Source organism: Nitrospira sp. KM1, from assembly GCF_011405515.1.
Classification (GTDB): Bacteria; Nitrospirota; Nitrospiria; order Nitrospirales; family Nitrospiraceae; genus Nitrospira_C.
In genome coordinates, this window is the sequence record NZ_AP022671.1 from 3800412 (window position 1) to 3858082 (window position 57671).

47 protein-coding genes and 1 pseudogene (2 of these 48 cut by a window edge) are annotated in these 57671 nt (G+C 56.7%); 40 read left to right on the plus strand and 8 right to left on the minus strand.

Annotated elements, in window-relative coordinates; translation table 11 throughout:
• The 4 genes in view from W02_RS21645 to W02_RS17995 are tightly spaced (at most 30 nt apart) and all read left to right on the plus strand, a layout consistent with a single transcriptional unit that may run on beyond the window.
• Positions 1–5387, plus strand: the 3' portion of a protein-coding gene (locus W02_RS21645) for a putative Ig domain-containing protein (protein ID WP_173050224.1). Its footprint begins 4015 nt before the window's first position; only the last 5387 of its 9402 coding nucleotides appear in the window; its start codon lies off the left edge, out of view; it ends in the stop codon at positions 5385–5387.
• 18 nt (positions 5388–5405) lie between these two features.
• Positions 5406–7595, plus strand: a complete 2190-nt coding sequence (locus W02_RS17985; protein WP_197742248.1) for a type I secretion system permease/ATPase — start codon at positions 5406–5408, stop codon at positions 7593–7595.
• Between the two features lie 8 nt (positions 7596–7603).
• Positions 7604–9010, plus strand: a complete 1407-nt coding sequence (locus W02_RS17990) for an HlyD family type I secretion periplasmic adaptor subunit (protein ID WP_173050228.1) — start codon at positions 7604–7606, stop codon at positions 9008–9010.
• A 30-nt stretch (positions 9011–9040) separates the two neighbouring features.
• Complete coding sequence (locus tag W02_RS17995; protein WP_173050230.1) at positions 9041–10393, plus strand: TolC family protein; 1353 nt, start codon at positions 9041–9043, stop codon at positions 10391–10393.
• A gap of 2 nt (positions 10394–10395) precedes the next feature.
• On the opposite strand, the gene W02_RS18000 is transcribed toward W02_RS17995, so the two are convergent.
• Positions 10396–11124 (minus strand): hypothetical protein, encoded by a 729-nt coding sequence (locus tag W02_RS18000; RefSeq protein ID WP_173050232.1) that lies wholly within the window; start codon positions 11122–11124, stop codon positions 10396–10398.
• Positions 11125–11696: 572 nt separating this feature from the next.
• On the opposite strand from W02_RS18000, the gene W02_RS18005 reads away from it, so the two are divergent.
• The 15 genes from W02_RS18005 (at position 11697) to W02_RS18075 (ending at position 27969) form a co-directional block, all read left to right on the plus strand.
• Positions 11697–12575: an energy transducer TonB gene (locus tag W02_RS18005; RefSeq protein WP_173050234.1), complete on the plus strand. Its 879-nt coding sequence runs from the start codon at positions 11697–11699 to the stop codon at positions 12573–12575.
• A gap of 5 nt (positions 12576–12580) precedes the next feature.
• Positions 12581–13099, plus strand: a complete 519-nt coding sequence (locus W02_RS18010) for a sigma-70 family RNA polymerase sigma factor (RefSeq protein ID WP_173050236.1) — start codon at positions 12581–12583, stop codon at positions 13097–13099.
• A 115-nt stretch (positions 13100–13214) separates the two neighbouring features.
• Entirely contained in the window at positions 13215–14246 is a 1032-nt protein-coding gene (locus W02_RS18015) for a FecR family protein (RefSeq protein ID WP_173050238.1), read from the plus strand.
• An 85-nt stretch (positions 14247–14331) separates the two neighbouring features.
• Positions 14332–14757 (plus strand): TonB-system energizer ExbB, encoded by a 426-nt coding sequence (gene exbB / locus W02_RS18020; protein WP_173050240.1) that lies wholly within the window; start codon positions 14332–14334, stop codon positions 14755–14757.
• Entirely contained in the window at positions 14747–15121 is a 375-nt protein-coding gene (locus W02_RS18025; protein ID WP_173050242.1) for a biopolymer transporter ExbD, read from the plus strand. Before exbB ends, W02_RS18025 begins: the two co-directional genes overlap by 11 nt.
• A complete protein-coding gene (locus tag W02_RS18030; protein ID WP_173050244.1) occupies positions 15118–16098 on the plus strand; it encodes an energy transducer TonB in 981 nt (326 codons plus the stop codon). Before W02_RS18025 ends, W02_RS18030 begins: the two co-directional genes overlap by 4 nt.
• 73 nt (positions 16099–16171) lie before the next feature.
• Positions 16172–16627 carry a hypothetical protein gene (locus W02_RS18035; RefSeq protein ID WP_173050246.1) on the plus strand — a complete coding sequence of 152 codons (456 nt, stop codon included), beginning with the start codon at positions 16172–16174 and terminating at the stop codon, positions 16625–16627.
• A 248-nt stretch (positions 16628–16875) separates the two neighbouring features.
• Entirely contained in the window at positions 16876–17058 is a 183-nt protein-coding gene (locus tag W02_RS18040; RefSeq protein WP_173050248.1) for a hypothetical protein, read from the plus strand.
• A gap of 128 nt (positions 17059–17186) precedes the next feature.
• Positions 17187–19607 carry a TonB-dependent receptor gene (locus W02_RS18045; RefSeq protein WP_173050250.1) on the plus strand — a complete coding sequence of 807 codons (2421 nt, stop codon included), beginning with the start codon at positions 17187–17189 and terminating at the stop codon, positions 19605–19607.
• Positions 19608–19623: 16 nt separating this feature from the next.
• Entirely contained in the window at positions 19624–20772 is a 1149-nt protein-coding gene (locus tag W02_RS18050; protein ID WP_173050252.1) for a PepSY domain-containing protein, read from the plus strand.
• 400 nt (positions 20773–21172) lie between these two features.
• Positions 21173–21691 carry an RNA polymerase sigma factor gene (locus W02_RS18055; protein ID WP_173050254.1) on the plus strand — a complete coding sequence of 173 codons (519 nt, stop codon included), beginning with the start codon at positions 21173–21175 and terminating at the stop codon, positions 21689–21691.
• Between the two features lie 12 nt (positions 21692–21703).
• Positions 21704–22765, plus strand: coding sequence for a FecR family protein (locus W02_RS18060; protein ID WP_173050256.1), 1062 nt, complete (start codon positions 21704–21706; stop codon positions 22763–22765).
• A 156-nt stretch (positions 22766–22921) separates the two neighbouring features.
• Positions 22922–25468: a TonB-dependent receptor gene (locus W02_RS18065; protein ID WP_173050258.1), complete on the plus strand. Its 2547-nt coding sequence runs from the start codon at positions 22922–22924 to the stop codon at positions 25466–25468.
• 695 nt (positions 25469–26163) lie between these two features.
• Entirely contained in the window at positions 26164–27720 is a 1557-nt protein-coding gene (locus W02_RS18070; RefSeq protein WP_173050260.1) for a PepSY domain-containing protein, read from the plus strand.
• Positions 27721–27780: 60 nt separating this feature from the next.
• Positions 27781–27969, plus strand: a complete 189-nt coding sequence (locus W02_RS18075) for a hypothetical protein (protein WP_173050262.1) — start codon at positions 27781–27783, stop codon at positions 27967–27969.
• A gap of 75 nt (positions 27970–28044) precedes the next feature.
• On the opposite strand, the gene W02_RS18080 is transcribed toward W02_RS18075, so the two are convergent.
• Entirely contained in the window at positions 28045–29022 is a 978-nt protein-coding gene (locus W02_RS18080; RefSeq protein WP_173050265.1) for a hypothetical protein, read from the minus strand.
• Between the two features lie 304 nt (positions 29023–29326).
• Between W02_RS18080 and W02_RS18085 the strand changes: the two genes are divergently transcribed.
• The 5 genes from W02_RS18085 (at position 29327) to W02_RS18105 (ending at position 35332) form a co-directional block, all read left to right on the plus strand.
• Positions 29327–29836 (plus strand): RNA polymerase sigma factor, encoded by a 510-nt coding sequence (locus tag W02_RS18085; RefSeq protein WP_173050267.1) that lies wholly within the window; start codon positions 29327–29329, stop codon positions 29834–29836.
• Between the two features lie 43 nt (positions 29837–29879).
• On the plus strand, positions 29880–30881 hold the full coding sequence (locus W02_RS18090) for a FecR domain-containing protein (protein WP_173050269.1): 1002 nt from the start codon (positions 29880–29882) through the stop codon (positions 30879–30881).
• Between the two features lie 180 nt (positions 30882–31061).
• Positions 31062–33473, plus strand: coding sequence for a TonB-dependent receptor (locus W02_RS18095; RefSeq protein WP_173050271.1), 2412 nt, complete (start codon positions 31062–31064; stop codon positions 33471–33473).
• Positions 33474–33487: 14 nt separating this feature from the next.
• Positions 33488–34633: a PepSY domain-containing protein gene (locus W02_RS18100; RefSeq protein ID WP_173050273.1), complete on the plus strand. Its 1146-nt coding sequence runs from the start codon at positions 33488–33490 to the stop codon at positions 34631–34633.
• Positions 34634–34636: 3 nt separating this feature from the next.
• Entirely contained in the window at positions 34637–35332 is a 696-nt protein-coding gene (locus W02_RS18105) for an O-methyltransferase (protein ID WP_173050275.1), read from the plus strand.
• Between the two features lie 629 nt (positions 35333–35961).
• On the opposite strand, the gene W02_RS18110 is transcribed toward W02_RS18105, so the two are convergent.
• Positions 35962–36258, minus strand: a complete 297-nt coding sequence (locus tag W02_RS18110) for a DUF2442 domain-containing protein (RefSeq protein WP_173050277.1) — start codon at positions 36256–36258, stop codon at positions 35962–35964.
• Positions 36259–36268: 10 nt separating this feature from the next.
• Positions 36269–36538 carry a DUF4160 domain-containing protein gene (locus W02_RS18115; RefSeq protein WP_197742061.1) on the minus strand — a complete coding sequence of 90 codons (270 nt, stop codon included), beginning with the start codon at positions 36536–36538 and terminating at the stop codon, positions 36269–36271.
• A gap of 449 nt (positions 36539–36987) precedes the next feature.
• On the opposite strand from W02_RS18115, the gene W02_RS18120 reads away from it, so the two are divergent.
• The 10 genes and pseudogenes from W02_RS18120 (at position 36988) to W02_RS21660 (ending at position 48474) form a co-directional block, all read left to right on the plus strand.
• Positions 36988–37575, plus strand: coding sequence for an RNA polymerase sigma factor (locus W02_RS18120; RefSeq protein WP_173050279.1), 588 nt, complete (start codon positions 36988–36990; stop codon positions 37573–37575).
• 37 nt (positions 37576–37612) lie between these two features.
• Positions 37613–38629 (plus strand): FecR domain-containing protein, encoded by a 1017-nt coding sequence (locus tag W02_RS18125; protein ID WP_173050281.1) that lies wholly within the window; start codon positions 37613–37615, stop codon positions 38627–38629.
• A 298-nt stretch (positions 38630–38927) separates the two neighbouring features.
• Positions 38928–41414 carry a TonB-dependent receptor gene (locus W02_RS18130; protein WP_173050283.1) on the plus strand — a complete coding sequence of 829 codons (2487 nt, stop codon included), beginning with the start codon at positions 38928–38930 and terminating at the stop codon, positions 41412–41414.
• Positions 41415–41569: 155 nt separating this feature from the next.
• On the plus strand, positions 41570–42790 hold the full coding sequence (locus tag W02_RS18135; RefSeq protein WP_173050285.1) for a PepSY domain-containing protein: 1221 nt from the start codon (positions 41570–41572) through the stop codon (positions 42788–42790).
• A 46-nt stretch (positions 42791–42836) separates the two neighbouring features.
• Positions 42837–43172 (plus strand): TonB-dependent receptor plug domain-containing protein, encoded by a 336-nt coding sequence (locus W02_RS18140; protein ID WP_173050287.1) that lies wholly within the window; start codon positions 42837–42839, stop codon positions 43170–43172.
• 94 nt (positions 43173–43266) lie between these two features.
• A complete protein-coding gene (locus W02_RS18145) occupies positions 43267–43845 on the plus strand; it encodes an RNA polymerase sigma factor (protein WP_173050289.1) in 579 nt (192 codons plus the stop codon).
• The gene (locus tag W02_RS18150; protein WP_173050291.1) at positions 43845–44891 is read left to right on the plus strand and encodes a FecR family protein; all 1047 of its coding nucleotides are present in this window, start codon (positions 43845–43847) and stop codon (positions 44889–44891) included. The genes W02_RS18145 and W02_RS18150 overlap by 1 nt, the downstream gene beginning before the upstream one ends.
• 210 nt (positions 44892–45101) lie before the next feature.
• Positions 45102–47711: a TonB-dependent receptor gene (locus W02_RS18155; protein WP_173050293.1), complete on the plus strand. Its 2610-nt coding sequence runs from the start codon at positions 45102–45104 to the stop codon at positions 47709–47711.
• A 312-nt stretch (positions 47712–48023) separates the two neighbouring features.
• A pseudogene (locus tag W02_RS22255) lies at positions 48024–48263 on the plus strand (PIN domain-containing protein); the annotation flags it as partial.
• A gap of 4 nt (positions 48264–48267) precedes the next feature.
• Complete coding sequence (locus W02_RS21660; protein WP_232068590.1) at positions 48268–48474, plus strand: PIN domain-containing protein; 207 nt, start codon at positions 48268–48270, stop codon at positions 48472–48474.
• Between the two features lie 102 nt (positions 48475–48576).
• Here the strand turns inward: W02_RS21660 and W02_RS18165 are convergent, their stop codons facing one another.
• The 4 genes from W02_RS18165 to W02_RS18180 form a co-directional block, all read right to left on the minus strand.
• Positions 48577–48822 (minus strand): DNA-binding protein, encoded by a 246-nt coding sequence (locus W02_RS18165; RefSeq protein ID WP_173050295.1) that lies wholly within the window; start codon positions 48820–48822, stop codon positions 48577–48579.
• A gap of 262 nt (positions 48823–49084) precedes the next feature.
• On the minus strand, positions 49085–49282 hold the full coding sequence (locus W02_RS22260; protein WP_197742063.1) for a type II toxin-antitoxin system HicA family toxin: 198 nt from the start codon (positions 49280–49282) through the stop codon (positions 49085–49087).
• Complete coding sequence (locus tag W02_RS18175; protein ID WP_197742064.1) at positions 49275–49451, minus strand: type II toxin-antitoxin system HicB family antitoxin; 177 nt, start codon at positions 49449–49451, stop codon at positions 49275–49277. The genes W02_RS22260 and W02_RS18175 overlap by 8 nt, the downstream gene beginning before the upstream one ends.
• A gap of 135 nt (positions 49452–49586) precedes the next feature.
• A complete protein-coding gene (locus W02_RS18180; RefSeq protein WP_173050297.1) occupies positions 49587–51086 on the minus strand; it encodes a PepSY domain-containing protein in 1500 nt (499 codons plus the stop codon).
• 162 nt (positions 51087–51248) lie between these two features.
• Between W02_RS18180 and W02_RS18185 the strand changes: the two genes are divergently transcribed.
• The 6 genes from W02_RS18185 to W02_RS18210 all read left to right on the plus strand — a co-directional run.
• Positions 51249–51755: an RNA polymerase sigma factor gene (locus W02_RS18185; RefSeq protein ID WP_173050299.1), complete on the plus strand. Its 507-nt coding sequence runs from the start codon at positions 51249–51251 to the stop codon at positions 51753–51755.
• A complete protein-coding gene (locus W02_RS18190; RefSeq protein ID WP_173050301.1) occupies positions 51755–52804 on the plus strand; it encodes a FecR family protein in 1050 nt (349 codons plus the stop codon). The genes W02_RS18185 and W02_RS18190 overlap by 1 nt, the downstream gene beginning before the upstream one ends.
• Before the next feature lie 125 nt (positions 52805–52929).
• Positions 52930–55455: a TonB-dependent receptor gene (locus W02_RS18195; RefSeq protein ID WP_173050303.1), complete on the plus strand. Its 2526-nt coding sequence runs from the start codon at positions 52930–52932 to the stop codon at positions 55453–55455.
• A 158-nt stretch (positions 55456–55613) separates the two neighbouring features.
• Positions 55614–56135 carry a sigma-70 family RNA polymerase sigma factor gene (locus W02_RS18200; protein WP_173050304.1) on the plus strand — a complete coding sequence of 174 codons (522 nt, stop codon included), beginning with the start codon at positions 55614–55616 and terminating at the stop codon, positions 56133–56135.
• A gap of 13 nt (positions 56136–56148) precedes the next feature.
• Entirely contained in the window at positions 56149–57189 is a 1041-nt protein-coding gene (locus tag W02_RS18205; RefSeq protein ID WP_173050306.1) for a FecR family protein, read from the plus strand.
• Between the two features lie 110 nt (positions 57190–57299).
• Positions 57300–57671, plus strand: partial view of a TonB-dependent receptor gene (locus W02_RS18210; RefSeq protein WP_173050308.1) — the start only. 2100 nt of this gene lie beyond the right edge of the window; the window shows 372 of its 2472 coding nt (coding positions 1–372); its start codon is at positions 57300–57302; its stop codon lies beyond the right edge, outside the window.

Consider the following 57671-nt stretch of genomic DNA (forward strand, 5'->3'; position numbering starts at 1 on the left):
GGGACGACACGTATGTGTTCAGCCGCGGCGATGGAACGGACACGATCCATGATACGGCTGCAGCTGGCGAAAGCAACATCCTCATGCTTGGCGGGGGAATCACCCTTGACGGTCTTCATCTGGGGTTGAGATCGGGCGGTGGATTGCAGGTGGAGACGGGAGCGCCGGGGGATGCAATTGTCTTTCCACTATTCAATCGATTCGACGCTCTGGGCGCGCATGCCGTCGATCAATTTCAGTTCAGTGACGGCACGACGCGCTCGTATGCAGAAATCCTGGGTCTTGGATTCGATATCGTTGGAACCGAGAACGGAGAGTTCCTCAACGGGACGAGCGTGAACGACCGCATCACCGGGCTGGGCGGTTCGGATTCTATCCAAGGCCATGAGGGGAGTGACACGATCGACGCCGGATCCGGTGATGATGTTGTCGATGCCGGGGAGGGCAACGATATCGTGATGGGTGGCGACGGCAATGACACCTTGCTCGGAAGGGAAGGGCACAATCAGATTTTGGGCGGCCCCGGCAATGACACGATCTTCGGGCAGGGCGGCACGGATTTCATCGATGGAGGGACGGGCGACGATGAATTCATCGGGTTTTCCGGGCAGTATACGTTCGCCTTTGGAAACGGCAGCGGTCACGATGTGATCTCGAGCGCCAATGGCGGCACATACCTGATTCAACTGACTCCTGGTGTGGTGCCGGCCGACGTGACGGTCGGCCGAACGGGTGGAGGTCTTGCTTTGAGTCTGGGCGGAGGTCCGGATACGCTTTCAATCCCGGCTTTTTATCAAAATCCGTCTTTCGAGGTTCATTTTGCAGATGGAACAGCCTGGAACGCGACGACCCTCCACAGCGAGGCCGGTATGACGCAGATCGGGACGGAAGGCGATGACGTTCTGACAGGCTTTAGAGGTTTCACAGACGAATTGATTGGTCTGGCAGGCAATGACACCTACATTATCAACGACGCGACGGATTCCGTGGTGGAGCAACCGGACGGAGGCCGTGATCTCGTTGTGAGCGCCGTCGACTATACGCTCTCGGAGACGCTGGAAGATTTGACCCTCAGCGGCGCAAAGTTTGGGACAGGGAACGCCCTGGATAACGTTTTAACCGGTGATGCGTCGGCCAACGTCCTTTCAGGAGAAGCTGGAGACGACATTCTGGACGGCGGGAGATTGGGCTACAGCTTCTCTCCTCCAGTCACAATCAACGATGACACGCTGATCGGTGGGGCGGGGAGTGACACCTATCTCTATGATGGAAATTTGGGCGGCGTCACTACGATCATCGACCAGTCCGCTAACGGCGACATGAATACGCTTAAGTTAAGCGCATCGAGTTTCTTTGCGAGTGCAGACCCGCTGCAATGGTTTCGTCTGCGCCTGGATGGAAGCGTGCTCGTGATGAGGATGGACTTTCCAACATGGTCGGTCGTTGAACATACACGCGAAGTACGGTTTCCGGATTTCGATCCAGCTGACGCCTACGGTCCCCATGCCATCGATGTGTTCGATTTTGGTGAGGGCACGACGACGCGGACGTATCAGCAGTTGCTCGATCTGGGCATTGATGTGTACGGAACGAACCAAGGAGAAGTCGTCGCCGGAACGAGTGCGCCAAACCGGATTCACGGTGGTGCGGGTAACGATACGCTAGTCGGCGGGCCGCGCAACGATGTCTATCTTTTCAACCGCGGGAATGGTGCGGACACAATTATAGATACTGCAGTGCCTGGCGCAATGAATGCGATCCAATTCGGCGAGGGCCTGAATCCAGGAGACCTTGAGTTTGTCCGGGGTGCGGAAATTCTCACGATCGATGTCGGCTCTAACGGAGACGCGGTTATCCTTTCCAACTATGATCCGACGGGGCAGGCTGGTTCTTCAGTTGTCGAGAGCTTGATTTTTGCGAACGGAATGGAAATGAGTCTCGACGAGTTGCTGAATTTCCCGGGCGGGACGGAGGGAACCGATACGTTCCTTGGAACGGAGGCCTCCGACCGCTACCACGGGAAAGGGAGCGACGATCTAATCGCGGGTGGTGGTGGAAACGACCTGCTTCTGGGAGGCTCCGGGGAGGATGATCTCAAAGGAGAGGCGGGAGACGATCAGTTGTTCGGAGGAGCAGGCGATGATCATCTGGACGGAGGAATCGGCGATGATGAATTGGGTGGAGGATATGGCAACGATACATTGACCGGCGGAGCTGGAAACGATGTCTTGGACGGCGGCGCCGGCGCCGATACCTATGTCTTTAACTTCGGAAATGGACAAGATGTCATTCGTGACACAGCAAATATCGGAGGAGATAATCGTCTGTTCTTTGGACCGGGGATCATCTTGTCGGATCTCCAATTCTCCCAAAATTATGGTGGACAAGTCGGGGTGCCCATCAACGGCGTCCATGTGATCGTTGATGCGATCTATGTCGGGAACACCGGGGATCGCGTTGATCTTCCCAACATTCCAGATGTGACCCCAGGTCTTCGGACCATCTCGTTCGCAGACGGCCTCACGATCGATCTGTTCGACTATTACGCCGCCAGCCAGATTCAGGAAGATCAGAATCTGACCGCTGTTGACGCAGGTGCGACGCTTATAGGCGGAGCTGGAAACGATACTTTGCATGGAGGAGTAGGGAACAATGTGTTGATAGGCGGCGGAGGGAGCAACACTCTGATCGGTGGGGCTGGTCCTAACATGTTTTATAGTGCTTCGGCGGCAAATAATACGGTGTTTTTTGGAACTGGTTCAAATGTTCTTGCCATTCCAGCCGGTTCGAGCAGCAATATTGTGCATGTCTTGGGAACTCCGGCTTCGAACAAGGTCGTGTTTGCCGGGGGCTACCATACCTTTCTTCCGAATCTCACATTTGGCTCGCTCTTGATCCGATATGGATCTGAAGGAGGCGAGTTGCACATCGAAGGGTTCAACCCGAACGATGCGTATGCAAATCCAGGAATTGGGACGTTCGAATTCACTGACCGGACATTGACCTATCAACAATTAATCGATTTGGGTTTCGATGTTTCGGGGACCGAAGGCGATGATCTATTGACCGGGAGCAGCGCGACGGACCGAATGAAGGGATTTGGTGGGAACGATACGCTGAGCACCGGTCTGGGAAATGACGTGCTCGAAGGGGGAATCGGAAACGATACTCTCGTGGGCGGGTCCGGCGATGACACGTATCTGTTCAACCTCGGCGACGGCGTGGATACGATCGAAGATGCCGCCTTGACGGGTGAAGGCAATCGGATCGTGTTTGGCGCCAGCATTCAGCTGAGCGATCTGACGCTCACCGAGGATCAGGCTGCACGGACGCTCACCATTCAGGTGGGGAGCGGCGGAACGGATCGGCTGATTCTGACCTCCTTCGATCACACGGGAGCGAATGGGTCGCTGGTCGTGGAGACGCTGGAATTTGCGGCCGGCAGCACGGCGAACCTCGCCGAACTCGTTGGTGTCCCGATCAACCATGCTCCGACTGTCGCCAACCCGCTGGCGGATCAGACGGTTCAGGAAGACACGCCATTCAGTATCGGGGTGCCGGCGGATGTTTTTGCCGATCCCGATGCGGGCGATCTTTTGACGCTCAGCGCGAGTTTGGTCGACGGGAGCGCGTTGCCCTCTTGGTTGAGCTTCGATGCGAGCACGCGCATGTTTAGCGGGACACCGACCAACGGTGACGTGGGCAGCTTGGAAGTGAAAGTGAGGGCAACGGATGCCGGGAATTTGAGTGTCTCGGATAGCTTCAGCCTGACAGTAGAAAATGTGAATGACGCTCCGACGGTGGCCGATCCGATCGTCGACCAATCGGCACAGACCGGATCGGCCTTCTCCTTCAGGGTGCCGGCGGATGTTTTTAAGGACGTCGATATGGGCGATATATTGACCTACAGCGCCACGCTGGCCGACGGCAGCGCTCTGCCGGCCTGGCTGGGCTTCGACACCGGCACAAGGACTTTCAGCGGGACGCCGGGAAGCAGCGATGCCGGAGTCTTGACTCTCAAAGTCATGGTGACGGATTCAGGGAGCCTGAGCGCCGCTGATGACTTTACACTTACCGTCAGCACTGCTGATCAGACTCTGACGGGCACCGCCGGGAATGATGTCCTCACGGGCGGCGTCGGGAACGATCAGCTCTTCGGACTGGCCGGCAACGATACACTTATCGGCGGGGCAGGCAACGATCTCTTGGATGGTGGACCGGGCGCGGACAACATGCAGGGCGGATCGGGCAACGATACCTACGTGGTCGACAATATCGGAGATGTCGTCGCCGAGAACGCCAATGAAGGCACGGACGGCGTGCAGAGTGTGATCACCTATACGCTCGGGGCGAACGTGGAGAACCTCACGCTCACCGGGACCGCCAATATCGCAGGGACCGGCAGCGCGTTCGACAACGTCCTGATCGGCAACAATGGAAACAATACCTTGACCGGCCTGGCCGGCAACGATCGGCTGGACGGCGGCTCCGGCAGCGACACGATGATCGGCGGGACCGGAAACGACACCTATGTCGTGAACCAGACCGGCGATGTGGTCACGGAATCGGCGAATCAGGGGATCGATACCGTCGAAAGCGCCGTGACCTACAACCTGGGTTCCAATGTCGAGAACCTCACCCTGACCGGCACGGCCAACATCAACGGTACTGGAAGTTCGGCCGACAACGTGCTCATCGGGAACAGGGGCAACAATCAACTCGTCGGCGGCTCGGGGAACGACACCTTGGATGGCGGAGCCGGCAACGATATGCTGCAAGGAGGAAGTGGGAATGACCGGCTCGTTGGTGGACTCGGCGGCGACGCGCTCACCGGCGGCAGCGGCAATGATGTATTGGACGGCGGTGGCGGGCTCGACATACTCGACGGCGGTTCTGGTGATGACATTCTCCGAGGCGGCGCAGGAAACGATAACCTGACGGGTGGCAGCGGAGCCGATCAGTTTACGGGAGGAACCGGCAACGACATGTTGACCGGCGGGTCCGGCAACGACCTCTACAATTTCGCTCGTGGCGACGGCCAGGATACGATCAGGGACATCGATTCGACATCCGGCAACCAAGACCGCGCGGTCTTCGGCGCAACGATCAATCCCTTGGATGTGATCATTAGTCGCCAGGCCAATGATCTGCGCCTGGCGGTGTACGGCTCGACCGACCAGGTGACGATTCAGAATTGGTATGCCGGTGCAACCAACCAGATCGAGACGATCCATGCCGGCAACGGCCAGAGACTGCTCAGCACGCAGGTGGATCAGCTCATCCAGGCAATGGCGACCTTTACCACCCAGACGGGCCTCACCTGGGAGCAGGGTCTCGCGCAACAGCCGCAGCAAGTCGAGAGTATTCTTGCCGCCAGCTGGCAGTAGCTCAGGCTTGGAAGGATGATGCCGTCCGCACCATCGCCTCCCGATGGGATTTCACGCGAGACTCCGTCATCTGCACCGACCGTTGTGTCCGATACCGGACTCCTGTGCCTTCTCATTCTTTCGCGCTTGTGCGACATCCCGGCCGATGCCGCTCAACTCCGGCATCAGTTTGCCGTGGGACCGCAACCGTTGTCCGACCGTGAGCTGCTCCGCGCGGCCAAGCACCTGGGATTCAAGGCTGGCCGGCTTCGCACGACCTGGGACGAGTTGGCCGGCACTCCCCTTCCGGCCATGGCCAAACGCACCGATGGTCGCTACGTGGTCATCGCGAAGGTCGAGCCGGGAAAGGTGCTCTTGCAGGACCCCCTTGAGCCTCGCCCGCTGATCGTGCCGCGACAGGCGTTCGAGTTCGTCTGGAGCGGAGAGCTGCTGCTCCTGGCCAAGCGGGCCCACCTGCGCGTTCAGGACCTCCGCTTTGATTTCACCTGGTTCATCCCGGCGATCGTGAAGTATCGCCGGCTGCTCGGCGAGGTTTTTGTCGCCTCCTTCATGCTGCAACTGTTTGCGCTGCTGACGCCGCTCTTCATGCAGGTCGTGATCGACAAGGTGCTCGTTCATAAGGGATTTACGACGCTCCACGTGTTGGCCGTCGGGATGATCGTGCTGGCGCTGTTCGAGGTGTCATTGGGAGGGCTGCGCACCTATGTTTTTGCCCACACCACGAATCGCATCGACGTCGGGCTCGGGGCGCAACTGTTCCGGCACGTCCTCACCCTGCCGCTGGCGTATTTCGAAGCGCGGCGGGTCGGCGATACGATGGCGCGGGTGCGCGAGCTGGAGCACATCCGGCAGTTTCTCACGAGCCACTCCGTCACGACCGTGCTGGACCTGTTGTTTACGATTGTGTTCCTGTCCGTCATGTGGATGTACAGCGCGTCGCTCACCCTGATCGTAATGGCCTCGCTGCCGTGCTACGCGCTGCTCTCGATCGTCGTCACCCCGATGATCCGGGCGCGACTGAACGAGAAGTTCAACCGGGGGGCGGAGAATCAAGCGTTCCTGGTGGAGGCGATCAGCGGAATCCAGACGATCAAGACCTTGGCGGTCGAACCGCCCCTCCAACGCCGATGGGATGAGCAGCTCGCCGAGTATGTCCGCGCCAGTTTCCGGGTCGTCACCCTCACGACGGTGGCGAGCCAGACCGCGGGGTTGGTTCAAAAGATCACCACGATCGCCATCTTATGGTACGGCGCCTATCTGGTCATCGGCGGAGACCTGAGCATCGGACAGCTCATCGCGTTCAATATGCTCTCCGGCCAGGTGACCGGGCCTCTGTTGCGAATCGTGAGCCTCTGGCAGGAATTTCAGCAAGTCGGAGTGTCGGTCGAGCGGTTGGGCGACGTGCTTAATACCAAGCCGGAGCCGCTGTATCGCCCGGATCGGATTTCGCTGCCGCAGGTTCAAGGCCACGTCAGTTTCGAAGAGGTGACCTTCCGCTACCGGCCCGATGGTCCTGAAGTGTTGCGGAAGATGTCGTTTCACGTGCAGCCAGGCCGCGTGATTGGGATCGTCGGGCGGTCGGGATCCGGCAAAAGCACCATTGCCAAGCTGATCCAGCGGCTTTACGTGCCGGAACGGGGGCGGGTGATTGTGGATGGAATCGATCTGGCGCAAGCGGACCCCGCCTGGCTGCGACGGCAGGTGGGCGTCGTGCTTCAGGAAAACTTTCTCTTTCACCGCTCGATACGGGACAACATCGCTCTGACCGATCCCGGTTGTTCGATCGATCGAGTCATCGAAGCGGCCAAGCTTGCCGGCGCCCATGAATTCATCCTGGAGCTTCCGGAAAGCTATGACACATCGGTCGGGGAACAAGGCTGCTCCCTCTCCGGCGGCCAGCGGCAACGGATCGCCATCGCCCGGGCCCTCGTCTCGAATCCGAGCGTTCTGATCTTCGATGAAGCGACCAGCGCCTTGGATTATGAATCCGAAGCCGTGATTCAACGCAACATGTCGCAGATCTGCAACGGGCGCACGGTCTTCATCATCGCCCATCGCCTCAGCACAGTCAGGCCGGCGAACCGGATCGATGTGATCGAGAAGGGAGAAATCGTCGAAACGGGCACACACGATGATCTGCTCGCGCTCAACGGCTTCTATGCCAAGCTTCACCGGCATCAGGACGGACGCTTCGCGTTCGCGACGTGACGATGGCCGTGATCCAGACCCTTGCTCGGTATGTCGCGGCGTGGTGCGCGGCATGGTCGGACGACGCTCAACCTTCGGTCAAGGTGAAGCCGGCCGGCCGAGCGGTCGAATTTCTTCCGGCGGTGCTGGAGATTCAGGATCGGCCTCCGTCTCCGGTCGGACGCGCGATCCTGTGGACGATTGTGGCCGTGTTCGCGGCGGGGATCCTCTGGGCATGGCTTGGATGGATCGACATCATCGCGACCGCGCAGGGCAAGATCATTCCGAGCGGTTATTCCAAAGTGATCCAACCCTACGAGGCGGGGGTCGTTGCGGCGATCCACGTCCAGGATGGGCAGTTGGTTCAGAAGGGCGAGACGCTCGTCGAGCTGGATCCGACGCAGAATCGCGCCGATCATGACCGGTCGTCCAATGAGTATCGGGCCGCCAGAGTCGAGGCCGCCCGATTGCGCGCGCTCATCGCCGGCCGGTCGGACTTCGACACGCCTCCCGGCGCCGATCCACAGTATGTTCGGTTGCAGCAGCAACTGCTTCAGGATCAGTTCGCGGAGTACCGCGCTCGAACGGCTTCGGCGCAGCACTTGATCGATCAGCGGAAGGCGGCAATCGAGCAGACGCGGGAAAATATTCGCCGGCTCGAGACGATCGTCCCGATGGAGGCTGAACGGGCGGAGGCCTTCAAGAGGCTGTTCGAGCATGATGCAGTGACGAAAATGGATTTTCTGCAAGCCGAGACGCAGCGGATCGATAAGACTCAGGAATTGGCCGGACAGAAGCAACGGTTGGTCCAAGACCGATCGGCCCTTGCGGAAGCGGAAAAGAATCTGCGCGCGCTCGTCTCGGAATTCCAGCAGACGAAACAGACCGAGCTTTCGACCGCGGAAACGAAGGTAGCCTCGCTGGTGCAGGAAGTTACCAAGGCAAGCCAAAAGGCGGATCTTCAACGGCTGACGTCTCCGATCGACGGGGTTGTCCAGCAACTGGCGATCCATACGGTGGGTGGCGTCGTGACCTCAGCCCAGCCGCTCCTCATTGTCGTGCCGCAGGATCACCCGGTCGAGGTGGAAGCGCACGTCGAGAACAAAGATGTAGGGTTCGTGAGGGAGGGGCAGGACGTGGAAATCAAAGTGGAGACGTTTCCGTTCACGCTGTACGGGACCGTTCCCGGGCGGGTCATCAGCCTGTCGGATGATGCGGTGCCGATCGAAAAGGGCAAAGACAAACCCCAGGCGGGGCTGATCTTCAGCGCACGGGTCAGTCTGGATCGTTCGATGATCAAGGTCGAAGGTCAGCCGGTACAACTCTCTCCCGGCATGGCGGTGACTGTGGAAATCAAGACCGGCAGGCGTCGCGTAATGGAGTATCTCTTGAGTCCGTTGCTCAAGTCGGTCAAGGAAAGCCTTAGGGAACGGTAGGCGCGTATCGATTGGAGAAGAGCGATCATCATGACCGGTGGAGGCAAGAAAATACTTCCAAGCCTGATGCTTGTAGGGGGCCTTGCTCTGGGAGCTCTGAGCGGCGCCTTTGCCGGAGACGAGTCCGTACGCCAGGCCGCGCCGGTTTCTCCGTCGAAGCTCACGCTGACATTACGAGAGGCGTTGGCGGCCGCGGCCGACAATAATCCCGATGTGCTGCTGCATAAGGAGCGGATCGAGGCGTCAAAAGGACAAGTGTTGACGCAATTGGGAGCCATGCTCCCCAATCTTTCATCGACCGTCCGGCAAACCCGCCAGACGCAGTTTTTAGGCACCTTCGGCTTGGCGCCGGTGCGAACCGATCCTTTCAGTATTTTCGATGCGCGGGTAAACGCTTCTCAAAATCTGTTCAGCCTTAGCCTCATCCAACGGTGGCGGGCGTCGCGGGAAACACTCCACGCGACGGAATTCGAGGCGGAGATGAGGAAGTTGGATACGATGGCAAGCGTTGCCCTGGTCTATATGGAAAACCTGAAAGCCGCGGCCATGGTCAAAATGCGCGACGCCAATCAGCGTGTCATGATCGATTTGCTCGGCAAGATTCGGCACCGGCAGAGTCAGGGGGCAGCGACGGGACTCGATCGCGCGCGATTGGAAGGCCAACTGGCGAATGAGCGGCAACAGACGACCGAAGCGCGCTATGAAATGCAACGCACCATGCTCACTCTCATCAATCTGCTCGCGCTTCCCTATGACCTCGCGCTGTCTCTGACCGATGAATTCCATCGCGAGGTGGGAGCGGTATCGACTCCTGAAGCTGCAGTGGAAGAGGCGCTGACCAACCGCCCGGAGGTGCGGGCGCAATACACGCGAGTGCGCGCGTCGGAGTTGACCTACTCGTCCATTGCGGGCGAACGGGTGCCTTCTCTCGTGGCGCAGGGAGATTACGGCCTCATCGGGAACCGGTGGAACAACAGTGCGGACACCTACAACATGGCGGTTCTGCTCCAGGTCCCGATCTTTGACGGGGTACAACGGGAAGGGCGCGTCGTCGAAGCCCGCAGCCAGCTGCGCCAGGAGGCGCTCCGCATGCGTTCGGTGCTCAATCAGGTCAAGATGGAAGTGTACGATGCGCTGGCGGCGTCGGCCTCGGCCCAGGAACAAATGGCCGTGGCGCAAGCAGGCTTGGACGCGGCGACGAAGGAATTGGCCTTGGCGTTAGAGAGATACGGCTTGCTCACCGCGGCGAGCCCGTTCGAAGTGACGAACGCGTTGAATGCCGTCGCGCGGGCAAAAGAAAATCACGTCAATGCGCTGTTTCAATTGAACGCGGCCCGCGTCAATTTGGCGCGGGCGACCGGAGCCTTGCAGACGTTGAAGTGATGCTATTTGACCAGCCAGACGCGATAGGTCTTGGCTATGGTAGGACGGGTCACCTTCAAGACACCTTCGGCGCCCGGGTTCATGACATCTGAGCCGTTGGGAGTCAGCCGTGCGGGAAACCGTTCGGTTTTGATTAAGAAGCCCTGCGCATCGTAGAAGTCCACCATGATATCGGCTGATTCACGCAACCCTCCGTCATAGTTGGTGCTCAACCAATCCAGTCGCTTGAGGGCTTGGTACTGAATGGCCAATAGATTCGGCCCCTCTTCACGCACCGCGACGATTTTCAGGACTCGGTTCTGATCGATGGCATCGGATGGAGGCGGCCCGCCAGCCAGCTGTGTCCGGATGACCCGCACACTATCCTCGGTCGGCAGGTATCCCTTGACCCGACACGTGATGAGGCGGCCTTTTTCGGTCTGTTCGACAATCTGGCCGTCTTGCACTTGGTTGGCTGCGAGTGAATAGGCCAGATCCCTGAGAATCGGCGAATCAACGATGGCCGCGGTTTGATCCTTATAGAGAGGAGAGTTAATGACGGCTTGTCGCCAGGCCTCACGGCAGGCGAGATCTCTGGCCCGGTCCTTCGGCTCGAATTCGTGCGAGGCGTAACGGTAATCGCCAGAAATTTCTATTCGCCCGTTTGGCGCGTCCGCACTATGTCCAACGACAGGGAGGGAAATGAATGTTGCCAATGTTAAGACCACGAATTGAGCCCGTCGGGTGAACATGGACCTCTCCTTCTGTTGATGCGGTTGGTCGGGCCACCATGGGGGGTGCATCTGGATGCTACCACGCGGAGAAAATGGTCACAATGGCGGTGGCGGCGCAGGAGACGGATGTTCATACTTCCGAGATCTCTTGAGTCTCCTTCCGCAAGGGTTGAAGCCTAAGTCTAGGGGTGAATCCTCGAAGACTTTCTCACTGTAGTTCCCCATTTGGTCTCGGACCAAACCAATCTCTTCTCAATTAGAAAGAAACATAGAACGTATATTCAAATCACCTTTAAATTGCGGTCTGGCATCCATTGACAGATGCCGATAAAAACATGTATTGATAACAGTTATCAAATTCACGCGATAGCCGGATGTCCCTAGCCATTACTAGGGACGTATGGCAAGAGGCCAGAGCACTTTTAAGTCCAAAGGCCAAGACCCATGACTCCAGCGGTACTTTCTGGGGGCTAATGCATAGTGCAACGAACGGTTCGGGATATTCCACTCCGTCGCATTGTGAACAGAGGAGAGGCAGCCGAGAAGTCGAAAAATTCGAATCGGATCCGCGGAACGGCACGGATACCAAGGTGAAATCCTGCAAGCGGGCTCCGAGGTCCTACAAACGCACCATTGCACTTGGATGGAGCGTCTCCGCGTTGGTGCATGTGTTTGCTGCAGTGACAGCAGCGTTTCTGGGCTTGTATACCGCGTCGAAGCAGGCAGATATCCGGAGTGAGCCGTTTCGCTGGGAAGTCTCCCTCATAGCTGCCCCCCAGCAGACGACGATGGTAGCGGAGGGCGCGCAGGCGCAGGTCAATGCACCAATGGCTGAAACGGATCGTCAGAGCATGCCCGACGATCGAGTCATGAAACACGTGGCGGAATATTCAGATCAAGCGGCTGAAACGGATTTGAGCGAGGCCATCGCACCTCCTGTCGTGGCCAGCCTGAGTTCTTCGGCCGTTCCCCGGGTTGACCAGGTGATCACAGAGCCTGACTCGGTTACACCCTCCACCGCGATGACCGTGCCTAATCCCGCTGCTTCCTTCGAACCTCCCCCCGATATCGCCACGCCTGTCGATGCAGAGCGTTTGCAGGTCGAGACCCAGATCGAGATTCCCAAGATCCTCCAGCGCCCCCAGGCCATGACCAGAAATCTCATCAACCGGCCTGTTCTTCCAGATTACGGTTGGTTGAGGGATACCTTGCGAAATAAGCTCGAGCGCGTGAAAGTGTATCCTCCTTCGGCGAAAGCCAGTCACGCACAAGGCCGCGTCGTTGTGCAGGTCAACATTTTGGGCGACGGCAGCATTGTGCGTTCGGAAATCGAAGAGAGCTCAGGGCATCCGGTTCTGGATCAGGCGGCATTGGACGCCCTGCGAGCGGCTTCTCCGCTAAGGCTCGTGCACCAGCTGGACGGCCACGCCGTCGTCATGTTGGTTCCGCTCAATTACCAGCTCGAGTAGCCACGATGCATGACCAGCGCCTCGCGCTCGAAACTTCGCTGTTCCATCAATACTACGGTGAGCTGCTTCGTTTCCTGACGGTACGATTAGGGTGCCGGGATCAGGCGGCGGATGTCGTGCAGGACACGTTTCTCAGGGTCCGAAATGTAAAAGATCTCGCGGGCGTGACGCAGCCGAGGGCATTCCTATACAAGACCGCCCTCAATCTGACGGTCGATGTGTTCCGGAGGCGGAAAATCCGCACGGAACGGACCACACATCTGGACGAGACGGTGGACCTCCCGTCATCATTGCCCCGCCAAGACGACGTCATCGATGCGAAACAGCGAGTCAGACTGCTCCATGACGCGATTGCCGAACTGCCTCCAAAATGCCGAGAGGTGTTTCTTTTACACAAGTTTATGTTTCTTCCTCATTCTGACATCGCGGAACGACTGGGGATCTCTCGGAACATGGTGGAAAAGCATGTGATAAAGGCGATGGCCCATTGCCGGAGGCGTGTCGAGGGTCATGAAGAGTCATAGGGCCAATAAGGCTCTTGAATTTGAATCCCGTATGACCTCAGGATGGACACCGTTCATGCGTCACATTCGCAAGGAATGGACTGACGAGGACGGACGAACTGCGGATTGCCGGTAGATGCGCATGACCTCACTACCCACGAATTCCAGTCATCAGAATTCTGCAGCCGAAGAGGCTCTCGAATGGTTTGCCCGTTTGAAGTCGGGCGATGCGACGCAGGCTGAGCGAACGCGTTTTCAATCGTGGCTCGCGGTCGATATTGGACGTAAGCGGGAATTTGACAAGCTTTCGGGGCTATGGGCAGACCTGGACGCGACCAGGCCTCTTTTCGCAGAGGAACTCGTTCGCATCGCAAGCTGTCGCGAGCATTCAGATCGAGAGCGGGCGGGGCGCCGATTTGGACGGAGAACCGCCTGGATATCGGCAGTCGCTGCTTGTCTCGGATTGGTCATCATGGGCGGATGGTATTTCATGCAACCGGAGACCGCCTCGTTCCGGACGGCCAAGGGAGAGCAGCGGACCATCACGCTTGCCGACGGATCCTCGGTGATGCTCAATACCGATACCATCGTCGATGCGGAACTATCCCGCAGCCGGAGATCTCTTATTCTGCATCGAGGAGAGGCTCTCTTTACGGTATCCCACGAACGGGACCGCCCATTTGAAGTGCAGGCGGGTCTTCGTGTCATCCGCGATGTGGGGACCAAGTTTGCTGTTCGCCGAGATGCGGACAATGTGACGGTCGCGGTCATTGAGGGGGCGGTCGAAGTCCAGGGTGACAAGGACGGGAAAGGGCCTGGTTGGCGACTGTTGACTGCCGGGGAACAAGTATCGTATGACCGAGGGGACCCTCTGTCCCCGGTCGGGGAAATGTCCGGTTCTGTCGCAACGGCGTGGACAAAAGGCAAGGTGTCGTTCGAGGACCGCTCCCTCGGGGAGGTCGTCCGGGAATTCAGTCGGTATCACGAAGGGGAGGTTCGCATCCTCGATCCGAAACTCGCAGACCTCAAAGTCAGCGGAGTATTTGGGATAAACGAGCGGCTGGGGTTCTTCAAGGCTCTTGAAAGTGTCGTGCCCGTTACAGTCGTTCAAGCCGGTAAGGGTTTATTCATTTTGGAGGGGCGGAAGAATTCTCCTCACGAACGGTGAGGGATTTCCTGTCTCATTCGTCTCATAAAAATGAGATGCCGGGACGGCCTAGCGTCCCTTTGTCATCTCGAAAGGTGAAGTTGCCGTGGATTCGTTAAAACATTTAGTGGATTACGGGGTGATCGGACTGCTAATCGTCCTGAGCCTATGGGCGCTGGCTGTGGCGATCGAACGCTGGCTCTATTATCGGCGGGTGTCTCCGACGGAATTCCCCAACATTCAGACCTTGGAAATTGCCTTGACCAGGCGGCTGGTCATTATTGGCACGGTCGCGGCCAATGCTCCCTACATTGGATTATTGGGGACAGTGCTCGGTATCATGCTGACCTTTCATACTATGGGGACCTCCGGGACGATGGCTGTCAGTACGATCATGGTCGGCCTCAGCCTGGCTCTCAAGGCGACCGCGGTGGGATTGCTCGTTGCGATTCCCTGCGTGGTGTTGAATAATATCCTCCGCCGACGAGTGATGGAATTGCTCACGCTCTATAAGGTTCAGCATGGAGCGTGAGCTGAACGAGATCAACGTCATCCCGTTGGTTGACGTGATGCTGGTGTTGCTGGTCATTGTCCTGACCACGGCCACGTTCATTTCCACCGGTCAGGTTCCTGTCGAACTGGCAAAGGCCAAGGAAGCCAGCGATCACAAAGACGTTCCACTCGTCATCACTCTCACCTCCGATGGCCATCTTTTTCTCAACGATCAACCTATTGTTGAAGATGGATTAAAGGCCGTGCTGAATCCGCACCCGCGCGAATCCGTTGTGGTCGTCAGGGCTGACCGGATAACGATACTGGAGCGTTTTGTGGGAGTGGTCGATGAAGTAAGGGGCCTGGGATTCCGGCAGGTCAGTCTGGAGGTGGTTCGATCATGACCGCCATAGAATTCAATCGATTCACGAACGGGACCGGACCGCATCATGCCCACGGTTGGGGCGTCTCGTTGCTTTGCCATGCACTCGGGATTTGGTGCGCGATTTTTATCATGGCCGAGATCGATAAGCCGACGATCCCCAAGCCGTTTAATTGGGAAGTGGCCATGATAGAACCCCCGGCCCCGGTCGAACCGACACCGGTGCAACCCACTCCTCCTCCGCCCCCGCAAGCCAAGCCCGTTCAGAAAGTCGTCGAGCCGCGTCCAGTGGAAAAACCGGTCGTGCCGGTGCAGCAACAAACCGTCGCTCCCACTCCCGTGGAAACCGTTCAACCCATCGAACAAATGACGCAAGACGTTGTCATGCCCGTTGAGACCGTCACGGAACGAGTTCCCCAGCAGGTCACTGAAACCAGGCAGGAAAGCCGTCCCCTCGTGGCTCAGACCGTGACGCCCACTCAGGAAACTCCCATCATTGAACAGACAAGCCCGGCACCCACGGTTTCTGAGTTCGTCGAACGGTCTCAACCTACGACGGTCGAATCAACGCCGCATGCCAAACGTCCTGAAGTGGTGGAGCACAATGCCCCGCCGGTCATGGATGCGCCGGCAGTGGTAGAAAAATCCGCTCCGGCAATCGAACATCGTTCCGTAGAACATCGCCAGGTGCACGTTCGTCAGACGCAGGCCGATTATGGCTGGCTGAGGAGCCTGTTGTATGGACGCATCGAGCAGCTCAAACGATATCCGACCATCGCCAAGTCCAATCATTGGGAAGGCAAGGTCGTGATCCAAGCGGTGATTCGAGAGGATGGAACGGTTCTGGGGGTTCGAATCGCGGAAAGTTCCGGACGGTCCGTGCTCGATCAAGAGGCGCTTGCCGTCATGCAGAAGCTGTCGCCGCTGAAGCTGCCGCATCCGCTTGGCGCCAAGCAGATGACGATTCTCGTTCCGATCAGCTATCGGTTGGATGGGTAACCGGATGGATAACCGATGGTCGTCAATTACGAGACCGATAACCTCAGCCTGTGAACCAAAAAGGAGAAAAGGTATGAATCGCCAGACGATCATGCGTACCACGACATTGATCTCTTCGACCGTCTTTGCCATGACGATGGTGTGCCTGCTCGGCAGCCCCGCATGGGCGGAGAAGTCCGACAAAGTCTTCCATGCCGTCGCCACCGATACCAAAGGCGTCGATACCGATGTGAAGAACGTTATTTTCTATTGGGAAGAGAAGATCAGTGAAACGGCATTCGTTCCGCACGAACTTCGGGAAGTGCCCGTCAAGCGAGGTACTGCGACGGTCAAGATCAAGTTCGAGGGGATCAAGCACATCGATCTCAAGCCGTCAGGGAACGGAGCCCCTCCCCACGTGACCATTACACTCAACGATGGGAAGACGGGGGAATTCGTCCTCGCCATCGCGGGAAGCTTCAAGGGCCAGTCTGATTTCGGCGAGGTTGAACTTCCTGCAGCCGAATTGAAGAAGCTCACGTTCAAGTAGTCCCTCTCGCCGGGGTCATCGGCGAGACATCAGTCAGTCAGTCTTGAGCCGCAGTGGCGGCTTCTCTCTACCCAGAGAGAGCTGCCAGGGGTGTGCTGTTATCTGCGGAGACCTTAGTCGGTAGAATTTTTTCTACCGTGCATCAGGTTTGTTCCCGCTCATGCGTCACACGCACCATGGACGGGTTCAGATCGACACTCGTGTGGAGGGGTGCTTCGCCTCGCATGCGGCGGAGCGCCGGAGATAAGGTGAGCGAAATGCGCACAAACATGGCCTCTTCGGATCTGCGGTGCCAGTGTGGGAAACTGATCGCGCGCTGGCAAGGCGGCAATCTGGTCATCAAGTGCGCTCGCTGCGCCCGCTTCATCACCATTCACCACACGGCCATTCAAGGTACACCTCCCGATCTCAATCCCGATCAACATCGGTAGGTCCCGTCCTAACAACGCATCGTACACGAGGCCAACGGAACTTGCGTCCAGAGCCCATGCCCGCTGCACGCGGTCGTGGGCTCTGTTGTGTCGAGACGCGGACCGCTTAACGATAGAAGGGACTTTCCATGATGATACCGTGGCCGTTGAGAATCGGATCATGTGTCATAGCGTTGGCGGTTGCCGGCATACTCTTTGGTCCTGCCGTCTATGCGCAAACCGAGGCCGTCAAGTTGGACATCCCGCCACAGGACCTGTCGGGAGGGTTATCGGCATTGGCTGCGCAGGCGAATATCCAAGTGTTGTATGCATCGGATCTCGTCGCCGGAAAAACTACGAAGGGTGTGGTCGGTACGGTCACCCCCGACGAAGCGATGCAGCAATTATTGGACGGGACAGGGCTTCAGCACACGTTCACCGATTCGAAGACGGTGACGATTCAGCGTAGGATTCCAGCCGGCGCAGCGCTTGGCGGAGCCGCGGTTGCGGCGGAAGCCGCATCGAAGCCGGTCAAGGTTCCGGAGATCGTCGTGAAAGACGTGCGTGAGCGGGATGATTTCAATAACTACGTGGCGGAGGATTCCAACACCGCGACTCGTACGGATACGCCCATGCTTCAAGTGCCGCAATCCGTCGAAGTCGTGACGCAGAAAGTCATGCAGGACCAGCGTGCCATTCGTGTGGAGCAGGCGCTCCGGAACGTCAGCGGCGTGGCGCTTGGCGATGTCGGGCAGTCGGGTATCGCAGCCGATGTCGCGTATTGCCGTGGATTCCCGTGCGGATATTTCAAGAATTATCTCCGGAACGAAGATCAAAACCAAGCGTTGACGTATAGAGATGTTTCCAACATGCAGCGGCTTGAAGTGTTGAAGGGGCCGGCCTCGGTCCTGTACGGGCGGAGCGAGCCGGGCGGGATCATCAACATCATCACCAAACAGCCGCAGGCGGACCGCTACGCTTCGATCGACCAGGTCTTTGGCAGCTACAACTATTATCGTACGATGATCGATGTGACCGGGCCTCTCGATGAAGGCAAGAAGGTGCTCTTTCGCGTCAACGGCGCCTACGAGAATACGGGAAGCTTCCGCGACTTCGTTCACGGACAACGCTATTTCATCGCCCCGGTCTTCTTGTGGCAAGCAGGCAACAATACGACGCTGACATTCGAAGGGGAATACATCAGGGATCGCCGCACCCCGGACTTCGGTGTTCCCGCCATCGGCGATCGGCCGGTCAACATGGCGAAGAGCACGTTTTATGGAGAGGCGTTCGATACGCTCGCGTTCGAAGAGGGTCGGGCAGGCGCGGTCCTCACGCATCGATTCAGCGATCAGTGGCGCATCGAGAGCCGGCTGAGAGCGGATATCTCGAAAGCGTCGGCGTACAGGACCTTTGCGCTTAGCGTGCTGCCAGGCAATCAGGACATGGCGCGGTTCTTTTTCAACCAACTGGCGAAGATTCAGAGTTACTATTGGCGCAACGACGTCATCGGCAAAGTGTCGACCGGATCGATCAAGCATGAAATCTTGACCGGCGTAGAGATAGGCCGGCAATATGCCTCGTATGATCAAGGGTTCGGGTTTTTCGATACCATCAGCATCTATAATCCTGTCCATGGCCTGACTCCCGGACCGGATCCGGGGAAAACCCCTGTCAGCAGGAATTTTGCCAATGCCCTCGGCGGGTATGTGCAGGATCAGATTTCGGTGCTTGATAATTTTCAGGTGCTGATTGGCGCCCGCGGGGACTACTTCTACCAACATACCGACCTGCCGGGGTCTGAGGCGAAGGCTGAAAACTATGGCTTCAGCCCGCGAATCGGCGTGAGTTATCAGCCTATTCCCCAGGCATCCGTCTATGCCAACGTCACGCGTTCGTTCCAACCGAACTTCGGCCCATTTACCGTTGCCGACAATCAATTTAAGCCGACGACCGCCACGCAGTACGAAGCCGGGGTCAAGACCGTGATCGTGCCCGATCGCCTGACCTCAACCCTTGCGATCTATCGCATTCTGAAAAAAGACGTGCTGGCCGTCAATCCGGCGGATCCGACCGGCTTTTCCTTCGTCCAGACCGGCGCACAGCGCAGCCAGGGAGTCGAATTCGATGTCACGGCCCAACTTGCGCAGGGATGGAGAGCCATCGCCACATATGCATACACGGACGCTCGAATCGCCGCCGATACGTCCATTGCAGTTGGAAATCGGATTCCGCTGGTCGCACGGCACACTGGCAGTCTCTGGACGACCTATGATTTCCAAGTTGCCCCGCTGAAAGGATTTGGTGTCGGCGGCGGTATGTTTGCCGTCGGCGAGCGGGCTGGAGACTTGGCCAATACCTTTGAGTTGCCCGGCTATGTGAGGGCCGACGCTGCCGTCTATTACCGTAAACCGGAAATCTTTCCTCATACCAATCTCATCGCACAGCTGAACGTGCAGAATCTTTTAAATCAGAATTATTTCTATAGCGGTGGACAGAGCCAGACCTCGGCGGCGTATTGGGGCGCGCCGGTCACCTTTTTCGGCTCTATCAAGTTGGAGTTTTATTGAGGTATGAATAGACCGTATGACGATCGATTCCTTTAAGCGCTGGTACGCCATTCATAAGTGGACCAGCCTGGTGAGCACGCTCTTTTTGTTGATGCTCTGTCTCACCGGTCTGCCCCTCGTGTTCAGCGACGAAGTGCGCTTGTGGCTCGGCGAGTCGGTCGAGCCCCCCGAGTATGTAACGGACACGGCGCCCGTCGTGCTCGATGCATTGGTCAAGGATGCACAAGCGAAGCGGCCGTCAGACGTCGTCAAATTCCTTACGCGCGATGATGACGGTCCGGCTTGGTTTGTCTCGATGGGAGAGACTGCCACGGCGCAGGATAACAGCGCACTGTTCATGTATGACTCCCGCACCGGGGCCTTCCTCCACGCCATTCCTCCGGACGAAGGGGTGGTGAACTTTCTGTTCAAACTGCACGTCGAGATGCTGGCCGGTCTTCCGGGAACGTTGTTTCTCGGTGTAATGGGCCTCCTACTCGTCGCGTCCGTGGTGTCAGGCATTGTGGTCTACGCGCCGTTTATGAGGAAATTGCCGTTCGGGGCGGTGCGGCGGGAACGTAGCGCCAGGCTCGCATGGCTCGACCTGCACAATCTTCTCGGAATCGTCACGGTGATGTGGGTGCTGGTCGTGGGCGTGACGGGAGTCATCAACACACTGGACCGGCCGCTGCTGGGTTACTGGCAGATGACCGAGATTGCCGGGATGCTGGCGCCGTGGAAGGACAAGCCCGCACCGGCAACGATACGGCCAGTGGATGACGCGGTGCGCGCTGCGGAAACGGCAGCTCCGGACATGGCCGTTCGCTTCATCGCATTCCCGGGAACACCGTTCGCGAGTCCGTATCACTACATGGTGTTCATGCGCGGCCAGGATCCGTTGACGGCGCGGCTGCTGAAACCGATGCTGGTGGACGCGGAGACGGGCCGGATGAGCGACAGCAGAAATTTGCCGTGGTATCTGACAGCATTGCTGGTTTCCCAGCCGCTGCATTTTGGAGATTACGGGGGCATGCCGTTGAAGATCCTATGGGCCGGCTTGGACGTGATCACCATCGTCGTCTTGGGCAGCGGCCTCTATTTGTGGTGGAAAAAACGGCGGCAGACTGTCGAGGATGTGATCTTTGCCGATGCCTATCGGGGACTAGCGGCCGGAGGAAGGTCCTGAATGGATGGGGCGCCTCAAACCCCATTCGTGATGTCAAAGCCAAAAACGGTGCTTGCCCGGCTGCATGCTCAGGGAAGTCTCGAGGTCAAACATTTTATTCCGTACGGCATACGATATTTCCTGACCAGGTCTCTCCTTCGCCGTGACCCGGATATTCCTGGAATTTTCTGCAGGACAAACTCGTCCCACTTCATCCGGATCGATGCCGCTGGCCTGCGTGCCGTTCGTTCCTGCAAGCGGATTCCGCTCTGTCTGGGTGGCTTATAACGGTGGAGTTGAACTCTCTGCCCGTGTCTAGAGTCCCCCGCGATCTCGTTTTTCCGGAAAATAGACATTCCCTCCTCATCTACAAACATGGTAGCGTCGCCGCGCTCGGAAGGACTAGTCCGCGGAGAAATGCATGACGCTCTCCTACGCACAGATCGAAAGCCTGTTTCATCAGTATCGGGACGAGTTGACCAGGCGGTTGGCGATGATGGTCAATTCCCGGGATACGGCAGCCGACCTGGTGCAGGAAACCTATCTAAGACTGCTGGGGCTTGCCGAGAAGCAAGTCGTCGAACAGCCGCGCGCGCTGCTTCATCGCATTGCAACGAACCTGGCGATTGATCATGTCCGGAAGGACAAGAGCCGTCTTCATGTCGATGATTCGATGGATGCGGCAATGGCTATTCCCTCTCATGCGCCGTCACAAGAACGGGCACTGGAAGGAAAACAACGGTTTCAGCGCTTTTTGCAATCGACTGAGCATTTGCCGCCGAGGACCCGTGAAGCATTCCTGCTCTATCGTGTGTATGGCTATACCTATCCCGAGATCGCCGAGCGCATGAAGATTTCAGAAAGCGGAGTCGAGAAACTGCTCATGCGGGCCTTGGATCAATTTTGCAGGGCTGCCGAAGCGTCCGATGATGACGAGTGAGGGGATTGGCCGGTGAAATCGTCAGACGGTATACTACATCCCTCCTATCCGTATCCTTCGCACCGGCAGGACATGATGAAGCCACCCTCTCGTCCCCATGAGGCCGTGTCGGAATCCGGAGAAAAGTCCGATCTCCGCAGCGAAGCCATCGCCTGGGTCATCCGGTTGCGAAACAGCCGGCTGTCATCGGAAGACCGCAAAGCCTTCGAGTCCTGGCAGGCCCAAAGTCCCGCACACGCCACCGCCTTTCAGCAAGTCTCAGCAGTCTGGGACGACCCTGAATTGGGTGCGGCAGCCACCCATGCGGCTCGGATTCATGCTCCCCAGGCCGTCGTTCAAAGAAATCCGTTCCGGCGATCGTGGAGGTATCAGGCGGCGGCCGTTGCAGCCGGCGTCGTGCTGTTGGTTCTAGCGGTCGTCCCATTGGACTTCCTCACCAGGATGCAGGCGGACTATTACACGGTTGCCGGGGAGCGGCGCACTGTACAATTGCCTGATCAATCGACCGTGATGCTCAACACGCAAACCGCCATTGCAATGTCCTTTGACGGGTCAACCCGGCAAATCCGGCTCCTGAAAGGCGAGGCTTTCTTCAAAATCCGGCAGGATCCGGACCGGCCTTTTATCGTCGAAAGCGACGACACCTCGACCCGCGCCGTAGGAACGGAGTTCGTCGTGAGAGCGCAACGCGATCGCGATCAGGTCACGGTCGTCGAAGGGATCGTCGAAGTCCGCAGTCGGGCCGGTCACGACGCCGCTGCACGGGTCGGCGGGGGATTCCAGGTGCGGATGACCGACGGCCATCTTGGACAACCGCAGGCCGTCGATGCGTCGGCGGCATCAGCCTGGATCAAAGGACGATTGGTCGTGAACGGCGTGCCGTTGGCACAAGTGATCGACGAAGTGCGCCGGTACCATCCAGGCACGATCATATTCTTGAACCACGGTATCGGCGATACGAAAGTCACCGGCACGTACAACCTGACTGAGCCTTCCAAGATCCTCACTCTCCTCTCGAACACATTCCCACTGCACGTGGTCGGGCTGGCCGACCGAATCGTTCTTATGTACTAAACGCCTGGAACCCCTTCATCGCCTGACTTCCTCAAGTGATGCACCAACCCGGGCGAGCCGTCCGGATTCGCCAAGCCAAAAGTATTTTCCGATCGAGGTGAGGGATTTTCTGCCTCCTTCCGTCTACGCAGGCATGCAACGGACAAGGAGGAGGTCATGCGGCGTACCGGTTTGATTGTGGCGATGGTGTTCTTCATGGGTGGAACCGGCGCTTCCATCACGCTGGCTCAGGATGCCATGCCGGTCGTCAAGAGCGGATCGACTGTCGAGTTCGACATTCCGCCGCAGTCTCTCGGCACGGCATTGAACGCATTTGCCGAACGGACGGGATGGCAGATCAGCGTGCCCACCGACAAGACCGCCGGCATAGACTCGCCCGGGGTAACGGGACCGCATACACCTGAATCTGCGCTGGGCGCCCTGCTTGCAGGAAGCGGCCTGGTGTATGTGTTGACCGATGCCAGTTCCATCACAGTGATGCCCGGAGCCGCTCCGCTCGCTGCTCCTGCCGTGGTCGGACCGGGTTCGGCGGTTCCCGCTGATCCTGCCGACGGTGGCTTGAGCGCCAATGGAAAAACCAAGCCGGTCAAAGTGCCCGAGATTCTCGTGAAGGACGTGAAGCATCGCGATGATGACACGAAATCCTATGTGGCGGAGGAGGCGAGTACAGCCATGCGGACCGATACGCCGATCCGTGATACGCCACAGTCGATCCAGGTGATTACGCGGAAGGTGATAGAGGAACAACGCGCGATCAGACTGGATACCGCCCTGCAAAATGTCAGCGGCATTTTTACGGGGGTGTCAAACAGCGCCGATGTCAATGATGCGTGGTTTATTCGAGGATTTCCAGCGAACAATAACAATATCGTGCGCAACGGCCTGTTCGATCCGAACTCTGCACAGACGGCGTCCGATCCCTATAACATCCAGCGGCTGGAGGTATTAAAAGGGCCATCGTCAGTGATGTACGGATTGGGAGATCCAGGCGGCATCATCAATATCGTCACTCGGAAACCGCTTCCGGACGCGGCGTATTCCGCCAATGTCACTCTTGGTAATTTCAATCTTTATCGATCTGAACTTGACGCGACAGGCCCGCTCAATGTCGATAAAACGCTGCTCTACCGGCTGACAGTCGTTGGTCAAAAGGCCGACAGTTTCATCGATTATGCCAATCGCGATGTGGTGGGCATTACTCCAGTCGTCACATGGCTGATGGGATCTCGAACAACGCTGACCGTAGAAGGTGAGTATTTCAGGCGGTGGACCCAACGGATCACCGGGCTTCCAGCGCAAGGAACGGTGCTGCCCAATATCAACGGACCACTCCCTCGGAGTCTTTTCACCGGCATGGGCGATTTTGGGAGAAATGATCGCACAGTCTATCGGATTGGTTATGACTTGAGCCATCAATTCAACAACAATTGGTCCATTCGGAATACGTATCGGTACTCGATTCAGGAGATTGATCAAATAAACGGTGGTCCACTTGGGTTACTTCCAGACCAGCGGACCATCACACGATTCTGGGCTGGTTCCGACACAGGTCTCAGTCGTTCGCATTACCACGATATGATAACCAATCTTATTGGCCATTTCAGACTGTTAGAGATGGATCATACGTTATTGACGGGGTTTGAGCTTCGAGAACAGCGCTTTAACCCTTTACAGAACACGCAACGCAGAGGGCCTTCGCTGGATCTGGATCTCTTCGCACCGAATTACAGTATCAATCCATACAGCGCCCCCTTTTTCAGCAGCAACCGCTTTGACCAAGCTCAGAAGGTTGCCGCGGCGTATATCCAGGATCAGGTAGCTCTGTTGCCGAACCTCAAGTTCGTCGGCGCGATTCGATTCGACTATGTCCACCAGTGGGGCCGGAACGGTCCCTATGCGAGTAATCCCCCCGAACAAAACTCTGATGACACTGGCATCAGTCCGCGACTCGGTCTGGTTTACCAGCCGATCGAGCCGGTGTCGCTCTATACGTCATGGATGCGGGGATTCTTGCCCAATGATCCAGGGGCCTTCAATCCTGGGGGCGCGTTGTTCGAGCCTCAGCGCTCCACGCAATATGAAGTCGGGATCAAGACCTTCTTTCTACAAAATCGTCTGTCCGCGAGCCTTGCTTGGTACCATTTAACCAGGGAAAATCTCCTCACACCCGACCCGGATCCTTCCCTGGCCGCCCAGAACTTCCAAGTCCAGACCGGCGAGCAGCGGAGTCAGGGAATCGAATTTGATGTCACGGCGAGCCTGGCCGCCGGATGGAACGTCATTGCCAGTTATAGTTACACCGACGCGGAAGTGACGAAGGACAACGATCTAGCGCTGGTGAACAAGCGTCTGGGGATGATCCCGTACAATAAAGCGACGCTTTGGTCCACGTATCACTTCCAAGAAGGACCATTGGCAGGATTCGGTCTTGGAGGGGGTGTGATTGGCTACGGTAAAATGAATGCCGCAATTTTTGGTGCAAACCAAGTGGAGGTACCCGGCTATGTGATTGCCAACGCAGCACTGTATTACAACCATGATATGCAGGCAGGCAATTGGCTGGGAGCAAAGCAAGTAAACGTCGCCGTGAATTTACACAATTTGTTAGATCAACGCTATGTCGCACAGGCGTTCAACACCACCACAGGGTTCTTTTTCGGTGATCCTCGTACCGTGCTTGCCACGGTGGGGCTGCGGTTCTGAACGTTTAGGGTTGCTGCTAGGAAAGTTCTGTTAGCAGCTGTTCGGATCTTCATAGAGCGGCTGAGTGAGCGCTTAAGAGAATTGGATCAACCGGCGGCGAATGTAGGTCACCAACAAAGGAGTGAGAAGTGGCTGAGTTGGCCATGAAAGACCCTTTTAATTTGTCCTTATCTCATGAGGGCAACAAATCCTTCTTGCTCGAAGTGCGTGGTCAGTGGTAAGGGCGTGGATGATTCTTCGCTGACGCATGATGGTCATTGACGCGCAGTCGGTCAGGCTGTACCCCCTTGTCCGCACGAGCTTTATAGAAGGCGAATCCCTTCAAAAACAGCTTGTGTGTCTGGGCAATTACCATCACCCGGTATTATGTAGGATCTGTTGGCGGATCTGACGGCAGCCAGGCGGACTGTCGATCCTTTGTCGGGGAATCGTGATGGGTCCCTTCCGAGTTAGACCGTTGCGGCTATGCTGGGACAAGGGCTCAATCTTGATTTTCCGGCTTGCTGGCACATCTCGATGCCATCATACCAGGCCTGCCTCTGGAGGATGGTCCTTTACAGGGTGTCACGGATTTTCGTCTTTTTTTGAGAAGGCTTCATTAAAGATCAGAGACGCCGGATCAATATCTTGCCACCGGTCTTGAAGAGAGGGTAAATATATCGAGCCTGAAGGATTGTCTTCCCTGAGCCGTAGATATGAAAGACAGCGTCGCACAGTCGATGGATTGGCTGCATACGTGGAGCGGGTTGCTCTTCGGCTGGCTGTTGTTCGCCATCTTCCTGACCGGCACGCTGGCCGTGTTCGACAAAGAGATCACCCATTGGATGCAGCCGGAGATCCATCCCGTCACCGCATCTCATCCGAATCTCGACGCCGCGGCCCGGCATCTGAGCCGTCTCGCTCCGAAGGCCGAGCTCTGGTGGATCAATTTACCAGGCGAGCGGTCCCCCGTAGCGGACATCTATTGGCGGCAGGCCGGCGTCACGTCTCACCGCGTCATGGATCCGCGCTCGGACGAGCTGATTGTGTCGCGCGAGACGCGCGGCGGCGACTTCTTCTTTCGGTTCCATTACCAACTGCTGCTGGAGCGGCCCGGCATCTGGATCGTGGGGGCTGCGGCCATGGCCATGCTCGCGGCCTTGGTGACGGGGTTGATCATCCATCGGCGGATCTTCAAGGACTTTTTTACATTCCGGCCTCGATCGTCGGCGCATCGGGCATGGCTGGACGTCCACAACGTCACGAGCATCCTCGTGCTCCCGTTTCATTTAATGATTACCTTCACCGGGCTCGTCATTTTCTGGTCGGTGTACATGCCGGCCGGATTGCAAGCCATGTATGGAGGAAATCGCGAGGCGTTTCAGGCAGAGACGGATTCCCGCGTCATCCGGAAACCGGCCCATGAGGCAGCTCCTCTGGTTTCTCTCACCGAGTTCGAGCAGGAGGGGAGATCGTTTTGGCAGGGCGGGCAAACGCGGAGAGTCGTCGTGTCGAATCCCGGGGATCGTCATGCGATCGTGGATGTCTATCGTCAGCTCGACGATCGATTGGCCTTGGTAAGCGATCGTGTGAGTTTCGACGGGACCACCGGCGAACGGCTGAATGTCAGAACGACCTATGCTCCGGCCTTCCTGACCCAGTCCGTACTGTCCGGACTGCATTTCGTGCAGTTCGGAGGGCCTCCCATGCGGTGGCTGTATTTCCTCATGGGGCTGGCGGCCAGCGCCATGATTGCGACCGGGCTGGTGCTCTGGGTCATCAAGCGGCTGGAGCGTCATGCCGGCCGTGCACAGGCAGTGGGCTATCGTCTGGTTGAAGTCCTGAATGTGACGGCCGTGGCAGGGTTGCTGGTCGCGACCGCCGCATTCTTCTGGGCGAACCGTCTCATACCGGTCGAAGTCGACCGTCGCGAGTTGTGGGAACTGCGCGGGTTCTTCCTGGTATGGGTCCTGTGCTGCGTGCACAGCTTCGCGCGAGCCGGCTCCATGTCCGCCTGGAAAGAACAATTGTACACGGGAGCGTTCCTGTTGGGTTTCCTGCCGGTCCTCAATGCGCTGACGGCCGGGAGTCATCTGCTGGCGAGCGTGCCGAACGGACAATGGGTGGTGGCGGGTTTCGATCTTACGGCCGTGGCCGCAGGCGCAATGCTGGGCTGGACGGCTTGGCGTCTGGGGCACCCGGTGAAGGAGAAATCCCTGGACCGCCTCGCGCCGGTTGCGCTGCCGGAGGGACAACAGGCTGAGCAGATTTGAGCAGCTTGTGAACACAGGCGGTCTTGCAGTGTGCGAAAAGACGAAAGGAAGGATGATGCAATGAGTGCAACTCTCTCAACACGCGAAATCTGGGGCATGCCAATTATCCTTGGCGTCGTCAGTGCGGTGGGACTGATATCGGCTTTGCTGGGCGATGGAATCTGGGACGCGTTATCCTGGGTGGCCCTGGCTGCACCTCTCATCGTCATCGGATGGCATCTCTCGCGTCCGACTCCCCGAAAAATATAGAAGATCGCATATGGCCCCAGGCGTGAGTGCCTGGGGCCATCGATTCTTCTTGCGCGATCCGTCTAAACCAGCAGTTCATGTGGTCGCGGTTCTCGTGACTCCCGGCCGTACGTCCGTGGTGTAGGAAGCCCCATGTGTTTCGACTGTCCCGTCCTCGGAGGTTCCCACGATTCCGCCGGCGGCTGACAGCCCAAGCGTCACCAAGGCCAATGCGAACAGCCAAATGGCGATCGTACCGACACGATTGATCGCCTTGGTTCCGACCTCGGCGGACTGCTGTTTTATTTCTTCGGCTTTTTGTTTGATCGGCCCGGCGATGCCGATGGTCATTTGTACGAGCTGACGCGCCTGCGGCTCCGTCATACCGAACTTATTAACCATGATATTGACAGCCGCGTTGCGGTCCAATGCCGCTAATTTCTGTTGGAGTTCGCTGAGAGCGGCGTCCGTGATCTGTTGCGGCGATTGACCGCTCTGAGCTTCGGCTCGTACCTTGTCCGCATCCTTCCGAACTTCACTGGGTTGAAGCTCCTTCTTGCCCGTGGCCTGCATGACGGATTCGACCTGTTTCTTGAGTTCGTCGGTCGAAATGGCTATGCCGGATGTTTGGGAAATGGCGGCGGATGTCGCTTCACTCACACCGCGTGACATGGCCTGCACGGTTGTGCCGAGTGCACTGAACAGTCCGCCTGCCAGGTATGACATCGCGGTCGTGGTCAGCCAGGCGAATATGAGCCAATTCACTCCCCAGACGACGATGCCATGATAGAGCCCGTCGGTTCTGACGTAACTGCCTGATCCCCGTGCCGTGACGTAGCCGCCGACGAAAGCTGAGATCAGCATGGAGATGCCGGTCCACACTCCGGTCCCCATTGGGATGCCATCGGTCGCCTGGGGGTCGCGCAGATCAATCGACCATGCGCCGATCGCCAGACCCAAGAGAGTAAGCATCATTTGCGTAGCCAGCCCGACGGACCATCCGGCAAACACGGCGCCCCATTTGATGCGTGTAGAACCTACCGACCACTGTTGTATTGTCCGTTCCACTTCCATTGTGAGTTCCTCCGTCGATGCGTGAAAAGTATTGGGAAGAAGGTGTTCGAATGCCGATCAAAGGGGAGCAACGCAAGTATCGGACCTCAGAGAACCTTGGAAGTTCTGCAGTCTTTTGACGACTTACCGCTCGAGATAACCGGCGCACCTATCGAGGGGGTCCGGAATATCTGTCTCGTAAGACAAGCTGTCTCAGGCCCGGTTTTATCCATTTTCCGGAAAAGAAACATGTTCATCGACTTCTCTGCCGTGGTAGGTTTCCGTTTTCGACGGCGTACATTCTGCATAACGGCCGCACTTCATCATGGCTGCTCAGGACTACGAACAATTGTTTCATTCCGCCGGGGACGATTTGAGGCGGTTTCTCTCGCGCCGCATCACCTGTCCGCATGCCGTGTCCGACATGATGCAGGAGGCGTTTCTAAAACTCATGGGCGCTCAACCGGCTACGGACATTAAGGACCCGCGCGCGTATCTCTTTAGAATCGCTGCCAATTTGGCCATCAATCATGGAACAAGACGACGTGATGTGGCACCGCCGTCCGCGGTGAGCAACTCGACTGAGGCTCTGCCGGAGGTGTCGGATGAACGCACGCCGGAACGGGTCGTGGAGGGTAATCGCCAGCTTCGACGAGTCATGGACGCGATTGAATCTCTGCCCGAACGCTGTAAGGAAGTGTTTATTCTCTATCGATTTCATAGCATGAGCCAAACGGAGATCGCCGAGCAGCTTGGGATTTCCGTCAGCATGGTGGAAAAGCATGTGATTCGGGCCATGCGGTATTGTCGCGACGCCAGGGATCAGGCAGACTGAGGGAGATCGCGTGGATTGTGTCGAAGGGGTAAGGGGCTTTTTTATGAATCCGCCTGAAAAGGGCCGTACCGGATCGACGAGTTCGCCGGACGTGTACGATGAGGCCGTGCGTTGGCTCATGGCGTTGAAGCGCCCTTCCGAATCTTTGCATGATCGGCATGCATTCGAACGATGGCTCGCTGCGGACCCCGAACATGCACGCGCCTATGCCCGTTGCCGTGCCGATTGGGAAGGAATGGAACCGCTGGCCGTGGTCTATGGTCCTCAGGCCGACGGGGAGCGTACGGCAACGGGTTCATTCAGCCGTTCAACCGGTTGGAAGTGGATGACGGCCATGGCGGCCATGCTGGCCGCATTAGTCACCATCGGATGGTTCACCGCGTCATGGTTCCTGCCCACCTTCGAGGTGACGGCGCAAACACAGGCGGCGGAACGAAAGACAATGCAGTTAGCGGACGGGTCGAACATCGAACTCAACGGGCGTTCGCACGTGCGCGTGAAGTATTTCCGCGGCCGGCGCGTGGCTCATCTCGAGCAAGGGGAAGCGATATTCGATGTGACCCCCGATTCGTCCCGCCCGTTCACCGTGGAAGCAGGCATCGGCAGGGTTCGCGTGATCGGGACGTCGTTTCAGGTGACCCGTGAAGCGGATCATCTGGCCGTGGCGGTATTGAGAGGTCGCGTCCAGGTCGATCGCGTGGGCACGCCGAAGACAACCGTCGTGCTTTCAGCCGGTCAGGGTACCGACGTGACAGCAGCCGGCATTGATGAGGTCAAGGAGGTGACGGCTGCAGCGGTGGGATCTTGGACTCGAAAAGTCCTGGTGTTTGACCATGCTCCGCTTCGGGATGTTGTTTCGGCCATTCAGCGCCAGTATGCAGGCACCATCCAATTAGATGCTGAGGCCGCCGAAATTCCGCTGACGGCGGTTGTGCAGTTTGCCGATATCGATACGACTCTCACGGCCCTCTCCTCAAGCCTTCCCGTCCAAGTCGACCATCCTGCGCCGGCGCGTTGGTATATCCGACGGAACGGCAAATCATAGCTCCTCATTCCTGGCAGCCCCCGTACACACGAACGTTTCGCGCATCCTGTGATCTCCTCCTGTTTCTGATGCGTCCACATTAATTTTTACTGCTTCTCGCTGAAACAAGGTCAGGGTTTCTCGGATTGCTGTGTCGTATGGGATATGGCCATCAAGATGTCTTTGAAGGAGGGAGGTCCCGTGCTACAGCAGTGCGTTGGGTTTATCAAACGTGTCAGGGCGCCTTGGCTGATCATGACAGGCATTGCATTGGTCCCCGCGCTGTGGAGTACGGGTGCCGGCGCGCAAGAACATGCTTTCAGCATTGGCCCTCAACCGCTGAACAAGGCATTGATCGAATATGCCACGCAGGCGGGAGTGTCGGTGAATGCCGATCCCGAAATCCTGGAAGGCAGGCAGACGATGGGGGTGACCGGCCAGTTCAGTAACGAGGCCGCGCTCCAACAGCTGCTGCAGGGAACAGGATTGCAGTTGCAGCAGGCTGGCGCGAATACCTTTACGATCCTGCCGGCAGCGGTCGTGCCCATGAAAACCCCGCACGGGAGTGCCGAAAAACCTGTCAAAGTCCCCGAGATCCTCGTCAAAGAGGTTCGAGCCCGTGATGAGAGCAACAGCTATGTCGCGGAAGAGGCGAGTACGGCGACGAGGACGGATACGCCTCTTATCCAGGTTCCCCAGTCCATCGAAGTCGTGACGCGGAAGGTGATGGACGATCAGCGCGCGATCAGGGTGGAACAGGCATTGCGCAACGTGAGCGGCGTCAACATCGGTTATACCGCGCAAGGACGCGCGGCGAACGACACGATGTTTTGCCGTGGATTTCCCTGCGCCTTCTTCAAGGACAACATGCGCAATGACGACTTCGTGCAGGCGTTCGCGTTTCGCGACGTCGCGAACATCCAGCGGCTCGAAGTGCTCAAAGGGCCGGCGTCGGTCCTGTACGGCAGGAGCGAGCCGGGCGGCATCATCAATATCATGACGAAGCAGCCGCAGGCGGATCGGTATGCTTCGATCGAGCAGATCGTCGGCAGCTATAACTACTATCGCACGATGCTGGACGCCACGGGTCCGCTCGACGAAGGGAAGAAGTTTCTCTACCGCATCAACGGCGCCTATGAAAATACCGAGAGCTTTCGAGACCTCGTGCACGGGCAGCGCTACTTCGTTTCGCCAGTCTTTCTCTGGAAGGCGGGCAATAATACGTCGGTGACGATAGAAGGCGAGTACATCCGAGACCGCATGTCTTCCGATGCCGGGTTGCCGGCGATCGGCCGGAGCGTGGCCCCATTGCCGAGGAGCCGCTTTCTTGGAGAACCGTTTGATACTTCAGGAGTAGAGGAGGGACGTGTCAGCCTGCGTGTGAACCACCGGTTCAGCGATGCCTGGCGCATCGAGAGCCAGATCCGGATAGATGAAAGTACGATCAGCGGCCATTTCACGAACCCGATCGCAGTCCAGGCCAACAATACGACCCTCACCCGTAACGTGCTTGATCAACTCGCGGATACGTCCAGTTACTATTGGCGCAACGACGTCATCGGCAAGGTGGCAACCGGCTCCATCAAGCATGAAATTCTGACCGGCGTGGAACTGGGCAGGCAGAGCTCCTCGCTGGATCGAGCGCAGGCGCCGTTTGGCTCGATCAATATCTATAATCCGATCTACAACCAATTTCTGGTGCCCCCGCTGAATCTGACGAGATTTGCCCGGTCCTTCGCGAATGCCGTCGGCGGCTACGTGCAGGACCAGATCGCGCTCACGGATAATCTGTTTGTGCTCGCGGGCGCGCGAGGAGATTACTTCTACCAACACAGCACGGTCGCCGGAGGGGATACGAAAGCCGAAAACTGGGGCTTTAGCCCCCGTATCGGTGTCACGTATCAGCCGCTTCCAGCCGTAGCGTTTTATGCGAACGTCACGCGCTCGTTTCAGCCGACGTTCGGCCCGTTTGCCGCGGTGTCCAACTTGTACTTGCCGACGACCGGCACGCAGTACGAGGCGGGCATGAAAACCGATATTGTGCCCGGACGTTTAACCTCCACGATTGCGGTGTACCGCATCGACAAAAAGAACGTGCTGGCGGTCGATCCCACCAATTTCTTACTGCAGATTCAGACCGGCGGCCAACGCAGTCAAGGTGTGGAGCTCGACTTGGCGGCCCAACTCACCGATGCGTGGAAAGTCATTGCCACGTACGCATATACGGATGCGCGTGTCACCGCCGACACGACCATTCAAGTGGGGAACCGGTTACCGCTGATTTCCCGCAACACAGCCAGCTTCTGGACGACGTACGATTTCCTCGAGGGACCGCTCAAAGGATTCGGAACTGGAGCCGGCGTATTCATCGCGGGAGAACGAGCCGGCGATATCAACAACAGTTTCGAGTTGCCGGGATATGTGCGGACCGACGCGGCCTTGTATTATCGCAAGAACGAGATCTTCGACCGCACGAATCTGGTGGCTCAACTGAACTTCCAGAACCTCCTCAATCAGGACTATTACTACGGAGGGTTTCAAACCCGAGGGTCGGCTGGTTTCCCGGGAGCTCCGCTCAGCGTGTTAGGATCGATCAAATTTGAATTTTTTTAGACCGGAAGTTCTCCATGCTCACCGTCTCTGCACTGAAGCGATGGTATTTCATTCATAAATGGACCAGTCTGATTTGTACCGTCTTTCTTCTGCTCCTCTGCTTGACCGGATTACCGATTGTCTTTCGTGATGAACTGTCGGTTTGGTCGGGAGAAGCCGTCGAGCCGCCCGAGCATGTGACGGCGAGCGTGCCAATGAGTCTGGACACGATGCTTGCGGATGCGCGAGCGAGACGTCCGGGCGAGCAGGTGAATGTCCTGTCGCTCGACGACGAACAACCGGCTTGGTTCGTGTCGATGGGGGCGAGCCCTGCCACGCCGCGAGGCACGGCGTTATTCATGTACGATTCACGCACGGGCGAGTTCTTGCACGACCGTCCTCTCGAGGATGGCATAATCAACTTCATCCTGAAATTGCATGTCGAGATGCTGGCCGGCTTGCCGGGCACGCTCTTCCTGGGGCTCATGGGGATCGTATTTCTGTTGTCGGTCGTCTCCGGCATCGTGGTGTATGGGCCGTTCATGCGAAAGCTGCCGTTTGGAGCAATCAGAAGGGATGGGAGCAGTCGATTGACGTGGCTCGACCTGCATAACCTATTGGGGATCGTGACGGTCTCGTGGGTCATGGTCGTGGGAGCCACGGGCGTCATCAATGCGTTGGAGGTTCCGTTGCTCAGTTATTGGCAGCGGACCGAATTGCGCGATATGGTTCTATCGTGGAAAAACAAGCCTGCTTCAGGTGTCACGAAGCCGGTGGATGACATCGTCGCGACGGCACAGTCCGCCGCCCCTGATATGATCGTCCGGTTCGTAGCATTTCCAGGCAGCCGCTTCTCGACGCCGCACCATTTCATGGTATTCATGCGCGGCCAGACTCCATTGACGGCGAGACTGCTCACGCCGCTGCTCATCGACGCCGAGACGGCCCGGGTCAGCGATGCCCGCTCCCTTCCCTGGTATCTCACGATGTTGCGCGTGTCCCAACCATTGCACTTTGGGGATTACGGAGGACTGCCGTTGAAGATCGTCTGGGCGGTCCTCGATCTGATTACGATTCTCGTACTGTTCAGCGGACTGTTTCTTTGGTGGAAGAAACGCCAGTCCGCAGACGATCTGGCGCTCGCAGAAGCCTTTCGGCAACTGTCGCTTCAGGAGCGTTAGCCGATGCCCGAGGTCATTCCCAACCCGCTCCATGATGGACGGGCCGAAGCGGTCCTCGCGAAATTGCAGGCGCAGGGCGACCGTGAGTTCAAATATCTCGCGGCGCATGGGCTGGCCGGTATGATTCGTCGGTGGATGACCCGGCGCAAGCCCGACATCCATTGGGATTTTCTCCGTGACAAACTGATTCCGCTGCATCCGGACAAATGCCGGCTGGCCTATGTCCTGTGCCGTTCGTTGAATGCTCAACGAGTCGTAGAATTCGGGACATCATTCGGCGTATCGACGATTTATCTGGCGGCTGCGGTACGCGACAATGCGCAGTCTGGCAGGCGGGGGATCGTCATTGGAACGGAAATCGAGCCGACGAAGGTGGCAGCGGCCCGCGGCAATCTTGCCGAAGCCGGATTAGCGGATTTCGTCGATATCAGAGAGGGCGACGCGCTTGAGACATTGAAGGATATCGGTGGCCCGGGCGATTTTCTCCTCATGGATAGCTGGACGAGATATGCCAGGGGCATCATCGAGATCGTCGCTCCCCAACTGCGGCCCGGTGCCATTGTGATGGCCGATAATGTCGGGCAGTTGCCCGGAGCCTACCGTGCGTATACCGATTACATCCGCAATCCCTCCAATGGGTTCCGCTCGATGCTCTGGCCTTATAAGGGAGGGGTCGAACTCTCGGTCAAGGTGGACTAGTCGAAGCTTGGAGTGGCGGCTATTGGTGAAGTGAGAAGAATCGCATCCCGTTAACCTGAAGGCGGGAAACGAGGACATTCTCCTTTCAACGCTGAACATCGCTGAACATCGTGCAGATGAGCCTATGTGAGGTGAAAATTGTCTGACGAAAAGAGAATGCCCCATTCTGCCCCTCGTACTGTGCTGGCCACAATGGGCTGCGGTTTCGAGGTGTCAGAAAGATTCGAGATGCAGCACAGAAGGGCGAGTATCGCAGTCAGCTTACTGTTATGCGCGAGATCGCGCCGGTGCAGTCGAAAAAATCGGAGCGAGCATCGGTTTGGGTTCAAACGTGGGAAAGGTCGTGAATGATTGAGGGGGCGTCAAACTCTCCGGCCGGGTTCCAGCGTCATGCCGTAGCGCGGACCTTCACCGTCAGGCGTACCTATGCTCCGAGTTTAGCAAGCATGTCAAGCGTAAGGGTCGAGCATTAGTCTGCCACGGTGGGCTGCGGTTCTGAGGCGAGTATGAGACCGCTGGATCGAGGTCGAGTCTTAAGCCGACTGGGAACACTGTAAGGCCGATGTTCTGGGGGCGTGGGATACCAGAAGAATACGGTGGCGGGCTGCAAAACCGAAGTCGGTCAACCTCTAGGCAGAAACCCGCTCCCACTCGCGCGCGCGACGTACCAGCGCAGCTTGGTGGGCAGGCCAGTCGTGCAGCGTGGCCGGATCAAAATCGGCTCCGTTTGGCCATACGAGTGTGCGTACCTCGGGGTCAATACGGACTTGATTGAAGATCTCTTCATTCCGCAGCGGTCCGAGCAGCTCCCCGGCGAGCACAGGCCGGAAATTAATTACCTGTTCCGTCCGGTCCTCAAACTGTACACGCAAGGTATAGGGTCCGACAATCTCGACGGCTTGAACGTGATGAATCGGGTGGTGCATGCGCAGCTTCTTACGCGAGAGGTGCAATAGGCAGGGCTTTCTGTCCGCCTTGTAGCCTGTTCCAATCGATCTTCAGTTCCTCCTGATGCAGTTCGGCCCATGCCTCGACGAGCCGCTGCTGGCGTTGAGGGAGAGAACCCGCTATCAGTTCCACCGGCTCGATCCCGTACACGGCGACATGCTCTTGATAATAGGCATGAAAGTGCGGTGTGTGATGCCCAGTGTGAACTTCGACATACATGCGAATGATGATCCCAAAGAATCGGCTGAGTTCAGGCACGCTCTGATTCTAGAGAACCGTTCGATTCACCGCAAGGGAAACCTCGCGAAGCACCTCCTAAGACGTAGGCGGAGAACGGGAACATTCTCCTTTCAACGCTGAACATCATGCAGATGAGCCTATGTGAGGTAAAAATTGTCTGACGAAAAGAGAATGTCCCCATTCTGCCCCCGCGAACACCGCGTGGTTCCGAAATTCAGTATGTCTCTTTCCGGATGACGCGAAATTCTGAATGTTCTTTCCGACAGTCCTTTCCCCCATAGCTTTCGAGCAAAATTGTGCTGACCTGAATCATTGTAACCTCGCGTGATATCGAGGCGTTCTACCTCCGCCTGTGCTCAGGCTCTCAGAGCCGGTTCATATATTTTCAGCTCGGTGGTTGGGTTTTTTGCGCCTGATCCGTCTGCTTTGCCAGTGAGGTGTGAATTGAATTGTCCTGGAGTCTGAACATGGCCGTCTTCGTGTCCTCGCCCTATGATTCGCAGGGTATTCCTCAGTCTGCGGAGGCATCCCCATCGACTATGGCGACACCTGAGACAACAGGCTGGACTCTTGGAGAGTATGCCCGCTACTACCGGGAGCTTCTGGGGTTTCTGACTGCGAGATTGCGCTGTCCACACGAGGCGGCCGATATGGCGCAGGAAACCTTTGCGCGCGCCTTGGCGCACGACGATCCTGCTGCGATCAGGCAACCGAGAGCATTTCTCTATCGAATCGCCCGCAATCTGGCCGTCGACTCTGCACGCAAACAATCGATTCGGACACGGCATCTCATCGATTTGACCGAGGTGGAGGATGCTCCCTCCGCTACCCCGCTGCCGGATCATGTTCTGGAGAAAGAACAACTCCGCCGGGCATTGGACCAGACGATCCTGAAGATGCCTCCGCGCCGGCGCGAGGTATTTCTCTTATACCGGTTTGGTGGATTGAGCCAGGCCGAAATCGCAGAGAAGCTGGATATTTCGACGTCAATGGTCGAGCGCCATCTCATGAAAGCGATGACACAGTGCAAGGAACGGCTGCAAGCATTTCGATGATGGGAATTGGATGCGGTCTCGCAGAGGCTGAATGATCATGGACGTCTCGTTTCACAGGCATTCCCCGTCGGCATCCGACAGAGCACTAAAGTGGTTTCTCCGCTTGCGGGAGCCCGCATGCACCGATGCTGAACGAGTTGCATTCGAGCAATGGCTCGCGGCTGATGGAACACATCGAGGCGAGTATGAGGCGATCACAGATGTGTGGACTGGATTGGAACCGGTGGCCGAGAGTCCGAGTCATGAATTGCAGGGCCAACTGTCGCAGGCGATGAAACCCCGTGGCCGAAGCCCACAAACTGCCCGATCCGGATCGCCATGGCGCGCAGTAGGATATTGGACGGCCATCGCCGCTACGATCGTTCTGACGAGCGCCACGGCCTGGTGGTGGATCGAAGGGAAACCGATCGTGACCGCCTATCATACGGCTAAGGGAGAACAGCGGTCGGTCGTCCTGGATGACGGAACGGTCATGGACCTGAATACCGGCACCGATGTGACCGTTCGCATGTGGAAACGTGGCAGACAGGTGGTCGTAGAATCCGGCGAAGTCTATTTCACCGTGGCGCAGGATCCTGCCAGACCGTTTGAAGTACTGGCCTCCGAGGGCCACATTCATGATATCGGGACGCAGTTTGCGGTTTATAAACAGCCGGATCGAGTCGTTGTCTCGGTCGAAAGCGGTGCCGTCAACGTCGAACTCCCTTCAGAAGGAAAAGCCATATCCGCCGGGCATGTATTGAACGCAGGGGAACGGGGAGCGTACGTAACCCATGGCGGCTGGGCGCCGCTTGATACGGTGATGCCGAAGTACGTGGCTGCCTGGCGTCATGGGACATTGCGTTTCGACGGTGTGCCGCTGTCTGAAGCCCTCTCCGAAGTCGAACGCTATTGGCCTGGGCGCGTGCTCCTCGTCGATGCAGCTCTTGGGACGACGCAGATCAGAGGAGTGTTCAACACCCGCAATCTTGCCGAATTCTTTACCGCTCTGCCGAATATCGTGCCGGTCGAGATCGCAAATCGATCGGGCGATATCATCATCAGCCGGCGTTGAGCGAAAAAGTCACAAATTCGAAATAACAAGCACCGGATTCCAGGGTGAGAACATCCGAAGTTCGAATTTCGAAATTCGAGTTTCGAGATTCGGACTTTTGAATTCGTGCGTCAGATTCACGGGTCGAGCTTCGGATTGCGAGTCTCGAACTTCTCATTCCTTGGTTTAGATTTCAGGATTCGGATTTCGAGCTGCGAATTGCAGGATTCGGTTTTCAGAGGTTGGGGATTTCCATTGTTGTCCGTCTACCTCGTCAGTTGAGCGTAAAGGTCGGGTCACCCGGATGAGGCGAGGGGCAATGATGGACACAATCAGCAAGATCGCAGGACGGATTCTGAATGTAACGGGCGAATGCCCATGGACGATCACCGCGCGTGGAGTGATCTGGATGGCCGTGTCTTGCACGTGGGCGGCGTCTGCATGGGCGCAGACGATCACCTTCGACATTCCAGCGCAGCCGTTACCATCGGCACTTGATGCATTTGCCGAACAGACGCACGTTCAGATGTTGTATAAAATGGAGGCCGTTCAGGGGTTGCAATCCGCCAGGGTGTCCGGCGAGTTCACGAGAGAGGAGGCTCTTCAAACCCTGCTGCAAGGCACGGGATTGTCCTTTCAACCCGGCGGGCCGAATACGTTCACGCTCCAGCCCGTTGCCGCGCCGCCCATTGGCCAACCGCACAGTAATGGCCAGAAACCGGTCAAAGTCCCTGAGATTCTAGTGAAAGACGTGCGGGAACGCGATAACGACACGAAATCCTATGTAGCTGAAGAAGCGAGCACGGCGACCAGAACGGATACACCGATCAGAGATGTACCGCAGTCGATCCAGGTGATTACGCGAAAGGTAATCGAAGAGCAGCGGACGTTTCGCTTGCAGGATGCTCTAGAAAATGTGTCCGGCGTTGTGACCAACCGGAGTTCACAGAGTCTTAATGATGCTTTTTTTGTTCGCGGCTTCGCGGTTAACAATGTGTATCGTAATGGGCTCGTCGATCCAACCAATAATCTCAACGGTACGGACAACTACAGTCTTCAGCGTCTAGAGGTGCTAAAAGGTCCGGCGGCAGTGCTCTATGGCATGGGCGATCCGAGCGGGATCATCAACCTCGTTACGAAAAAACCGTTGCCAGACCCGTACTATTCCATCAATGCGACTTTCGGCAATTACAACTTCTATCGCAGTGAGATCGATGCGAGTGGGCCTCTCAATGCTGGCAAGACGTTCCTATACCGGCTTAACGTTGTCGGCCAGAATGCCGGTAGCTTCGTTGATTATGTTAATCGGGACCTCGTCGGGATCTCGCCCTCTTTGACCTGGTTGATGAGCAATCGGACAACCCTGACAGTTGAAGCGGATTACTTTAGGCGATGGCTTCCTCGGTACAGCGGTGTCCCGGCGCTGGGAACAGTTTTGCCGAATGTGAACGGAGAAATTCCTCGCAACCGCAATGCGTCGCTGGGCGATTTTGAGCGGCAAGATAGGGAAACGATGCGCGTGGGGTATGACCTCACGCATCAATTCAACAATAGTTGGGCGATTCGAAACGCTTATAGATATTCGGTGTTCAACGAATATCAACTCATTGCCGCCAACCCGTCCACGCTACTTCCCGATCAACGTACATTGATGCGCAACGGCATAGAAGACGGGTCAGTCGGATCGGTCTGGCATAAGCATTTTCACAACATGTTTACGAATCTAACCGGCCGATTCGACTTGTTGGGTATGGGACACAACTTTCTCGCTGGCGTAGAATTTCGACAAGACAAGACCGATTCAAGTACGGCTGTCTCAAGGCGGGCTCCAAATCTGGATCTGTTTGCACCAGACTATTCTCAAGGATTGGGCGGAATCACCGCTGCCTCTCTCTTGAAAGATGACAGTAAAATGGCTGGTGCCTATCTTCAGGATTTGGTCGCGCTGCTGCCCAATTTCAAATTGTTGGCAGGGATTCGTTTTGATTATGTGCACCAGAGCATCAACCCGACTGCGAGTACTCAACAAACGTCCGACGACACCGCCGTAAGTCCCCGCTTGGGCTTGGTCTATCAACCGATCGAACCGGTATCGCTCTACACGTCTTGGACCCGGGGCTTTCTTCCCAATCTGCCATCTACCTTCAATCCAACTGGACAGTTGTTCAGTCCCGAAAGATCCACTCAGTACGAAGTCGGTATGAAGACGTTTTTCCTGGACGATCGAGTTTCGATGTCACTGGCTTGGTACCACTTGACGAGAGAAAATTTGTTGACGCCCGATCCGATTCTGGGTCCGCAAGGGTTTCAAATACAGACCGGTGAACAGCGGAGCCAGGGGATCGAATTCGATGTGACTGCCAGCATCAGGAGCGGTTGGAATGTAATCGCCAGTTACGCATATACCGATGCAGAAGTGACTGCAGATAATAATCCGGCTTTATTGCACAAACGTCTAGGCATGGTTCCCTATAACAAAGCAACGCTGTGGTCTACTTATTATTTCCAGGAGGGGTTTCTACAAGGATTCGGTATAGGCGGAGGCATCTTTGGATACACCAACCGCAACGCAGCGATCTTGGGACCGCAACTCAATATTCCGGGATATGCCCGTATAGACACCGCGTTATACTACAACCACGATCTGCAACCTGGAAATTGGCTCCGCGCGAAACAGGTCAACATTGCCCTAAATCTCCGCAATCTTTTGGACCAAGGCTACATTGAATCGGCAAACAATTCGACGACGCGATTGTTCTTCGGCGAACCGCGTACAGTCCTGGCCACCGTTGGATTGAAGTTTTAATTCCCAATGGGACGATCTGCAGCTCGTGCGATAAGTTAATGATTTTATTGAAAGTCCATATTCTTTGATGTCGCCAATTATCTTAGGTGGGTTTATCCCCCCTTGAACCGTCTTCATATATAGGAGTTGAGTCCAGTACCATTCGCTAAAGATACATGCGCGCTATAGGTGTCGTCATTCACCGTTGGGCAGGGCTGTTGACTGCCCTGTTCCTGCTCGTTTCGGGGCTGACCGGTGCGGTGATCTCCTGGGACCACGAGATTGACGAATGGCTCAACGACCATCTCTTTGACGTCTCCACGACAGGCCGCGCGATCCCCTATCTTGAGTTGGCCGCGCGCATCGAGGCCGCAGACCAGCGGGTGCGCGTCACCAACATCCCACTGCAAACAGAGTCCGGTCATTCCCTATTGTTCGGCGTCCAACCGCGCGTGGACTCTCAAACCGAGAAACTGTACAAGGTCGGGTACAACCAGGTCTTTCTCGATCCGGTCACGGGGAAAGAACTCGGCCGCCGCGAGTGGGGTGCGGTTGCCGTGGACCGCGAACATCTCATGGCATTTCTCTACCGCCTGCATTACACGCTGCACATTCCCAACTTTGCCGGGCAGAATCGCTGGGGCCAGTGGTTCATGGGTGGCGTCGCCATCATCTGGCTGCTCGATTGCTTTGTCGCGCTGGCCATTTCGTTTCCAGACTGGCAACGCTGGCGGCGATCCTTTGTGGTTCGTCACGGGAGCCGCTATCAATTGAATTTCGATTTCCATCGGGCAGGCGGATTGTGGACCTGGGGCATTCTGTTGATTCTGGCCGTAAGCGCGGTGTATTTGAATCTCGCGCGGGAAATCGTTCGCCCCGCCGTGGCAGCGGTGACGACGGTGACACCGAATCCATTTGACCTTCGGAAGCAGCGTCCACTCAATCAGCCGATCGAGCCAACCATTGACTATGGGACGGTCATCACCAAGGCCGAGCGGGAGGCCAAACAGAAAGGCTGGCGGGAACCGATCGGGGGAGTGTCCTACAATGCCCGTTATGGGATCTACCAGGTGAGATTCTTTCAGCCTGAAAACGATCACGGGTCGGGAGGGTTTGGGGTACGAAGACTCTACTTCGATGGTTCGGACGGCGCCTATCTGGGTGAGCATATTCCCGGCAGCGGTACGGCAGGCGACATATTTCTTCAGCTTCAATTTCCGCTCCACAGCGGCCGCATTGCCGGCATCCCTGGCCGCATTTTCATTTCCCTGATGGGTTTGGTCGTGGCAGGTTTGTCGGTCACCGGCGTCGTCATCTGGCTCAAACGGCACGGCAGGCTGGCCATAGTGAGCGCAGCGCTTAGTAAGACTTCGCCCCGCCCGCTCGTCCAGCGGTAGCCGGTTCATCGTTGACTGGGTCTGGATCAGGCTGCGACAATGAATCATGATCCGGACCAAACAGATACTTCTCTCGTTTCTCCCGTTTCTAATGGTCGCCGGTCTGGTTGGCTGTACAACGACGCAGGCAGATGTGGAGCAGGCCGCCGATCAGCATTCCCAAACGGCTTCGCAGCGGAACCCTTGCGAGCTGCCAAAGACCGAGCGGACCTATGTTGAGCCTTGTACGTCTTTCACCTCACGCAACCCTGATACTCCAATCAAGGACATCCCCGGCTCCGTTCAGGTCATCAATCGGGACTTGATCGAGGATCAACGGGCCTTGCGTATCGGTGATGCCCTTCGCAATGTCAGCGGTGTGCAAGGCGGTGGAGGCCGGTGACCCGCCTTCAGTAATCTGGAATCTGAACATTCCCTTTCCCGCTCGAATCCGCTAGTCTGCCCCCTAAGTCGACCTCTGCGCCCTCGGTATCCGTATGAGTGCGTTACCTTCTTTAGATCTCGAACAATTGTTCCAAGAACACCAGCGGGATTTGCTGGCGATGCTCCGGCGCATGGTTGGCTGCCAGGACACGGCTGCCGATCTGGCACAGGAAGCGTACGTGAGGCTCGCGCATCTCCCGGCTTCGCAGACCATTGCATCTCCAAAGGCATTTTTGTTCAGGACGGCAACCAATCTCGCGCTGGACCATTTTCGCAGAGAAAAACACCGGGGGCAGAAGCAACGCTCACTGGATGAGGCCGAGAAGATTCCAACTGAGGCTCCGCCGGCCGATCAGCAAGTGTATGACAGACAGCGGATTGCATCGCTGGAAGTCGCTCTGACGAATTTATCCGAACGGACAAGGTCCGTCTTTGTCTTGCGGAGGGTTTACGGATATTCGTATCAGGAAATCGCCGTGCAGTTGGGCATATCCGAACGGTCCGTCGAGAAACACCTCGTCAAAGCCATGACGCACTGCCAGCAGATGTGTCTCAACGAAGATGAGCCTCCGGCGGATGACACCTCGGGGGGTGGCGATCCCGATGACACGTCTTTAGGAGAGAGGGTATAGTGATCGGCTCATTGTCGATGACGCTGTTCGGCAAGTTAGGCAAGGTGCGCATGACTCCGTCAGATACGAATCAAAATGGCGGTGCTAAACTCGATCAACGTCTCATGCGCGAAGCCACCGAATGGTTCATGCGCCAGTCGGCATCCGATTTTTCCATGGATCAACGTGCGAGGTTGGAAGCCTGGCGGCGGACCAGCGCCGCGCACGATCGCGCGTATAAGAAAGTGGCCGCGCTATGGGAAGCACCGGAAATGACTCTGGCTGCCAAACGGGTGGCGGGGACCGCCGTCCCGGCTGATATCGCGCGCATCTCTCGTTCCGGAAGGTGGAAACAGCAGCGGATCGCGGCAGTCGCGGCGACGGTCTTGCTGCTGAGTCTCGCGCTCTGGTCGAGTGATCTCCTGACCTGGTGGAAGGCCGACTATGCGACTGCCGTCGGAGAGCGCCGCGTCGTGACATTGACGGACCAATCGACCGTCACGTTGAACACCGATTCAGCTATCGCGGTGCGGTACGAGGCGGGCCGGCGCTTGATTCGCCTTCTGCACGGTGAAGCTTCGTTTGCAGTCCAACCGGATGCGGCCCGTCCCTTTACTGTCGAGACACATGGCGTGACGGCGACGGCCCTGGGAACGGAATTTCTGATCCGCGACCGGCAAGACGATGTGCAAGTCACAGTCCTGCACGGTTCGGTGCAAGTGGATGACTCGAGAACATCGGCGGCCTCACCCGTTCGACTGGTCTCCGGGGATCAGGTCACAGTCGGCCCGCAGGGTCCGGGAGCCGTCGTGCAGGTCGATGCCGCCAGTCAGGTTGCGTGGCTTCAGGGACGGCTTGTTTTCGTGAGAGCGCCGCTCGCTGAAGTGGTGCGGGAATTGTCCCGTTACCACCGCGGCTATGTTGCGGTGTGGAATTCTTCGCTCGACTCTCTGCCGGTTACCGGGATCTACAATCTCAACGATCCCGCCCGCGTCATCACGACGTTGGCCGATACGCTTCCGATTCACCTCGTGCGGCTCACGGATCACGTCATCGTCATCCGATAACTCATAGTCTTACTGTCTTCCGGTTTCCCGTCGTCTCTTCCCATCGCATTCTCGTGAGATTGGTTTAGTCCCAGCCGGTATTTCTCTCAGCCTTGTTTGTATCCGGAGAGGGGAGGGGGGAATTTTTCAACTCCATACGTCCAGCATGCAGGGGTGAGAGGGCAAAACAGCGATGGCCATCCACACGCAAAAAGAGAACCGGAGGCTGGCATGCAGTTAAGTATTGCGGGCAGTCGTTGCAAAACGAGTCGTGACGGGCGGGAAACCGTGTTCACGCTAAACATAAGAGCCTGCACGATGCTGGTTCTGGGCCTGTGGATCATGATCGGACAGGCGCTTCCGGCATTCAGTGAAACGGGAGCGGCTTCATCGACGAGCGCCGGCTCGAAGATCAACTATGACATCGCGGGTCAACCGCTCAATACCGCGCTACGGGATTTTGCATTGGCATCAGGGCTTCAAGTGAGCTTTCACGACGATCTTGCCAACGGCCTGACATCGCCCGGGGTGCGCGGTTCCTACACGGCGGAAGAAGCGCTGACGCAATTGCTGGCAGGCACCGGCTTGGGCTTTCGTTTTACGAGCGCTGATACGGTGACGTTGGAACGATCGAACGGGTCGTCTCTCGCGCCGGTGCCGCTGGTGGGAGCGGCCGCTGGAGGAGCAGCCGGAGCAGGTATCAGCGAAGCAAATTCCGGATCAACAGCACAAAAGCCGGTTAAAGTGCCTGAGATTCTGGTGAAAGATGTGAACCAACGCGACGACGACACGAAGTCGTATGTCGCGGAAGACGCCAGTACAGCCATGCGCACGGACACGCCGATTCGCGATACACCCCAGTCGATACAAGTGATCACGCGCAAAGTGATCGAAGAGCAACGCGCAATTAGACTCGATACCGCGCTTCAGAATATCAGCGGTATTTTTTCGTCGGCGCTCAGCAACGATGTAAACGATGACTGGTTTATACGAGGATTTAATGCAAACAACAACAACATCGTCCGCAATGGTCTATTCGATCCCTTCTCTGCAACGAATGCGTCCGATCCCTATAACGTTCAGCGATTGGAGGTATTGAAAGGCCCATCATCCGTGCTCTACGGCCTTGGCGATCCCGGAGGCATCATCAACATCGTAACCCGTAAACCCCTGTCAGAGGCCGCCTACTCCGCCAATGTCATCCTTGGCAACTATAATCTGTACCGGTCGGAGCTCGACGCGACTGGTCCGCTGAATGCCAGCAAAACGCTGCTCTATCGGATGACCGTTGTCGGTCAAAAGGCGAATAGCTTCATGGATTTTGCAGACCGCAATGTGGTGGGAATAACTCCCTCCGTCACCTGGCTCATGAGCCATCGCACAACCCTGACCGTGGACGGTGAATATTTAAAACGTTGGACCCAACGGGTCACCGGCGTTCCGGCGGAGGGTTCGGTACTGCCTAATATCAATGGGCCGCTCCCACGAAATCTTTTCACCGGGATGGGCGGTTTTGGCCGGAATGATCGAACCGTCTACCGAATAGGGTACGATCTGACTCATCAGTTCAACAACGACTGGTCCATCCGGAACATGTATCGCTATGCCATTGAAGATATTAATCAAGTCAATGGTGGCCCCTTGGCCATAGATCCTGATCAAAGGACGATCCAACGATTCTGGTTTGGAGCCGAAACGAGTCTCGCTCGATCGCACTATCACAGCATGATCACGAACGTGATCGGCCATTTCAAGTTGTTGGACATGGACCATACGTTATTGACCGGGGTGGAACTACGACAACAGCGGAGCAACCCTTCGCAGCAGATTCTACGCCTGGGTTCCTCACTGAGTTTCGACCTCTATGCTCCGGATTACAGTATTAATCCATATACCGCTCCAATTGTGAGCAACAGTAAGTTCGATCAAGGGCTAAGTTTGGTAGGCGTCTACTTTCAGGACCAAATCGCTCTCTTGCGTAATCTGAAACTCGTCGGCGGGGTCAGGTTTGACTACGTGTACCAATGGGGAAAGAACGGGCCCTATTTGGAAAATCCTCCTAAACAAAATTCCGATGATACGGGTGTGAGTCCACGGCTGGGCCTCGTATATCAGCCTATCGAGCCCGTATCGCTCTATACCTCCTGGATGCGAGGATTCTTACCTAACTCTCCCGGTGCGTTTAATCCTACCGGTGCGCTGTTCAAGCCTGAACGGTCCACGCAGTATGAAGTCGGGATCAAGACTTTCTTCTTGCAGAATCGACTATCCGCGACCTTGGCCTGGTATCACCTCACCCGAGAGAATCTCACAACCCAGGATCCGTTTATTCCGGGATTTTCCGTCCAAACCGGTGAACAGCGTAGCCAAGGCATTGAATTCGATGTCACCGCTAGTTTGATCACCGGCTGGAACGTCATCGCGAGCTATACGTACACCGATGCTGAAGTCACCAAGGACAACGATCCGGAGTTAGTGCACAAACGTCTTGGAAGTGTTCCGTATAACAAAGCCACGCTTTGGTCCACTTACCACTTTCAAGAGGGGCTGCTTAGAGGATTCGGGCTTGGCGGCGGCGTGATCGGCTATACGAGTCGGAACGCGTCTATTTTTGGGCCTGGGGAGGTGAATATCCCTGGTTACGTAATCGCAAATGCGGCAATGTACTATAACCACGACTTGCAAACAGGGAACTGGTTAGGAGCGAAACAAATAAACGTCTCCGTAAATCTTCAGAATCTACTCGATCAGCGATACGTCACAAACGGCTTCAACACCACGACCGGGTTCTTTTTCGGCGACCCGCGCACCGTACTGGCAACGGTGGGCCTGCGGTTCTGAGTTAATGAAAGGAGTGGCGCAGAAGCGATAGCTTGGAGAAAGACGTAGGTTTACGAACGGAGAACCTGACGCGCGGCTTCTTTCAACACCAAATCCACCGATGGTGCAGTGGCTCCAAGCCGTGTGGGGGACAGAAATATGGGGGACATTCTACAGCGGTTATCGAAGATGCGCTCCGTCATCTCCTCTCACGCCGCACGGCCAAGACGTCTCACAAGAGGGTCACTCTCCCGACCATTTCTGGCAAGGGGGTACGTCCAGGGATCGATCTCGACGATTCCGCAGCCCTCATGACGTTTATGGAAGAACCGCATGGTTCTTCTTGATGTCAACGTACTCATCTATGCCCACCGCGAGGATGCTCATGATCATCGAGCCTACCTCGAGTGGCTCGAAAATCTGATCAATTCCGACCAAGCCTATGGGGTTTCCGATCTCGTTCTGAGCGGCTTTCTCCGAGTGGCGACTCATCCCAAAGTCTTCAATCCACCCAGTTCGATGACTGCCGCCATCACGTTTGCTCGAGCACTTCGGGAGCCCTCCAATTGCACTGTGATTGCACCAGGTCCTCGTCATTGGGAAATCTTTTCCCGCTTATGTGGCCGGCGTCAAAGGCAACTTGGTTCCCGATGCGTATCTCGCGGCGCTGGCCATCGAAAGTGGAAGCGAATGGATCACAACCGACCGGGATTACTACCGCTTTCCCGGGCTTCGCGTTCGACATCCCTTCAAAGAAAGTTCGTCTTGGCGTCCATCCTCCTAACGATAATCCGATGAGCTTAATTTAAGGGGACATTCTGCTACCTTGAGTCCGCATTCAACCCAAGCACGCGCTCTTCAATGGTGAATGATCGCTGGCGGGCTGCTAGCGATTCACAGTGACGGCGAGACGAAATCCCAAGGCATGAAGAAGAATATCGAGACTCCGGAACTCAGGATTGCCATGCGGAGGAAGCATTTTATAGAGGCTTTCACGATCGAGTTTGGTTTTGTCGGCCAGCTGCGCCATATCTCCTTGGGGGCCTCCGCCACATTTCAGATATTCTTCGGCTTCACGGACATCACGTAGGGTCTTGATCAGCTTTGCCTGATAGGCGGAGCTCTTTTTCATGACTCCCCCTTATACGCACGCCTCTGCATGAACATGCCTGGGGGCGTGAACGCGAAATTGTAACGTTGACGAATGCTGGTATGCCGGCGAGTGGACCTTCCATCTTGACCGTTCTACCTATTCAGTGTCGATGCACACAATCCACTTGACTGACTACACAGGTTGGAATTGGCCTGAAGAAAAGTAGAATGATACTGTTCGAATTAATCCGTGTAAAAATGATTTCGAAGGTCGCTCTCAGCTACGAATCGCGAAGCTTGTCTCACGATGGCTCGCAACGTGCCAATGTCAAGTTCCTGATGGAGGGGAGATGGAGGGGAATGGTTAACGTTTGAGCTTCCTGTGCGGGTCCCTTTCGACGAAGCTTCACATGACTGCCGCGCTGGGAGTATGTCGTAAACCCAAATTGGACGAGGATAGCGATGACCCGTTCTCCAGACAACCGTCTCAGTCTAGGCATGAGCCAGGTCAAATTCCATTGTCACAAGAAGAGTGGGATTCGGTGCAAGTCCCAGTTCGGCCAGATCCTCTCCTTGCAGATGCAGTTCGACAGCCTCATGTAGATTCTTCATGGTTTCGTCCAACGATTTGCCTTGCGTCACTACGGCGATTTCCAGGCATTCAGCCACATAATGACTCTCTCGCTTCCGAACAACAGCTTTTCGGGCGATGCGAGCGCTTCAACTTTGTTATGTAGGCGGGGGATGGAGCCTGAAGAAAGACGTTTTGGTGAAGAGCTTTCCAATTCTCACTCCTTGACCCCGTCAAAGTTGTTCCGACTCTACATCAGGTGAGATCGCGGATGAGACTTGTCTGTGAGATTGTTCGGGACTGTCCTGACCGAGTCGTCTGACCATCCAACCCAACAGCACCCCGGCCGCCAATGCCGTGAGGTCGACTCCGGCTACTGCCCATTGTCCTCTCGGCACGCTCACCAGTAGATGACTCTTGGTCGTGAAGGCATTGAGCAGCGGCAGACTTCCCAACAGCAAGGCCGCGACAGAGAGTTGGCGTTTCCATGCGAACGTGTTCCCGCCCCGCAGCAGGCTATGCATGAGGCAAAATCCCCATGCCAGAAAAAAGCAGCGTACTTCCCATGATGCCCGCCCGGGAAGCGGGAGCGGCAACAAGCGATTGGCCCATAAGAACGCTCCGATCGCGACGAGCAATCCCGCCACCGCAGCGACGTTGAGACTTTCCATGAGACGAGTATGCATGGCACGCGGGCGGCTCATGTCATACCTCCGCCGCTTGGTGGTCCATGACAGAAGACTCGTGGCGATCATGATGCTCGACGTCAATCCCAAGATGAAGTAGACCCACCGTATGGCGGCGCTTCCGAACTGGGCGAAATGCAGATCGAATAGGAGTGACTGGGATGTCTCGCCGACGGGCGATTGGGCAGGCGGTCTGTCACCGGTTAAGCCATCTGCCAGACCCACGAGAACGGGTGCTGCGCGATCGCTCGTCATGTCCTGGACGTCGAATGCATGCTGAACCGGCGCCATGCCGGAATCTTCTTGGGACGAGATCGGTAATCCTGCAGACAGATAGATGGACCAGAGGACGACCAGACCGGTGAAGGTGATCATGAGGTGAAAGGGAGTCGCCAGTACGCCGGTGATGTTGTGCGTGTCCAGCCAGGCGCGGTAGGGAAAAGACTGAGAACGGAATGAAAAAAAATCCTTGAAGATCCTGCGATGAATGACCAGACCGGTGAACAGCGCCACGAGCATGGCGACTCCGGATGCGCCGACGATCCACGCGCCGGGTTGTCCCAACAATAGCTCATAATGGAAGTGGTAAAAGAAATCGCCGCCTTGAGTGTCCCGATACGTCACCAGTTGACCGGTGAGGGGGTCGATCGTTTGACCCGAAAACGTTCGGTTCTCCTGCCATTTGACCTTTAAGACCGGCAGGTCGGTAATGGATCCTTCTCCGGGTTGACGAACAGCCAGCATGGCCGGCCGCACTCGATATCCGGGATCCGGAGCACGTTCTCTCATGAGAGCCGATGTCACCTCTTGCAGTTCGGGCTGCATCCAAGCGGTGATTTCGTTGTCGAAGACAGTGAGCGTTCCCGTGAGAAAAACTGCAAACAACACCCAGCCGGAGAGCAGCCCGCTCCAAGAATGGAGACTGTTGATGGATTGAGTGAAGCCTTGGTTCATGACCCGGCAGGCTGTCCAAAAGTAATGCTGATTGGGAGCGACACTATAACATAGCCGGTCTTTCTCACTTTTTCCTTGTCGAATAGTGAGCATCCTCCTCCCACAAGAACTTCCCGATTTTCCGGCGGTTGAACATGGCCTGCCGAGAGGCATCGTCCCTATACTGCCTTGCAAAACTCTATCGTGTACCGGCCGGATTAAGACCCGACCAGGGGTTATTCGTCTATATAGATGAGAGAGCAAAACCAATCATTCATGTTGGAAGAACTGTTTCTCAGCCAACGCCACACGCTCGTCATGACGATCGCGCGGATGGTCGGATGTCCTCACACGGCCGAAGACCTCGCGCACGAGGCGTACGTGCGAGTCTCGTCCGCCGTCAGTACGCGCCCGATTCTCAACCTCCAGACATTTCTATTCCAAACCGCCCGTAATCTGGCGATCGATCATCTGAGACGTGAACGGACGCGCCGCCGCTTCATGACAAATGAGGTCGACTCGGAAGCGTGGATGGAGGTGGCCTCTACCCAGCCCTCTCCTGAGACGCAGACGATGGACGGGCAGCGCCTTGCCATGTTCGATGCGGCGCTCTCGAAGCTCCCGCAACGGGCTCGACACATCTTGTTGCTCAACAAGATTCATGGGATGGGGTATCCGGAAATTGCGGCGCAGCTGGGAGTGTCCGAGAGCACCGTCTACAACGACATCCGCATGGCCCTGGCGCATTGTCTGACGGCCATGATGGACAAGGACGCACTGTAATGGCCAAGTCACGTTGGGGGTTACACCTGTCCGGATGGAAAACTCGACGGGAAATGCATGCCGGAGTGTCTCAACGATTCCGATCTGGCGATGGCAAACAACCTGGGCTGAATTCGGTCATGGATCAGGCATTGGACTGGTTTTTGCGGTTGAAGCAAGCGAACGTTTCTACGGCAGAGAGACGATCGTTCGAGGCATGGCAGAAGGCCGACGCTCGTCATGCCGATGCCTATCGATCAGTCGTCAGAATGTGGGACTCTCCTGAATTCGCCGATGCGGTGATGAGACATGGACAGGAAGAGGTCGCCTCGGTACCGCCGAAAAGGGACCGCAATCGGCTGAGATCTCGTGCCATCATCGCGGTCACGGTCGTCATGGCCATCGCATTGATGAATGTCACGGCGATTCGGATCGCACTGGAGTCGGATCACAAGACCGGTACCGGGCAACGGGAAAAGTTTTCGCTGTCGGATGGTTCCATCGCGACCCTGAATACCGGGTCTGCCGTCAACGTCCAATTCTCAGCCTCAACCCGCAGGCTCGAACTGCTCAAAGGCGAGACCTATGTCGAAGTCACACGCGATCCCGAGCGTGCGTTCGAACTGATTGGCGGCCAAGCCTCGGCTCGCGTATTGGGGACAGCCTTTTCGATGCGGCGGGAATCGCAGGCGACCATCGTCACGGTCAAACGTGGTGAAGTGGCTGTGCGGCACGTGGATGAAAACAGCTCGGCGATGCTCCTCCAAGCCGGCGATCAAGTCAGAGTGACGGACAATGGGCTTGAACCGTTGCGCCGCGTCGATCCCGAAGAGGTCTTTGCGTGGGTCGAGGGAAGGCTCCGATTTCATGATCGGACGCTGGACGAGGTCGTCGCGGAATTGAGCCGGTATCACGCGGGAATCATTGTCATTGCGAATTCGAAGCTCAAGACGATGAGGGTCAGCGGGAACTATCGGCTCGACAATCCGGTGGCGGTGATGACTTCCCTCGCTGACGCCACGCACGCCAGGCTCACCAGACTTTCCGATTATCTGTTGATCCTCAACTAAGCGTTCAGCCAACGCTTGTCCTTCACCATTCCATTAAGACTTTGTCCTGCTCCGTTCGTCTAGGTAGAGAACCCTTGATCTCAAGTCAAAGATTCTGGGGAACAACTATCGACGAGGAGCGTGAGATGATATTCAAGGTTCGATCGAAGATACGTGGTGCCATGGTCGCAGGCCTGCTGGTCGGAGAGCTGGGTTCGATAGCGTATGGTGCCTCTCCAACCCAGCCTGTCCAGTCCGATCAAACGTTCGCCTTTGAAATTCCGTCGCAGCCGTTGCCAAGCGCATTGGATGCGTTCATCAAGGTGACGAACTGGCAAGTCGGCTACGGATCTGATCTTGCACAGGGAGTGGTTTCCCCCGGCGTGACCGGCCAATACCCTCCAGGGGAAGCGCTGACCCGCATTCTGGACGGAACGGGATTGACCTATCGGTCGATCAATGGGGATACGGTGACATTGGAACGGACGAACACGTCGGCCGCTTCTGCAGCCGCAGCAGTTGGAGTGGGTGCCATGGCTGCCGCCGAAGGTATGTCCTCAGGCGGTGCAGGCTCCCAAAGTAAGCCGGTCAAGGTGCCGGAGATTTTCGTGAAGGACGTGCGCGAGCGTGAAAATGACACCAAATCATACGTGGCTGAAGAAGCGAGCACCGCCACGAGAACCGACACGCCGATCCGTGACGTGCCGCAATCAATTCAGGTGATCACGCGAAAGGTCATTGAAGAGCAGCGAACGTTTCGCTTGGCCGATTCGCTCCAGAACATCGCCGGTATCGTGACCGATCGCAATACTCAGGGACTCAACGATGCCTTCCTCATTCGCGGATTCAGCGTCACCAACATTTATCGTAACGGTTTAATCGATCCCAGCAACATCAATAACGCGACGGATAACTACAATGTCCAGCGTTTAGAGGTGCTCAAAGGACCGGCATCCGTGCTCTACGGGCAGGGAGATCCGGGCGGGATCGTCAATCTGGTGACGAAGAAGCCGCTGGCCGATCCGTACTATTCCGCAAACGTCATGATCGGGAGCTACAATTTTTATCGGACTGAGCTCGACGCGACCGGTCCTCTCAATGCCAGCAAGACGGTCTTGTATCGAATCAATTTTGCTGGACAGAAAGCGGAGAGCTTCGTCGATTATGTGAAGCGGGATCTGATCGCCGTGTCGCCTGCGATTACGTGGCTGATTGGCGCAAAAACGACGTTGACGGTGGAAGCCGATTACTTGAAACGACAGAATCCCGATTACGGCGGTCTTCCCGCGCTTGGAACGGTCCTTCCCAACATCAATGGCGCACTGCCGCGCAATCGCAATACGACCCTCGGTGAGAAGGAGCGGTATGAGCGAACACAGACCAGGGTCGGATATGACCTGACCCATCAATTCAACAACGACTGGGCCATTCGCAATGCCTATCGATACACCATCTTTGAAGAGAACCAACTCTTGAGCGCGTTTCCGACCGGGTTGCTGCCGGATCAGCGTACGCTGACCCGGGCCGGCATTGAAGGGGGTTCTACCGGATCGATTTGGCACCGGCATTTTCACAACATGTTTACGAATGTGACCGGTCATTTCCCATTGCTTGGAATGGATCATCGGCTGCTCATGGGGTTTGAACTGAGGCAGGACAAAACAGATCCGACTCAGGGGGTATTCCGTACGGCTCCCAATCTGGATCTATTTGCTCCTTCCTATGGCCAAGGACTTGGCGAACAGACGTTCGCCTTCTTTTCAAAGTCGGACTCCAAGATGGCCGGCGCCTATCTCCAAGACCTCATCGAATTATTGCCAAACCTCAAATTTCTCGGAGGTGTCCGCTTTGATTACGTCCATCAAAGTATCAATCCGACGCCGAGCAGCCAGTTAACCTCCGATGATACGGCCGTGAGCCCGCGGTTGGGATTGGTGTATCAACCCATCGAACCGGTGTCGCTGTATACGTCATGGACGCGCGGGTTTCTGCCGAATACCGCAGATACACTGAATCCGAGCGGGCAATTGTTCAAGCCGGAGCGTTCGACGCAGTACGAGGTCGGTATCAAGACATTCTTTCTGGACAATCGAGTATCGACGACATTGGCCTGGTACCATTTGACGAGAGAGAATCTGCTCACGCCTGATCCCACACTCGGTCCCCTCGGGTATTCCCTGCAGACGGGCGAGCAGCGAAGTCAGGGGATCGAGTTGGACGTTACCGCGAGCCTCACGAGCGGCTGGAACGTCATCGCGAGTTATGCCTATACCGATGCGGAAGTCACCAAAGATAACGATCCATCGCTCCTCCACAAGCGATTGGGATTTGTGCCGTATAACAAGGCCACGCTCTGGTCGACCTACTATTTTCAGGAGGGTCTGCTTCAGGGATTCGGCGTAGGTGGCGGTGTGTTTGGGTACACGAGCCGTAATGCCTCAATCTTCGGGCCCGAACTCAATATTCCAGGGTTCGTCCGCGTCGATGCGGCGCTGTACTACAACCATAATCTGCCGGTGGAAAACTGGCTTCATGCCAAGCAGGTCAATCTTGCCGTGAATTTCCGCAATCTCTTCGACCAGGGCTATATTGAGTCTGCATTTAATTCGACAACACGGCTCTTTTATGGCGAGCCGCGCACCGTCCTGGCCACGCTCGGCTTGAAGTTCTAGCTGGAGACAAGATTTCAATGCCGGCGATTCGCTATGGGCAGTCTAGGCAAACAATGAGCGGCATGATAGTTGTTCCCTCGCAAAACACCACGTGCTTTTTATCAGGAAACTAAACATGTTCTTTCGATCGTCATCAGTGCTACGTTGCCGGTCACGATATGTCCACGCACGACTACTCAGAGCATCCTCTCCTGGCCTCCTTTCTCAACTGTTATGACGAGCTGACCCGCTTTCTCACCAGAAAACTTGGCTGCAAAGAATTGGCGGCCGACATCGTGCAGGATACCTACCTGCGTGTGACGCGCGTGGATCACGACACGGACGTCACGCATCCACGCGCATTCTTGTTCCGGACAGCCGCCAATCTGGCGACGGACGCCATGCGCCGCCAGCAGCTGCGTTCGGTTTATGAAGCAGGCGACGTGGCGACTGAGGCCATTGCCAGCCAGGCCCCGTCGGCTGAAACCGTATTGGAAGCGCAGCAGCAATGCCGTTTGCTGCAAGAAGCCGTGGCCACCTTGCCGCCCAAGTGCCGTACGGTGTTTCTGCTTCACAAAGCGCAGCATCTATCTTATGGCGAAGTTGCGGCACAGCTGAACATTTCAAAGAGCGCCGTCGAAAAGCACATGAGCAAGGCGTTGGCGCATTGCCGTGATTATATGGAGCGTGGCGGTAGATGAGAGGTCGCAGACTGTGGTAACACTCGATTCGCTCGTCATGCAGAGTAGGCGCCTGCTTCGGCATGGACATCACGTGACGCCGGATGATCGTACATTATCGGACGAAGCCATTCACTGGAGGGTCCGCCTGCAATCGGAGGATCTGACTCCCGAGGAGCACCGCTCCTTCGAGGAATGGAAGAATCGAACCCCAGACCATCGTGCCGCTTTCGACAAGGTCGATAACCTCTGGCGGGATCTCGATGCGCCCAGCCGTCTTGTGTGGGAGGAGGCCAGCCAGGGAATCAAATCATCCAAAGTCCTTTCACCGGGTGTAGGGCTGAAATGGAAATGGGGGGCTCTTGCTGCGTCGATCGCATTGGTCGTGCTCGCCGGACTATGGTTCTCCGAATATCTGGATCAGTGGACGCCGGGTATGATTTCCACTGCCAGAGGACAACGTTTGAGCATAACTCTGGAAGATGGATCGACCGTCCATCTGAACACGGACTCGACGATCTCCGTCGAATTGACCGAACGACGCAGGTTTATCCGTCTAAAGAAGGGTGAAGCCACGTTTTCAGTCGCACCGGACAAGTCTCGTCCGTTCGACGTTGAATCTGCGGGCGGCATTACGCGGGCCGTGGGGACAGAGTTCAACGTCAGGCGGCACGATGATGAAGTGACGGTGACGGTGACAGAAGGGACCGTGGAAGTATCTAAGTTAGACCAGGCGAATCGCCAAGCCAATCCATCACAGGTGACAGTCGGTGAACAGATCGGGTACAGCCGTCGCACGGGTATCGGTGCCGTATCGCAGGCCGACCTGGTGCAAGCAACGGGTTGGCGCAGGGGACAATTGGTCTTCGATCTCAAACCGCTGGGAGAAGTCGTCGAAGAAGTCGATCGGTATTGGCCGGGTAAAATCCTGGTGATCAGTCCCGGCCTCCGTCAGCATCGCATCAGCGGTGTCTTCAAGACAGGTGATCCTGCGGCGGTCGTGCATGCCTTGGAAACGACATTCCATGTCAAATCAGTGACGGTCGCCGGATATCTCGTCGTTCTCTACCAATAGCCTCAGGCTGCTTTCCAAACATCCCGATAAAAATTTCTTCGCAACCACTTGGGGTGGTACCGAGCTCGTGCGTCTTACGGGCGAGGACCGAACTTATCCAAGAGGGTTGCATGAACAGGTGGATGCTCTGTGCCGGCGTGCTATTGGTGTGCGCGTTAGCGGTAGTCGGCGGTCCGGAATATGTACTTGCCGAGCCGATGGATTTCGAAATCGCTGCGAAGCCACTCGCGGGCGCATTGGCCGAATTCGCGGCAAAGACGAATCTTCAAGTCCTCTACAGCGGCGAGTTGACGAAAGGCCTGAATACGAACGGAGTTCACGGCCTGCACGAGCCGGAAGAAGCATTGAAGATTCTCTTGAAGGACAGCGGGTTGACCTATCGATTCACTGACGCCGAGACCATCACGCTCGAGCGCGATGGTTCCGCGAATGCTCTGCCCGCAGCCGGGATCGCCGGAGCCGCGGGGGTGGCCGCAACAATG

What these genes read in the sequence shown, in the direction of transcription:
- W02_RS17985 (WP_197742248.1), top strand. Translation starts at nt 5,406, where the DNA reads ATGCCGTCCGCACCATCGCCTCCCGATGGGATTTCACGCGAGACTCCG.
- W02_RS17995 (WP_173050230.1), top strand. Translation starts at nt 9,041, where the DNA reads ATGACCGGTGGAGGCAAGAAAATACTTCCAAGCCTGATGCTTGTAGGG.
- W02_RS18000 (WP_173050232.1), bottom strand. Translation starts at nt 11,124, where the DNA reads ATGTTCACCCGACGGGCTCAATTCGTGGTCTTAACATTGGCAACATTC.
- W02_RS18010 (WP_173050236.1), top strand. Translation starts at nt 12,581, where the DNA reads ATGCATGACCAGCGCCTCGCGCTCGAAACTTCGCTGTTCCATCAATAC.
- W02_RS18015 (WP_173050238.1), top strand. Translation starts at nt 13,215, where the DNA reads ATGCGCATGACCTCACTACCCACGAATTCCAGTCATCAGAATTCTGCA.
- W02_RS18025 (WP_173050242.1), top strand. Translation starts at nt 14,747, where the DNA reads ATGGAGCGTGAGCTGAACGAGATCAACGTCATCCCGTTGGTTGACGTG.
- W02_RS18030 (WP_173050244.1), top strand. Translation starts at nt 15,118, where the DNA reads ATGACCGCCATAGAATTCAATCGATTCACGAACGGGACCGGACCGCAT.
- W02_RS18035 (WP_173050246.1), top strand. Translation starts at nt 16,172, where the DNA reads ATGAATCGCCAGACGATCATGCGTACCACGACATTGATCTCTTCGACC.
- W02_RS18045 (WP_173050250.1), top strand. Translation starts at nt 17,187, where the DNA reads ATGATGATACCGTGGCCGTTGAGAATCGGATCATGTGTCATAGCGTTG.
- W02_RS18050 (WP_173050252.1), top strand. Translation starts at nt 19,624, where the DNA reads ATGACGATCGATTCCTTTAAGCGCTGGTACGCCATTCATAAGTGGACC.
- W02_RS18055 (WP_173050254.1), top strand. Translation starts at nt 21,173, where the DNA reads ATGACGCTCTCCTACGCACAGATCGAAAGCCTGTTTCATCAGTATCGG.
- W02_RS18065 (WP_173050258.1), top strand. Translation starts at nt 22,922, where the DNA reads ATGCGGCGTACCGGTTTGATTGTGGCGATGGTGTTCTTCATGGGTGGA.
- W02_RS18070 (WP_173050260.1), top strand. Translation starts at nt 26,164, where the DNA reads ATGAAAGACAGCGTCGCACAGTCGATGGATTGGCTGCATACGTGGAGC.
- W02_RS18075 (WP_173050262.1), top strand. Translation starts at nt 27,781, where the DNA reads ATGAGTGCAACTCTCTCAACACGCGAAATCTGGGGCATGCCAATTATC.
- W02_RS18080 (WP_173050265.1), bottom strand. Translation starts at nt 29,022, where the DNA reads ATGGAAGTGGAACGGACAATACAACAGTGGTCGGTAGGTTCTACACGC.
- W02_RS18085 (WP_173050267.1), top strand. Translation starts at nt 29,327, where the DNA reads ATGGCTGCTCAGGACTACGAACAATTGTTTCATTCCGCCGGGGACGAT.
- W02_RS18090 (WP_173050269.1), top strand. Translation starts at nt 29,880, where the DNA reads ATGAATCCGCCTGAAAAGGGCCGTACCGGATCGACGAGTTCGCCGGAC.
- W02_RS18100 (WP_173050273.1), top strand. Translation starts at nt 33,488, where the DNA reads ATGCTCACCGTCTCTGCACTGAAGCGATGGTATTTCATTCATAAATGG.
- W02_RS18105 (WP_173050275.1), top strand. Translation starts at nt 34,637, where the DNA reads ATGCCCGAGGTCATTCCCAACCCGCTCCATGATGGACGGGCCGAAGCG.
- W02_RS18110 (WP_173050277.1), bottom strand. Translation starts at nt 36,258, where the DNA reads ATGCACCACCCGATTCATCACGTTCAAGCCGTCGAGATTGTCGGACCC.
- W02_RS18120 (WP_173050279.1), top strand. Translation starts at nt 36,988, where the DNA reads ATGGCCGTCTTCGTGTCCTCGCCCTATGATTCGCAGGGTATTCCTCAG.
- W02_RS18125 (WP_173050281.1), top strand. Translation starts at nt 37,613, where the DNA reads ATGGACGTCTCGTTTCACAGGCATTCCCCGTCGGCATCCGACAGAGCA.
- W02_RS18130 (WP_173050283.1), top strand. Translation starts at nt 38,928, where the DNA reads ATGATGGACACAATCAGCAAGATCGCAGGACGGATTCTGAATGTAACG.
- W02_RS18135 (WP_173050285.1), top strand. Translation starts at nt 41,570, where the DNA reads ATGCGCGCTATAGGTGTCGTCATTCACCGTTGGGCAGGGCTGTTGACT.
- W02_RS18140 (WP_173050287.1), top strand. Translation starts at nt 42,837, where the DNA reads ATGATCCGGACCAAACAGATACTTCTCTCGTTTCTCCCGTTTCTAATG.
- W02_RS18145 (WP_173050289.1), top strand. Translation starts at nt 43,267, where the DNA reads ATGAGTGCGTTACCTTCTTTAGATCTCGAACAATTGTTCCAAGAACAC.
- W02_RS18155 (WP_173050293.1), top strand. Translation starts at nt 45,102, where the DNA reads ATGCAGTTAAGTATTGCGGGCAGTCGTTGCAAAACGAGTCGTGACGGG.
- W02_RS18165 (WP_173050295.1), bottom strand. Translation starts at nt 48,822, where the DNA reads ATGAAAAAGAGCTCCGCCTATCAGGCAAAGCTGATCAAGACCCTACGT.
- W02_RS22260 (WP_197742063.1), bottom strand. Translation starts at nt 49,282, where the DNA reads ATGCCTAGACTGAGACGGTTGTCTGGAGAACGGGTCATCGCTATCCTC.
- W02_RS18180 (WP_173050297.1), bottom strand. Translation starts at nt 51,086, where the DNA reads ATGCTCACTATTCGACAAGGAAAAAGTGAGAAAGACCGGCTATGTTAT.
- W02_RS18185 (WP_173050299.1), top strand. Translation starts at nt 51,249, where the DNA reads ATGTTGGAAGAACTGTTTCTCAGCCAACGCCACACGCTCGTCATGACG.
- W02_RS18190 (WP_173050301.1), top strand. Translation starts at nt 51,755, where the DNA reads ATGGCCAAGTCACGTTGGGGGTTACACCTGTCCGGATGGAAAACTCGA.
- W02_RS18195 (WP_173050303.1), top strand. Translation starts at nt 52,930, where the DNA reads ATGATATTCAAGGTTCGATCGAAGATACGTGGTGCCATGGTCGCAGGC.
- W02_RS18200 (WP_173050304.1), top strand. Translation starts at nt 55,614, where the DNA reads ATGTCCACGCACGACTACTCAGAGCATCCTCTCCTGGCCTCCTTTCTC.